General features: G+C 65.7%; 52 protein-coding genes and 1 tRNA gene (2 of these 53 only partly in view). 37 read left to right on the top strand and 16 right to left on the bottom strand.

The genetic code is table 11. From position 1 onward, the window contains the following. Positions 1–1,710, bottom strand: partial view of an ABC transporter ATP-binding protein gene (locus AC1DE3_RS16575; RefSeq protein WP_476780004.1) — the 5' portion only. 174 nt of this gene lie to the left of the window's left edge; 1,710 of the gene's 1,884 nt are visible here — the first part of the coding sequence; it begins with the start codon at positions 1,708–1,710; the stop codon falls past the left edge of the window. Positions 1,711–1,806: 96 nt separating this feature from the next. Then, entirely contained in the window at positions 1,807–2,784 is a 978-nt protein-coding gene (locus tag AC1DE3_RS16570; RefSeq protein ID WP_476780003.1) for a polysaccharide lyase family 20 protein, read from the bottom strand. A 161-nt stretch (positions 2,785–2,945) separates the two neighbouring features. Here AC1DE3_RS16570 and AC1DE3_RS16565 point away from each other — a divergent pair, with 161 nt between their 5' ends. The 11 genes from AC1DE3_RS16565 (at position 2,946) to AC1DE3_RS16515 (ending at position 15,935) form a co-directional block, all read left to right on the top strand. Further along, positions 2,946–5,681, top strand: a complete 2,736-nt coding sequence (locus tag AC1DE3_RS16565) for an ABC transporter transmembrane domain-containing protein (RefSeq protein WP_476780002.1) — start codon at positions 2,946–2,948, stop codon at positions 5,679–5,681. Further along, positions 5,678–6,127: a Crp/Fnr family transcriptional regulator gene (locus AC1DE3_RS16560; RefSeq protein WP_441510690.1), complete on the top strand. Its 450-nt coding sequence runs from the start codon at positions 5,678–5,680 to the stop codon at positions 6,125–6,127. Before AC1DE3_RS16565 ends, AC1DE3_RS16560 begins: the two co-directional genes overlap by 4 nt. 16 nt (positions 6,128–6,143) lie before the next feature. After that, positions 6,144–7,976, top strand: coding sequence for an adenylate/guanylate cyclase domain-containing protein (locus AC1DE3_RS16555; RefSeq protein WP_476852576.1), 1,833 nt, complete (start codon positions 6,144–6,146; stop codon positions 7,974–7,976). 75 nt (positions 7,977–8,051) lie between these two features. Then, positions 8,052–8,714 carry a class I SAM-dependent methyltransferase gene (locus tag AC1DE3_RS16550; protein WP_476780000.1) on the top strand — a complete coding sequence of 221 codons (663 nt, stop codon included), beginning with the start codon at positions 8,052–8,054 and terminating at the stop codon, positions 8,712–8,714. After that, positions 8,711–9,961 (top strand): glycosyltransferase, encoded by a 1,251-nt coding sequence (locus AC1DE3_RS16545; protein WP_476779999.1) that lies wholly within the window; start codon positions 8,711–8,713, stop codon positions 9,959–9,961. Before AC1DE3_RS16550 ends, AC1DE3_RS16545 begins: the two co-directional genes overlap by 4 nt. After that, entirely contained in the window at positions 9,958–11,103 is a 1,146-nt protein-coding gene (locus AC1DE3_RS16540; RefSeq protein WP_476779998.1) for a glycosyltransferase family protein, read from the top strand. The genes AC1DE3_RS16545 and AC1DE3_RS16540 overlap by 4 nt, the downstream gene beginning before the upstream one ends. A 169-nt stretch (positions 11,104–11,272) precedes the next feature. Further along, positions 11,273–12,256 carry a cobaltochelatase subunit CobS gene (cobS, locus tag AC1DE3_RS16535; RefSeq protein WP_441510685.1) on the top strand — a complete coding sequence of 328 codons (984 nt, stop codon included), beginning with the start codon at positions 11,273–11,275 and terminating at the stop codon, positions 12,254–12,256. Positions 12,257–12,272: 16 nt separating this feature from the next. Further along, positions 12,273–12,623 carry a GFA family protein gene (locus AC1DE3_RS16530; RefSeq protein ID WP_476779997.1) on the top strand — a complete coding sequence of 117 codons (351 nt, stop codon included), beginning with the start codon at positions 12,273–12,275 and terminating at the stop codon, positions 12,621–12,623. 8 nt (positions 12,624–12,631) lie between these two features. After that, entirely contained in the window at positions 12,632–13,048 is a 417-nt protein-coding gene (locus tag AC1DE3_RS16525; protein ID WP_476852575.1) for a GNAT family N-acetyltransferase, read from the top strand. Next, positions 13,045–14,937, top strand: coding sequence for a cobaltochelatase subunit CobT (gene cobT, locus AC1DE3_RS16520; RefSeq protein ID WP_441510682.1), 1,893 nt, complete (start codon positions 13,045–13,047; stop codon positions 14,935–14,937). The genes AC1DE3_RS16525 and cobT overlap by 4 nt, the downstream gene beginning before the upstream one ends. After that, positions 14,937–15,935 (top strand): esterase-like activity of phytase family protein, encoded by a 999-nt coding sequence (locus AC1DE3_RS16515; protein WP_476852574.1) that lies wholly within the window; start codon positions 14,937–14,939, stop codon positions 15,933–15,935. The genes cobT and AC1DE3_RS16515 overlap by 1 nt, the downstream gene beginning before the upstream one ends. 177 nt (positions 15,936–16,112) lie before the next feature. Here AC1DE3_RS16515 and rpmB read toward each other — a convergent pair whose 3' ends face one another. Further along, the gene (gene rpmB, locus AC1DE3_RS16510) at positions 16,113–16,400 is read right to left on the bottom strand and encodes a 50S ribosomal protein L28 (protein ID WP_441510680.1); all 288 of its coding nucleotides are present in this window, start codon (positions 16,398–16,400) and stop codon (positions 16,113–16,115) included. Positions 16,401–16,688: 288 nt separating this feature from the next. Between rpmB and AC1DE3_RS16505 the strand changes: the two genes are divergently transcribed. Beyond that, the gene (locus AC1DE3_RS16505) at positions 16,689–17,501 is read left to right on the top strand and encodes a DUF3108 domain-containing protein (protein ID WP_476852573.1); all 813 of its coding nucleotides are present in this window, start codon (positions 16,689–16,691) and stop codon (positions 17,499–17,501) included. A gap of 8 nt (positions 17,502–17,509) precedes the next feature. Here AC1DE3_RS16505 and AC1DE3_RS16500 read toward each other — a convergent pair whose 3' ends face one another. After that, a complete protein-coding gene (locus AC1DE3_RS16500; protein ID WP_476779993.1) occupies positions 17,510–17,842 on the bottom strand; it encodes an NIPSNAP family protein in 333 nt (110 codons plus the stop codon). Positions 17,843–17,844: 2 nt separating this feature from the next. Then, positions 17,845–19,029 carry a pyridoxal phosphate-dependent aminotransferase gene (locus AC1DE3_RS16495; protein ID WP_476779992.1) on the bottom strand — a complete coding sequence of 395 codons (1,185 nt, stop codon included), beginning with the start codon at positions 19,027–19,029 and terminating at the stop codon, positions 17,845–17,847. Between the two features lie 285 nt (positions 19,030–19,314). Here AC1DE3_RS16495 and AC1DE3_RS16490 point away from each other — a divergent pair, with 285 nt between their 5' ends. The 7 genes from AC1DE3_RS16490 (at position 19,315) to denD (AC1DE3_RS16460) (ending at position 26,545) form a co-directional block, all read left to right on the top strand. Then, positions 19,315–21,147, top strand: coding sequence for an IlvD/Edd family dehydratase (locus AC1DE3_RS16490; RefSeq protein WP_476779991.1), 1,833 nt, complete (start codon positions 19,315–19,317; stop codon positions 21,145–21,147). Positions 21,148–21,389: 242 nt separating this feature from the next. Then, on the top strand, positions 21,390–22,229 hold the full coding sequence (locus AC1DE3_RS16485; protein ID WP_476779990.1) for an isocitrate lyase/PEP mutase family protein: 840 nt from the start codon (positions 21,390–21,392) through the stop codon (positions 22,227–22,229). Then, positions 22,226–22,552, top strand: a complete 327-nt coding sequence (locus tag AC1DE3_RS16480) for a hypothetical protein (RefSeq protein ID WP_476779989.1) — start codon at positions 22,226–22,228, stop codon at positions 22,550–22,552. Before AC1DE3_RS16485 ends, AC1DE3_RS16480 begins: the two co-directional genes overlap by 4 nt. Further along, complete coding sequence (locus AC1DE3_RS16475; RefSeq protein ID WP_476852572.1) at positions 22,549–23,679, top strand: GNAT family N-acetyltransferase; 1,131 nt, start codon at positions 22,549–22,551, stop codon at positions 23,677–23,679. The genes AC1DE3_RS16480 and AC1DE3_RS16475 overlap by 4 nt, the downstream gene beginning before the upstream one ends. A 15-nt stretch (positions 23,680–23,694) precedes the next feature. Then, a complete protein-coding gene (locus tag AC1DE3_RS16470; RefSeq protein WP_441510673.1) occupies positions 23,695–24,441 on the top strand; it encodes an SDR family oxidoreductase in 747 nt (248 codons plus the stop codon). 92 nt (positions 24,442–24,533) lie between these two features. Next, complete coding sequence (gene denD, locus AC1DE3_RS16465) at positions 24,534–25,520, top strand: D-erythronate dehydrogenase (RefSeq protein WP_476779988.1); 987 nt, start codon at positions 24,534–24,536, stop codon at positions 25,518–25,520. A gap of 41 nt (positions 25,521–25,561) precedes the next feature. Continuing rightward, positions 25,562–26,545, top strand: coding sequence for a D-erythronate dehydrogenase (denD, locus tag AC1DE3_RS16460; RefSeq protein WP_476779987.1), 984 nt, complete (start codon positions 25,562–25,564; stop codon positions 26,543–26,545). Positions 26,546–26,666: 121 nt separating this feature from the next. On the opposite strand, the gene AC1DE3_RS16455 is transcribed toward denD (AC1DE3_RS16460), so the two are convergent. The 3 genes from AC1DE3_RS16455 to rplU all read right to left on the bottom strand — a co-directional run bounded on the left by AC1DE3_RS16455 (position 26,667) and on the right by rplU (position 28,439). Then, positions 26,667–27,359 (bottom strand): GNAT family N-acetyltransferase, encoded by a 693-nt coding sequence (locus AC1DE3_RS16455; RefSeq protein ID WP_476852571.1) that lies wholly within the window; start codon positions 27,357–27,359, stop codon positions 26,667–26,669. Between the two features lie 155 nt (positions 27,360–27,514). Then, the gene (rpmA, locus tag AC1DE3_RS16450) at positions 27,515–27,781 is read right to left on the bottom strand and encodes a 50S ribosomal protein L27 (RefSeq protein ID WP_038363769.1); all 267 of its coding nucleotides are present in this window, start codon (positions 27,779–27,781) and stop codon (positions 27,515–27,517) included. A gap of 169 nt (positions 27,782–27,950) precedes the next feature. Next, complete coding sequence (rplU, locus tag AC1DE3_RS16445; protein WP_476779985.1) at positions 27,951–28,439, bottom strand: 50S ribosomal protein L21; 489 nt, start codon at positions 28,437–28,439, stop codon at positions 27,951–27,953. Positions 28,440–28,735: 296 nt separating this feature from the next. Between rplU and AC1DE3_RS16440 the strand changes: the two genes are divergently transcribed. From AC1DE3_RS16440 to AC1DE3_RS16395, 10 genes are all read left to right on the top strand, one after another. Next, positions 28,736–28,825: transfer RNA gene (locus tag AC1DE3_RS16440), tRNA-Ser, on the top strand. Positions 28,826–29,376: 551 nt separating this feature from the next. Then, positions 29,377–29,787: a hypothetical protein gene (locus tag AC1DE3_RS16435; RefSeq protein ID WP_476779984.1), complete on the top strand. Its 411-nt coding sequence runs from the start codon at positions 29,377–29,379 to the stop codon at positions 29,785–29,787. Positions 29,788–29,806: 19 nt separating this feature from the next. After that, complete coding sequence (locus tag AC1DE3_RS16430) at positions 29,807–31,225, top strand: arylsulfatase B (RefSeq protein WP_476797435.1); 1,419 nt, start codon at positions 29,807–29,809, stop codon at positions 31,223–31,225. Positions 31,226–31,369: 144 nt separating this feature from the next. Beyond that, a complete protein-coding gene (locus tag AC1DE3_RS16425; protein ID WP_476852570.1) occupies positions 31,370–32,428 on the top strand; it encodes an AraC family transcriptional regulator ligand-binding domain-containing protein in 1,059 nt (352 codons plus the stop codon). Positions 32,429–32,817: 389 nt separating this feature from the next. Further along, entirely contained in the window at positions 32,818–33,234 is a 417-nt protein-coding gene (locus AC1DE3_RS16420; protein ID WP_476779981.1) for a RidA family protein, read from the top strand. Next, complete coding sequence (locus AC1DE3_RS16415; RefSeq protein ID WP_476779980.1) at positions 33,231–34,400, top strand: pyridoxal phosphate-dependent aminotransferase; 1,170 nt, start codon at positions 33,231–33,233, stop codon at positions 34,398–34,400. Before AC1DE3_RS16420 ends, AC1DE3_RS16415 begins: the two co-directional genes overlap by 4 nt. A gap of 55 nt (positions 34,401–34,455) precedes the next feature. Continuing rightward, on the top strand, positions 34,456–35,235 hold the full coding sequence (locus AC1DE3_RS16410; RefSeq protein ID WP_476779979.1) for an ABC transporter ATP-binding protein: 780 nt from the start codon (positions 34,456–34,458) through the stop codon (positions 35,233–35,235). Continuing rightward, the gene (locus tag AC1DE3_RS16405; protein WP_476779978.1) at positions 35,232–35,960 is read left to right on the top strand and encodes an ABC transporter ATP-binding protein; all 729 of its coding nucleotides are present in this window, start codon (positions 35,232–35,234) and stop codon (positions 35,958–35,960) included. The genes AC1DE3_RS16410 and AC1DE3_RS16405 overlap by 4 nt, the downstream gene beginning before the upstream one ends. Continuing rightward, on the top strand, positions 35,957–36,859 hold the full coding sequence (locus tag AC1DE3_RS16400; RefSeq protein WP_476779977.1) for a branched-chain amino acid ABC transporter permease: 903 nt from the start codon (positions 35,957–35,959) through the stop codon (positions 36,857–36,859). The genes AC1DE3_RS16405 and AC1DE3_RS16400 overlap by 4 nt, the downstream gene beginning before the upstream one ends. A gap of 7 nt (positions 36,860–36,866) precedes the next feature. Beyond that, a complete protein-coding gene (locus tag AC1DE3_RS16395) occupies positions 36,867–37,811 on the top strand; it encodes a branched-chain amino acid ABC transporter permease (protein WP_476779976.1) in 945 nt (314 codons plus the stop codon). A gap of 28 nt (positions 37,812–37,839) precedes the next feature. Here AC1DE3_RS16395 and AC1DE3_RS16390 read toward each other — a convergent pair whose 3' ends face one another. Continuing rightward, positions 37,840–38,562: a GntR family transcriptional regulator gene (locus tag AC1DE3_RS16390; protein ID WP_441469638.1), complete on the bottom strand. Its 723-nt coding sequence runs from the start codon at positions 38,560–38,562 to the stop codon at positions 37,840–37,842. A gap of 336 nt (positions 38,563–38,898) precedes the next feature. Here AC1DE3_RS16390 and AC1DE3_RS16385 point away from each other — a divergent pair, with 336 nt between their 5' ends. The 4 genes from AC1DE3_RS16385 (at position 38,899) to AC1DE3_RS16370 (ending at position 44,834) form a co-directional block, all read left to right on the top strand. Continuing rightward, positions 38,899–40,182 carry an ABC transporter substrate-binding protein gene (locus AC1DE3_RS16385; RefSeq protein ID WP_476852569.1) on the top strand — a complete coding sequence of 428 codons (1,284 nt, stop codon included), beginning with the start codon at positions 38,899–38,901 and terminating at the stop codon, positions 40,180–40,182. 70 nt (positions 40,183–40,252) lie between these two features. Further along, positions 40,253–42,550: a molybdopterin guanine dinucleotide-containing S/N-oxide reductase gene (locus AC1DE3_RS16380; RefSeq protein WP_476779974.1), complete on the top strand. Its 2,298-nt coding sequence runs from the start codon at positions 40,253–40,255 to the stop codon at positions 42,548–42,550. Positions 42,551–42,630: 80 nt separating this feature from the next. Then, positions 42,631–43,860: an NAD(P)/FAD-dependent oxidoreductase gene (locus AC1DE3_RS16375; RefSeq protein ID WP_476779973.1), complete on the top strand. Its 1,230-nt coding sequence runs from the start codon at positions 42,631–42,633 to the stop codon at positions 43,858–43,860. A gap of 20 nt (positions 43,861–43,880) precedes the next feature. Further along, positions 43,881–44,834: an ornithine cyclodeaminase family protein gene (locus tag AC1DE3_RS16370; RefSeq protein ID WP_476779972.1), complete on the top strand. Its 954-nt coding sequence runs from the start codon at positions 43,881–43,883 to the stop codon at positions 44,832–44,834. Between the two features lie 3 nt (positions 44,835–44,837). Here AC1DE3_RS16370 and AC1DE3_RS16365 read toward each other — a convergent pair whose 3' ends face one another. Both AC1DE3_RS16365 and AC1DE3_RS16360 read right to left on the bottom strand, forming a co-directional pair. Beyond that, positions 44,838–45,359 carry a MarR family winged helix-turn-helix transcriptional regulator gene (locus AC1DE3_RS16365; RefSeq protein ID WP_441510657.1) on the bottom strand — a complete coding sequence of 174 codons (522 nt, stop codon included), beginning with the start codon at positions 45,357–45,359 and terminating at the stop codon, positions 44,838–44,840. A gap of 70 nt (positions 45,360–45,429) precedes the next feature. Continuing rightward, complete coding sequence (locus AC1DE3_RS16360) at positions 45,430–46,221, bottom strand: cyclase family protein (RefSeq protein ID WP_441510656.1); 792 nt, start codon at positions 46,219–46,221, stop codon at positions 45,430–45,432. A gap of 280 nt (positions 46,222–46,501) precedes the next feature. Here AC1DE3_RS16360 and AC1DE3_RS16355 point away from each other — a divergent pair, with 280 nt between their 5' ends. The 4 genes from AC1DE3_RS16355 (at position 46,502) to AC1DE3_RS16340 (ending at position 53,392) form a co-directional block, all read left to right on the top strand. After that, positions 46,502–48,652 carry a thiamine pyrophosphate-dependent enzyme gene (locus tag AC1DE3_RS16355; protein ID WP_476779971.1) on the top strand — a complete coding sequence of 717 codons (2,151 nt, stop codon included), beginning with the start codon at positions 46,502–46,504 and terminating at the stop codon, positions 48,650–48,652. Between the two features lie 5 nt (positions 48,653–48,657). Further along, on the top strand, positions 48,658–50,232 hold the full coding sequence (locus AC1DE3_RS16350) for an indolepyruvate oxidoreductase subunit beta family protein (protein WP_476779970.1): 1,575 nt from the start codon (positions 48,658–48,660) through the stop codon (positions 50,230–50,232). Positions 50,233–50,371: 139 nt separating this feature from the next. Then, on the top strand, positions 50,372–51,946 hold the full coding sequence (locus AC1DE3_RS16345; protein ID WP_476852568.1) for a Re/Si-specific NAD(P)(+) transhydrogenase subunit alpha: 1,575 nt from the start codon (positions 50,372–50,374) through the stop codon (positions 51,944–51,946). Between the two features lie 12 nt (positions 51,947–51,958). Continuing rightward, positions 51,959–53,392: an NAD(P)(+) transhydrogenase (Re/Si-specific) subunit beta gene (locus AC1DE3_RS16340; protein WP_476779968.1), complete on the top strand. Its 1,434-nt coding sequence runs from the start codon at positions 51,959–51,961 to the stop codon at positions 53,390–53,392. 44 nt (positions 53,393–53,436) lie between these two features. Here the strand turns inward: AC1DE3_RS16340 and AC1DE3_RS16335 are convergent, their stop codons facing one another. The 5 genes from AC1DE3_RS16335 to AC1DE3_RS16315 form a co-directional block, all read right to left on the bottom strand. Further along, positions 53,437–53,781, bottom strand: a complete 345-nt coding sequence (locus AC1DE3_RS16335) for a helix-turn-helix domain-containing protein (RefSeq protein ID WP_476779967.1) — start codon at positions 53,779–53,781, stop codon at positions 53,437–53,439. Between the two features lie 180 nt (positions 53,782–53,961). After that, the gene (locus AC1DE3_RS16330) at positions 53,962–54,693 is read right to left on the bottom strand and encodes an amino acid ABC transporter ATP-binding protein (RefSeq protein ID WP_476779966.1); all 732 of its coding nucleotides are present in this window, start codon (positions 54,691–54,693) and stop codon (positions 53,962–53,964) included. Further along, on the bottom strand, positions 54,674–55,327 hold the full coding sequence (locus tag AC1DE3_RS16325) for an amino acid ABC transporter permease (protein ID WP_476779965.1): 654 nt from the start codon (positions 55,325–55,327) through the stop codon (positions 54,674–54,676). The genes AC1DE3_RS16330 and AC1DE3_RS16325 overlap by 20 nt, the downstream gene beginning before the upstream one ends. Next, positions 55,327–55,986: an amino acid ABC transporter permease gene (locus tag AC1DE3_RS16320; protein WP_476780014.1), complete on the bottom strand. Its 660-nt coding sequence runs from the start codon at positions 55,984–55,986 to the stop codon at positions 55,327–55,329. Before AC1DE3_RS16320 ends, AC1DE3_RS16325 begins: the two co-directional genes overlap by 1 nt. A 124-nt stretch (positions 55,987–56,110) precedes the next feature. After that, on the bottom strand, positions 56,111–56,876 hold the 3' portion of the coding sequence (locus AC1DE3_RS16315) for a transporter substrate-binding domain-containing protein (protein ID WP_476779964.1). It continues 38 nt past the right edge of the window; the window shows 766 of its 804 coding nt (coding positions 39–804); its start codon lies beyond the right edge, outside the window; it ends in the stop codon at positions 56,111–56,113.

Here is a 56,876-nt window from a genome sequence, read left to right as displayed (position 1 = left end):
GAGATCGGGGAAAGGCACGGAGCGCAGCAGCGCCTTGGTGTAGGGATGGACCGGCTTGGTGAAGAGGATATGGCGCGGCGCCAGCTCGACGATGCGGCCATTGGCCATCACCGCGATGCGATCCGCCATGTAGTTCACCACGGCGAGGTTGTGCGAGATGAACAGGAAGGTGAGGTCCCGTTCGGCCTGGAGATCCTTCAGCAGGTTGAGGATCTGCGCCTGCACGGAGACATCGAGCGCCGAGACCGGTTCGTCGCAGATGATCAGCTCGGGATCGAGCGCCAGGGCGCGGGCGATGCCGATGCGCTGGCGCTGGCCGCCCGAGAAGGAATGCGGATAGCGGTTCAGGAAGCGGACATCGAGCCCGACATCCTGCATCAGGGAGCGAACCCGTTCGTCCTGAGCAGCAGAGTGGCCCCTGTCGTGGACCGCGAGCGGCTCGCGCAGGATGTTCATCACCGTCATGCGTGGCGACAGCGACGAGACGGGATCCTGGAAGATCATCTGGATGCGCGGGCGGAAGGCCCGCAATGCCTCGCCCTTCAGCCCGAGCACGTCGACCCGTTCATGGCCGTCATCGAAGACGACTTCTCCCGAATCGGCTGTGACGGCCCGCATCACGATCTTGCTGACCGTCGTCTTGCCGCAGCCGCTCTCGCCGACGAGACCGAGGCATTCGCCGCGGCGGATGTCGAAGCTGACATCGTCGACGGCTTTCACGACACTTTGCGTACCCTTGCCGAAGAAGCCGCGGGAGCCGGTGACATAGGTCTTGCGGAGGTTGCGGACCCGCAGGAGCGGCGTGTTCTCGCGATCTCCCGGCGGCGGGGCGGGGCGGGGCGCCGCCGGGGGGCGGGGCCTGGCTTCGCGCAGCGCGACGAGGCGCTCGCCCTCTTGCATGTCGAAATGCGGCGAGGCGTTCAGCAGCGCCTTGAGATAGGGATGGCGCGGCTGCCGGAAAATGTCCTCGACCGGGCCTCGCTCCAGGATCTCGCCGTGGAATATCACCACCACCTCGTCGGCCATGTTGGCGACGACGCCGAGATCGTGGGTGATCAGCAGGATCGCCATGCCCATCTCGGCCTGGAGATCGCGCATCAGGTCGAGCACCTGCGCCTGGATGGTGACGTCGAGCGCGGTGGTCGGCTCGTCGGCGATCAGCAGGGCCGGCTTGCAGATCAGCGCCATGGCAAGCATGGCGCGCTGGCGCAGGCCGCCGGAGAGCTCGAAGGGATACAGCCCATAGGCGCGATGGGCGTTCTTGAAGCCGACGCGCTTCAGCATGGCCTCGATCAGGCCGCGCGCCTCGGCTTTCGGCATCGGCCGATGCAGGAGCAAGGCTTCCTCGATCTGGTTGCCGATGGTGTGGACCGGCGAGAGCGAGGACATCGGCTCCTGGAAGATCATGCCGATGCGGCCGCCGCGCAGGGCCCGGATCTCGGGGCCTTCGGCAGGCAGCGCCGCGATGTCGGTCACGCTCTGCGGCGCCAGCGGGTCGCGGAACAGAATCTCACCCCCCGTCACGGCGCCCGCGCGGGGCAACAGGCCCATGATGGCCTGCGAGATGACTGATTTGCCGGAGCCGGATTCGCCCACGAGCGCGACGGTCTTGCCGGCGGGAACGCGCAGGCTCGCGCCCTTCACCACCTCGCGGGACAGGCCGTGAACCGTGAAGCCGATACGCAGGTCGCTGATGCGCAGGATATCCATAGCCCGATCTGACGCCACCCCGGAACCGTCCGCAATTCTCCTGACTTCACTAGACGTCTAAAGTTCGGTCTTGCCAATGACTTTCGACATAGCGACTCATTCGGCCGGACATTGGCCGAGCCGGATGACATCGCTGCAACGCGGCCCCCGGCGGAAACCGCCGTAGCTGACGCTCCAGGGCTGGAGGCCGGGGGCGCGGTAGGGGCCGAATTTGAAGTACTGGTTGGTGGCGAGACCCGGGCCGCTATGGCCGATATGCCCGCGGATGGTCACGATCGGGTCGCCGTTGGCCATGATCTCGATGTATCCGTCGCCATGGGGGCCTGGTTGCGATCGGATCACGAAATCGATCCAACCGTTCCGGGCCGCCGGCAGATCGGCATGGCGTGTGACCTGGATGCCCGGGGCACAGGCATCGAAATAGCCGGGGTAGCTTTCGCGCGCAGCGCCGGCCTCGATCGCGACCAGAGCCCGCGTCTGGCGAACCTTCGGGCGGTCGAGCACCAGGGCCTCGCCGGGGCGGCAGCCATCCGGGCGCTCGGGGCTCCCGATTGGATAGGACGCGATGCGATCCGTCTCGACGGTGACGCCGAGATGCCCGCGATAGAGCCGCAGTGCCAGGAAGGGCGAGTAGTCTCCCACGGCGCCGGGGAGGATCTCTCGCTTCCATTGGGCGATCACATATCTGCGATCGTCCTGCGGCAGCGGGGCGTCGAGACGCAGGGCCAGCCCGTACCAGACCGTGCTGCCATAGGGAGCAAGCACCTGCGGGCGCTCCCAGACCTCGGCGCGCTCGCTGCAGCCGAGCTGGTGGGGTGGGCAGGCCGCCATGACCGTGAGGGTCAGCGCGCCGGTGCCGGCCGAAGGCGAGGCAGGGCTGAAAACCATCCGGCCGGCGCGCTGCTCGACGTTCTCCTTGTAGAATAGCCCGCCCTCGGCGGCGAAACCGCCCTTGTCGAAGCCATCATGCAGGAGGTCGGAAGCGTTGCCGGCTGCGACTTCGGCGCAGGCGGATGCAAGGGGGGAAGCAACCGCGACCACAAGAGCAGCACAGGCAATGGCCGTACGGAGCAACAGGCGCCTCACATCGACCCCCGACGCGGCGCGATCCGGCTGTGCCGCAGGTTCAAAGTGGCTCGCATTGCACTCCGCCGCAACCTCACCACATATGGTCGCTCGCAGGGGCCTTGCCCCGAGATGACAGCGCCGTCGGCGTTTCGCGACAGGATTGCCCTTTGGAGCCCAACCTCTTCCGTTACATCTGGCAGAAGAGTCGCGGCGAGCAGATCATCGTCCTGCTGATCATCGTTGTCTCGATACCCTTCAACTGGGCCTCGTTCGACGTCCCCAAGCGGATCGTCAACGACGCCATCCAGGGAGGGGCCTTCAGAGGCGGCAAGACCACCGCCACCTTCATGGAAATGACGCTGCATCTGCCGTCCTGGCTCGGTGGGGCGACGCTGAGGCTGTTCGAAGGGTTTCAGGTCAATCAGGTCGGGCTCCTCATGGGGCTCTCCAGCTATTTCCTGGTGCTCGTTCTGATCAACGGCGCCTTCAAATACATCGTCAACGTGCGCAAGGGCATTCTCGGCGAGCGCATGCTGCGGCGCATGCGCTACGACCTTTTCAGCCAGCTGCTGCGGTTTCGCCCGGAGGAGATCCGGGCAGTCAAGCCGGCAGAGATCGCCAGCATGATCAAGGACGAGGTCGAGCCCATCGGCGGCTTCGTCGGCGACGCGTTCATCCAGCCGGTCTTCCTGCTGAGCCAAGCCCTGACCGCGCTCGTTTTCATCATGGTGCAGAGCTTCTGGCTCGGCTCGATCGCCCTGCTGATCGTGCTGGCGCAGGCCATCATCATCCCGATCCTGCGCCGCGAGCAGCTGAGATTGGGCCGCGAGCGCCAGATCGCATCCCGCCAGCTTGCAGGAAGGATCGGCGAAATCGTCGATGCCGGGCCGATGATCCAGGGGCACGGCGCTGCGGGATACGTTCAGGCGGATATCGCCGCGCGCCTCGGGCGCCTCTTCGACATCCGCTACGAGCTCTACAAGCGCAAGTTCGCGGTCAAGTTCCTCAATAACCTGCTGGCGCAGGTCACGCCGTTCTTCTTCTATGCGATAGGCGGCTATTTCGCGCTGCAGGGACGCCTCGACATCGGCCAGCTGGTGGCGGTGATCGCGGCCTATCGTGACCTGCCTTCGCCGATCAAGGAGCTGATCGACTGGGACCAGCAGCGCAACGACGTCACGATCAAATACGAGCAGGTGATTTCCCAGTTCAACAGCGACGACACGCTCGTCCTCGACGAGGCGAATGGCTGCTCGCCGCTGCCGGTCAAGGGAAGCATCCGGCTCGAGGCCGTGCAGATGCTGGACAATCGCGGGCAGCCGCTGCTGACGCCGCTTTCATTCAGCCTTCAGCGCCCGGGCTGCGTCGCGTTGATCGGCCCCCATGGCAGTGGCGGGGATGTGCTCGGCCGCATCCTCGGGCGACAGGCGACAAATTATTCGGGGCGGGTGCTCATCGATGGCGAACTGCTCGCGGACATGTCGGTCGAGCGGGCGAGCCATCTGATCGGCTATTCCGGAGACCAAGCGGAGATCATCGCCGGGACGATGCGGGACAACATCCTGTTGCCGCTGCGGCGGCGTCGGCCGGAGATCAAGTCCGAGGGGCCGGTTTCACCGGAGGAGCATCGCCGCTTTGTCGAGGCGGTCCGCTCGGGCAACTCGCCATTTCCGTTCGAAGCGGACTGGACGGATTACGACGGCGTCGGGGTCGCCGACGCGGCCGAGCTCGCGGCGCGGGTGCGCGAGCTGCTCGACGTGTTCGGCTGCACGCAGGACGTGTTCGAGCTCGGCCTGGGCGGCAAGGTGATGCCGCCGGTGAGCGCGGAAGCCACCGAGCGCATCATTACCGCCCGTCAGGTCGTGGCGGCGGAGCTCGAGCGCATCAACCTTGGCGAGCTGATCGAGCCCTTCGTCCTCGACCGCTACAACCGAAATGCTTCGATTGCCGAAAACCTGATCTTCGGGACACGGACCAGCGCCCGCTTCGCCAATGCGACGCTGCTCTTCGAGCCTTACGCCCAATCGATCCTCAAGGCGGAGGCCCTGGTCGAGCCGATGACCGAGATGGGCGGGCGGATCGTCGCGACCGTCGTCGAGATCTTCGCCGGCCTGCCGCCAGGGCATGCGCTGTTCGAGCGCTATACCTTCGGCGAGAATTTCGATTTCGAGCGCCTCAACGAGCTGGCGGCCATCCTGGCCAAGCACGATATGCGAAGCCCGCTCGACCAGGAGACGGAGCGCGACCTGGTGGCGCTGGCACTGGGCTATATCGAGCCCAAGCACCGGCTGAACCTGATCGACGACCGGCTCGAGCGCCGTGTCCTCAGAGCGCGGGCAAGCTTCCGCAAGCACCTGCCGGCCGATGCTGCAGCCGATGTGGACTTCTATGCTCCCGATAAGGTCATGCTCGGCGCCAGCGTGCGGGACAACCTGATGTTCGGCCGCATCGGCTACGGCATCCCCGACGCAGGCCGGAAGGTGGCGGAGATCGTGTTGCAGGCGCTCGAACGCTCAGGCCTCGGGGAAGCGCTGTATCGCCTCGGGCTCGATACCGAGAGCGGCATCCGCGGGCGCTATCTGCCAGCGCGTCTGCTGCATGCGATTCCCCTGGCGCAGGCTCTCGTCAAGGCGCCGCAGATCGCTGTGCTCGACGTCTCGGCCCTGCTCGCAATCTCCGACGAGCCGGAGAAGATCGTCGCCCGGCTACGCAGCTATTGCGCTGGTATGACGCTGTTTCTTCTGCTGGGAGATGCTAGACTCGTTGAGGATGTCCCGATGCGGGTCGTTTTCCATGGGGCGACCGGCTCGGTCGAGGCGGGCGGGGCGCTCGAGGCGGCGAACGATGTCGGCGGCCAGGCGTTACGCTTTGCGGATGCCCAGCGAATGGAGGCACGGTCATGAGTCTGGAAGCCGATATCGGCTGCTTGCGCAGCCTGCCGCTGTTTCGCGACATGCCTCCCTCGCGGCTCAAGCTCGTCGCCCTCATGGGCGAAAGATTGCGCTTCGAACCGGGTGCAGTCCTGATCGACCAGAAGGACCGGCTGGACGGCGTCTATGTCATTCTCGAGGGGGATGTCGAATTCTCGCAGTCGCGCCCGGACGGCGAAGGGCGTCGGTTCCAGAAGGACGCCGGCAGCATTACCGGAGACGTATCGCTGCTCAGCGGCCGGCCGTTCATCGGCACGGTCAGCGCGAAGACGCCGGTCCTGGCGCTGAGAATTCCGAAGGACCTGTTCTTCGAACTGCTCCAGACCGTGCCGGAATTCAGCCTTGCGGTCTGCCGCGACCTGGCGGATCGCGTTCATCGTCTTGCGAGCGTCTTGCTCCGCGAGCACGAAACCGTCTGATGAGGTCAAGCGTCGTATGAATCGGCCACAAGCCGCCGGCACGCAGCGCCCGCAGATGGCGCGCAGCAGCATGGGCGCGAGCATCGATCAGGTCTCGTCCTGGAGCCGCGACATCCGCCTCGTCTCGGGCCTGATCCTGCTGACCTTCGCGACGACGCATTTCCTCAACCATGCCATGGGCATCCTCGGCCTCGATGTCATGGAGCGCGTCCAGGACTGGCGCTACAATGTCTGGCATTCCCGCATCGGGACGATCGTGCTCTACGGCGCACTGATCATCCATCCGGTGTTCGCGCTGCTGCGCGTGGTCCAGCGGCGCACCTTCAAGATGCCGCTGCGCGAGATGCTGCAGATCGCGCTGGGTCTCGCGATACCGCTCCTGCTGGTCGATCACATCGTCAGCACGCGCGTGCTGGGGTATTATTTCGGCGTCGACGAGACCTATCATGCCGTGCTTCGGCGGCTGTGGCCGAGCCGTGCGCTGCTGCAGTCGCTGCTGCTGCTGCTGGTCTGGACGMATGGCATCCTCGGTCTCCATTTCATGCTGCGTTCGCGCGACGCCTATCGCCATTGGCGCGATCCGTTCCTGCTCGTCTCGATCCTGATCCCGCTGCTGGCATTGATCGGCTTCATGGTGGCGGCACGCGAGGCCGAGCGGATGGCGCTCCCGCCCGAGTTCGTCACCGACGCGCAGCGGGTGATGTTCGACCGCGACGTGATGTGGGCGAAGAGCGCCTTCTACGGGCTGGTGGGCGCCTTCGTGCTGTTCGTCGGCATCCGCGAGATCCGGGTCAGGACGCGACGGGAGATCACGGTACGTTTCGTCGGTCACGGTACGCGGCGGCTGGTGCCGGGGCCGACGGTGCTTGAGATGTTCCGGCGCTTCGGCATTCCGCACGCGGCGCTCTGCGGCGGGCGGGCGCGCTGCGCCACCTGCCGCGTGCTGGTGATGGACGGCATCGACAAGCTGCCGTCGCCGGGGCCGAACGAAGCCAGGTTGCTGCGGCGCATCTCCGCGCCGGAAGGTGTCCGGCTTGCCTGCCAGATCAGGCCGCAAGACGACCTGCAGGTGCAGATCCTGCTCGCCTCGCGCCTGAACGCCGCCGGTGCGCGCACGTTGCAGCCCGACGATGCCGTCAACAAACGCGGCCTGACGGTGGTGGTCGCCGATCTGCGTGCCTTCTCGGCGCTCTCGGAGCGGCAGCTGCCCCGCGAACTGATCGGTCTGCTCAACCGCTTCTTCGACGAGATGGGCCAGGCGATCACGGCCCATGACGGGCGCATCGATGCCTTCTACGGCGATGGCTTCATGGCCGTGTTCGGCCTCGAGGGCTCGCAGGCGCGCGGCGCGCAGGCGGCGATCAGCGCTGCGGCCGACATCGTACGGGCGGTTGACGCGCTCAACCGCGAGTTTGGTGTGGCGCTGCCTCTGCCGCTGAGGATCGGGATCGGGATCCATACCGGCGATGCCATCACCGGTGCGGTCGAGAACGACAATCTCGGCCGGCGCGAGATCACGGTTGGTGAAACGGTCATGATCGCGAGCCAGCTCGAAGCCGCGACGCGCCGGGTTCTCGCCGATGTCGTGGTGTCGGAAGACACGATTCGCACTACCGGCCGCAGCTACGCTGGAACCGTGCCGCTCAAGATCGCGATCAAGGGGCGCGAGAAGCCGTTGACGGCCTATGGCTTTGCGAGCGCGCCGGAAATTGCCCGCCGCAAGCGCGAGGATGCGGCGATGGCGGCGAGGCCGATTCCGGCCGCTGCGTCGGAGGAAACAGCGGGCGACGCGGCCGAGCCGGCGGTGGGATCGGCATCCGGGACGGAAGAGGCGAATCCGCGCGATTGAACAGGCACGGGAGGCTGGCCTTTGCCGCAACCGCTGCCTATGGTCCCGCCAGTTTTTGCCGACAACGACGGAACCATGACGCCTGAACCTCCTTGCGAGGCCTTCCACGACCTGCTGCGCGGCATGGCGGCCTTATCCGGGAACCGCATCGTCGCCGATGTCGCACGCCTCTATGGCAAAGGCGCGCCGCCGGACCTGTCGATCGCCTGCAACCACAAGCAGATCGCCTCCAAGCAGTGGCTCGTCGAGGCGCTGGCCGAGGCCTGCCCGAAGCCGGAAGGCCCGGTCTGGGTGCTCGGCGCATGGTATGGTGTGCTCGGAGCGTTGCTGCTCGACGATCCGAGACTCGCTATCGATGAGGTGGTCAGCCTCGATATCGACCCGACCTGCGCGCCGATCGCGGAGATCCTGAATCACCGCCATGTCGCTTCCGGCCGCTTCCGGGCAGCGACAGCGGACATGATGGCGCTTGATTTCGCGGCTCAGTCACCCAGGCCCGGGCTCGTCGTCAACACAAGCTGCGAGCATCTCGCCGACGTGCCGGGCTGGATCGCGAGTTTGCCGGCCGGCCTGCCGCTCGTGCTGCAATCCAACGACTATTACCGCGAGCCGGATCATCGCAGCTGCGTGGCCTCCCTCGATGCCTTCCGCGAGCAGGCGGGGCTTGCCGAGGTCTGGTTCGCCGGGGCACGGCCGACGAAAAACTATACACGCTTCATGCTGATCGGCCGGCGATGACGACAGGCACGGTGCCGCGTATCGCGGTGGCGATGAAGGGCTATCCGCGGCTGTCGGAGACCTTCATCGCGCAGGAATTGCTCGGGCTGCAACAGCGCGGCCTCGCCTTCGAGATCTGGTCGCTCCGGCATCCGACCGACGGCGCCAAGCACCTGATGCACAACCAGATCATCGCACCGGTGCGCTACCTGCCGGAATATCTGCATGACGAACCGGGGCGGGTGGCGCGCGCAGTGTTCGGCGCGTTGACCCAGCCCGGCTTCCGCAAGCTCCTGGCGCTCTTCCTGCGCGATCTTGCCCGTGACCGGACGCGCAACCGCCTGCGCCGCTTCGGTCAGGCCTGCGTGATGGCGCGAGAACTGCCCGAGGATATCCGGCACCTGCATGTGCATTACCTGCACACGCCGGCTTCGGTCATCCGCTACGCGGCCCTGCTGCGCGGCCTGAGCTGGTCCTTCTCCGCCCATGCCAAGGACATCTGGACGACGCCCGACTGGGAAAAACGGGAGAAGATCGCCGATGCCGCCTGGGGCGTGACCTGCACGCAGGACGGCTTTCGCGAGCTCGGGCGGCTCTCCGACCAGCCCGACAAAGTGGAGCTCGTCTATCACGGGCTCGACCTCACCCGCTTTCCGCCGCCCGCCCCGAGGTCCGGTCGCGACGGCTCGGATGCGGCCGATCCGGTGCGCTTCGTCACCATCGGGCGAGCCGTGGCGAAGAAGGGCTTCGACGATCTGCTGGAATCCCTGGCCCGATTGCCCTGCATATTGCATTGGCGGCTGACCCATATCGGCGGCGGCGAGATGCTGACGACGCTGAAGGAGAAGGCGCGTTCCCTCGGCCTCGATGACAAGGTCGTCTGGGCGGGACCGAAGGCGCAGGACGAGGTCATCGCCGCGCTCAGGGCTGCCGATCTCTTCGTCCTGCCCTCGAAGCAGGCCGGCGACGGCGACCGCGACGGGCTGCCGAACGTCGTGATGGAGGCCGCGAGCCAGGCCCTGCCGATCGTGGCAACCGATTTCGCCGGGATTCCGGAATTCGTTCGGCATGGTGTCGAGGGGCTTCTGGTGCAGCCCGGTGACATCGACGGGCTTGCCGGGGTGCTCGGTGAGCTCGCCTGTTCGCCGCAGCAGCGGGGGCAGCTCGGCTATCGCGCGCTGGCGCGGCTGACCGGCGCCTTCTCGGCGGCTGCCGGACTGGACGGCATCGCTGCGCGGCTACACGCCTCTGCCGAAGAAAAGGCATGAGCGCGACCGTCCTCATCGCGGTGACGCATCTGCTCGGGTCGGGCCATCTGGTGCGTGCGGCCAATCTGGCACGGGCGCTGGCGCGAGAAGGGTTCGCGGTGACTCTGGCGAGCGGCGGCATGCCGTTGTGGCCGATGGAGCAGGAGCCCTTCACCTTCGTGCAGTTGCCGCCGGTCAGAACGGAGGGCATCGATTTCCGCACGCTGCTCGACGAGGCCGGTCGGCCCATCGACCTCGAACGCAAGGCCCAGCGCGTTGCGGCTTTGGAAGGGCTGGCGACAGGTTTGCGGCCCGATGCGGTGATCGTCGAACATTTCCCGTTCGGGCGCCGACAGCTCGCCGCCGAATTTCTCGCCCTGATCGCGGCGGCGCGGGCCGCCAATCCGAGGACCCTCGTGCTCTCCTCGGTCCGGGACGTGCTGGTAAGGCCGCGCCCTGAGCGCATAGCGGAGGCCGAGGGGCGGCTCGCGACGCTGTTCGATGCGGTGCTGGTCCATGGCGATGCGGATTTCCTGCCGCTCGACCGCTCCTGGCCAGTCGATGCGAGGCTGGCGGCCAAGCTGCGCTACACCGGCTACATGGCCGAAGCGCCGGCTGCCGACGCGCCGATCGAGACCGGCGAAGTGCTCGTATCCGGCGGCGGTTCCGCCGCGGCCATTCCGTTGTTCGCACTCGCCATCGCGGCGGCGAAGCTCGGTCCGCAGGAGCGGCGCTGGCGCATCCTAGTCGGGCGTGCGGTCGGCGGGGACGTCTTCGGCCGGCTGCGGGCAGACGCGCCGGCGCATGTCACGGTCGAGCGCGTGCGGCCCGATTTCCCGGCGCTGCTCGCCGGCTGTGCGATCTCGATCAGCCAGGCGGGCTATAACACGGTGCTCGACCTCGTCGCCGCACGGCGCCCCGCCATCGTCGTCCCGTTCGATGCCGGTGGCGAGACGGAGCAGGCCGTCAGAGCCGAAGCGATGGAGCGTGCCGGGCTGGCGCGTTGCCTGCGGATTTCGGGGGAGGGGGCTTTGACACCAGATCGGTTGGCGGCCGCCGTCGCCGCCGGAATCGGCCGAAACCCGCCCGGCATCGCTCTCGCACTCGACGGTGCCCGCAATGCGGTCGCAATGGTGAAACAGCTCCTGGACGAGCGCGTCTGAGCGATCACGAGCCGTGGCCGGCATGCCCTTTGCGAGGGCCAGGGTGCAGCTTTGCGAATTGCCGCTTCCGGTCTTTCGCTCTAATGAGGGATGATCCGCCTCCCTCCTCGGTCGGCTCTGGGCAAACCGGCATGTAGCCGGCCACGGCCCTGCGCCTGGAGACAAGATGATGACGACGACGACCGCGCCCGGATTGCCCGACATGAAGTTGTCGGTTCGGCAGACTTTCGGGATCGATACGGACCTCGAAGTGCCGGCCTATTCGGCAGCCGATCCGCATGTGCCCGATTTCGACCCCGACTACCGTTTCGACCGCGACACCACCATCGCGATCCTCGCCGGCTTCGCGCATAACCGACGCGTCATGATCTCGGGCTATCACGGCACCGGCAAGTCGACCCATATCGAGCAGGTCGCGGCCCGCCTCAACTGGCCCTGCGTCCGCGTCAACCTCGACAGCCACGTCTCGCGCCTCGATCTCGTCGGCAAGGACGCGATCGTGCTCAAGGAAGGCAAGCAGATCACCGAGTTCCAGGACGGCATCCTGCCCTGGGCGCTGCAGAACAACATCGCGCTCGTCTTCGACGAATATGACGCCGGCCGCCCAGACGTGATGTTCGTGATCCAGCGCGTGCTCGAACAGTCCGGCAAGCTGACGCTTCTCGACCAGAAGCGCGTCATCCGCCCTCATCCGGCCTTCCGGCTGTTCGCGACCGCCAACACGGTTGGTCTTGGCGACACTTCGGGCCTCTATCACGGCACGCAGCAGATCAACCAGGGCCAGATGGACCGCTGGTCGATCGTCACCACGCTGAACTACCTGCCGCATGACAACGAGGTCGCGATCGTTCTCGCGAAGTCGAAGCACTATCAGAAGAGCCCGGAGGGCAAGGACATCGTCAACAAGATGGTCCGCGTCGCCGATCTCACCCGCAACGCGTTCATGAACGGCGATCTCTCGACCGTGATGAGCCCGCGCACGGTCATCACCTGGGCGGAGAACGCGGCGATCTTCGGCGATATCGGCTTCGCCTTCCGCGTCACCTTCCTGAACAAGTGCGACGAGATGGAGCGCACGCTGGTGGCCGAGTTCTTCCAGCGCTCCTTCGGCAAGGAACTGCCGGAAAGCGCGGCGAATGTGGTGCTGAGCTAACGAGAGGACACGAGCCATGGCGCAGTACCAGGGAAGCTGTCACTGCGGGCGTGTCGCCTATGAGGTCGAGGCCGATCTCGGGACGACGCTCACCTGCAACTGCTCCTATTGCCAGCGCCGTGGCTCGATCCTCGCGTTCTCGCCCGCCAGCACCTTCACCCTCACCAAGGGTGAGGATGCGCTGACCGAGTACCGTTTCCACACGCAGAAGATCCAGCATCTGTTCTGCGAGACCTGCGGCGTCGAATCCTTTGCCAAGGCGAATGGGCCCGACGGCACGCCGATGGTCGCGGTCAATGTGCGCTGCCTCGCCGGCATCGAGCCGACCGAATTGTCGCCGACGGCCTATGACGGGCGTTCGCGCTAGGAGGGGTTGTGGTCGCGATCACGGTCGAGCCCGAGCAGGACGAGACGCGTGCCGCGGTGCTGCGTGGCCTGAGCGCGCATAACCAGGCGAAGGTCGGCCCCCGGAACGCCAAGCCGCTGGCCATCAGCCTGCGCGACGAGAGCGGCGAGATCGTCGGCGGCCTCGTCGGCGAGCTGAAATGGGAATGGCTCTATGTCGATCTGCTCTGGATCGACGAGGCCCATCGCGGCGCGGGATTGGGCGAGACGCTGGTCGCGCGAGCCGAAGACGAGGCTCGCCAGCACGGCGCCAAGGGTGTCTTTCTCGGGACAATGAGCATCCATGCGCCGGGCTTCTATCCCAAGCTCGGCTATCGCGAATGCGGCCGGATGGAGAACTATCCGGTGGCGGGTCAATCGCTGCATCACTTCACGAAGGCGCTATGAGCATCTCGAACCGCAAGCCTGGAACGCCGAAGGAAGCCCCGGCCGAGCCGCTGAAGCGGGCGATCTCGGGCGCGATGAAGGCGATCGCGCGCAAGCCGGAGATGGAAATCGTCTTTGCCTCGGACAAGCCGTCGCTGGTCGGCGAGCGGGCGCGACTGCCCGAGCCGCCGCGCAAGCTCAGCGTCGGCGATGTCGCGATCCTTCGCGGCCATGCCGATTCGATGGCGCTACGCCTTGCCTGCCATGACGCCGCGATCCATCGCCGCGCCGCGCCGGAGGGCGATGCTGCCCGCGCCGTCTTCGATGCCGTCGAGCAGGCGCGCGTCGAATCGATCGGCGCGCGGCGGATGTCCGGCATGGCCGGCAACATCACCGCGATGCTGGAGGACCGCTATCATCGCGGCGGGCGTTACGAGGAAATCACCGATCGCGCCGACGCGCCACTCGAGGATGCTCTGGCGCTGATGGTGCGCGAGCGCCTGACGGGCCTGAAGCCGCCGAAGGCGGCCGAAAAGATCGTCGAGCTCTGGCGCGAGCAGATCGAAGCCAAGGCCGGGAGCGATCTCGACAGGCTCTCCAAGACGATCGAGGACCAGCGCGGCTTCGCCCGTACGGTGCGCGACATGCTGGCCTCGCTCGACATGGCCGATCAGACCGCGCAGGGCGACGAGTCCGAGGAGGACGAGGACAACCAGGACCAGTCCTCCGAGGACCAGCAGCAGCAGGAAGGCGAATCCGAGCAGGAGAGCGGCGCGGACCGCTCCGAGGTCGAGGTCAGCGAGGACGCGACCGAGGAGCTGCAGGAGGGCGCCTCCGAGGCGACCGACGCGCCGGCCGGCGACTGGGACGAGGAGGATGACAGCTCCGAATCCGAGGAGGCCGGCGAGGCGCCGCGTCCGCGCGAGAGCCGCGGCAATGAACGCCCCCAGACGGACTACAAGGCCTATACGACCAAGTTCGACGAGATCGTCACGGCCGAGGAGCTTTGCGACGCCGAGGAACTGACGCGCCTGCGCGCCTATCTCGACAAGCAGCTCGCGAATCTGCAGGGCGTCGTCGCACGCCTCGCCAACCGCCTGCAGCGGCGGTTGATGGCACAGCAGAACCGTTCCTGGCAGTTCGATCTGGAGGAAGGCGCGCTCGATCCTGCCCGCCTGCCGCGCATCATCATCGACCCGTTCCAGCCGCTCTCCTTCCGGCGGGAATCGGACGTCAATTTCCGCGACACGGTGGTGACCCTGCTGATCGACAATTCCGGCTCGATGCGCGGACGGCCGATCACGGTCGCCGCTACCTGCGCCGATATCCTCGCTCGCACGCTGGAGCGTTGCGGCGTCAAGGTCGAGCTCCTCGGCTTCACGACGCGCGCCTGGAAGGGCGGGCTGTCGCGCGAGGCCTGGCTGCAGTCGGGCAAGCCAGCCAATCCCGGCCGCCTCAACGACCTCAGGCACATCATCTACAAGGCCGCCGACGCGCCCTGGCGGCGCGCGCGCAAGAATCTCGGCCTGATGATGCGCGAGGGTCTGCTCAAGGAGAACATCGACGGCGAAGCGCTGGATTGGGCGCATAAGCGCCTGCTCGGCCGGCCGGAGCAGCGCAAGATCCTGATGGTGATCTCGGACGGCGCGCCGGTCGACGATTCCACCCTCTCGGTCAATGCCGGCAATTATCTCGAGCGGCATCTGCGCCATATCATCGCCGAGATCGAGAGCCGTTCGCCGGTCGAACTCATCGCCATCGGCATCGGCCACGACGTCACGCGCTACTACCGCCGCGCCGTCACCATCGTCGATGCCGAGGAACTGGGGGGCGTGATGACCGAGAAGCTCGCCGAGCTTTTCGAAGAGGACGGGCCAGCCGCCGGTCCCACGTCGCGCCGCCTGCATTGATGCGCCTGACACGGCGTGCCGCGCTTGCGGGCCTCGGCGGCCTGGTGCTGCCGGGGGTGGCGCAGGCCGCCGAGCAGACTCGCTTTCCAGTCTCGGTTTCAGCCCGGCCGCTCGCGGCCTTCGAACCGCGCAACCCCGAGCGGCGCCGATTCGGCGCGCTCCAGTTCCGCAGCGGCCTCGTGCTGTCGTCCGGGCATCCGCGCTTTGGCGGTTTCTCCGGCATGGCTCGACTCAAAGAAGGACGCGATCTCGTCGCAGTGACCGACCGCGGCTACTGGCTGACGGCGAGAATCGCTTCGCAAGGGGGCAAGCTTACCGGCCTCGCCGATGCCGAGATGGCTGCCATCCTCGGCGCCTCCGGACGGCCGCTTGCGCGTTCGGGGCTCTTCGACACCGAGAGCCTCTGCATCGCCGATGGCGTCGCCCATGTCGGGATCGAACGCCGGCACGAGATCGTGCGTTTCGACTGGGCGGGCGAGGGCGTCGAAGCGCGGGCGCGATCGGTGCCCGTGCCGCCCGAAATCAAACGCCTGCCGCGTAATCGCGGGCTGGAGGCGCTGGGTGTGGTGCCGGTAGGGCCGCTGAAGGGCGCGCTTGTCGCGGTCGCCGAGCGATCGGGCAAGGAGGACGAGCCGACCCTCGGCGCGATTCTCGGCGGTCCCCAGCCGGGGCTGTTCAAGGTCGCCAGGCATGACGGCTATGACATCACCGATCTCGCCTTTCTGCCGTCTGGCGACATGCTGCTGCTCGAGCGCTGGTACCAGCCGCTGCGGGGCGTCGGCATGAGGATGAGGCGAATCGCCGGGCGCGACATCCGGCCGGGCGCGCTGGTGGATGGACCGGGCCTGATCGAGGCCGATCTCGGCTATGAGATCGATAATATGGAAGGGCTGTCCGTCCATCAGGAGAACGGGCGCACAGTGCTGACCCTGATCTCGGACGACAATTTCTCCTTCCTGCAGCGGACGGTGCTGCTGGAATTCGAGCTGCTTTCGTAGAGAGAACGTCATGCTCGGGCTTGACCCGAGCATCTCATGACCAGTGGAACAGGAGCCTCTTCCCGCCCGAGATTCTCGGGTCTCCGCTTCGCCGCGCCCGAGAATGACGGCAGGTGTGGCCCAAACGAAAAAAGCGGCCTTTCGGCCGCTTCGTTCAACCCCGAAAGGGAAGCCCGCTCAGTTGGCGATAAGCTTCTTCTCGAGATCGCGCTTCAGGGTGAGCGCGCCGACCGAGAGGTCGCCGGCCGCAGCCTTGAGCAGGAAGGCGTCGAGGCCGCCGCGATGCTCGACCGAACGCAGGGCGTTGGCCGAAATGCGCAGGCGCACCGAACGGCCGAGCGCGTCCGACTGCAGCGTGACGTTCACGAGGTTCGGGCGGAAGACGGTCTTCGTCTTGCGGTTCGAGTGGCTGACGAGGTGGCCGGTCTGGGTGGCTTTCCCGGTCAGTTCGCAACGGCGGGCCATGGCAATCGTTCCTTACATCCCCAGGTCGCTCAAACAAAAAAACCGACACGCGACGTGCCGGCGAGCACCGGAAGTCAAATTGAAGTCGTGGTTCCATAGCCAAGCTCGCAGGCCTCGTCAAGGAAAACTCCCGCGGCCTGTTCACATCGCCTTCAGCGTTAACGAGGTGTAAAGATCGGCATCGGATGCTTCGTCCGGCCGTCGCTTCGCTGCGATGGGAAACCGGTCACGATTCGGACCGATTCAGAGTGCATGTCGCGCAGGATCGCGCCGTTCCGGAGGCAATGGATGAAATCCGCCGTCGCATCGTCCCTCGCAGCGCTGGTTCTCGCAGCCTGTCTGGCCGAGATGGCCGAGGCGGCCTCGCTCGATGCGCGCTACGACGTCTCCCTTCTCGGCATCACGTTGGGCACCGCGAGCCTCTCCGGCGGTATCGACGGATCGAGCTACAAGCTCGACATGGCCGCGAAGCTGACGGGAATCGTCGGCGGCGTGACCGGCGGCCGCGGCTCCGGCGCGGCGACCGGGGCACTGGTGGGCGGCAAGCTCGCGCCCAGGACCTTCGCCGTCAGCTCCGCCAATTCCAGCGAGAGCCGCACCGTGCGCATGGCGCTCGCCGATAACAGCGTCGCGGGCATCGATATCGAGCCGCCGATCGACGACAAGCCCGACCGCGTGCCGGTCACCGAGGGGCACAAGCGCAACATCGTCGATCCGCTCAGCGCTTTCCTTATGCCGGTCAACGGCAAGGGCAGGGACGGCGCCTGCAACCGCACACTGCCGATCTTCGACGGCGCGGCGCGCTACGACATCAAGCTCAGCAGCGCCGGGACCCGCAACGTCAAGCTCGACGGCTATAGCGGTCCGGTTTCCATTTGCCAGGCGCGCTATGTGCCGATTTCGGGCCACCGGGCGCTCCGGCCCAGCACCAAGTTCATGACCGAGAACAGAGACATCACAGCCTGGCTGGCGCCGGTCGCCGGCACCGATGTGATGGTGCCGGTGCGCATCTCCGTGAAGACGATGATCGGAACGGCGGTGATCGAGGCCTCGAGCTTCAAGGTCGATCCCGGCGTCACCGCGAGCGCGGCGCGGAACTGAGGGGGCTCTCAGGGCGCGCGCTTTACGCCCTGATCATCCTCGAAGACCGGCCGGAAGAATGACCGCTCGTAGCTGATGATGAAGCGGTCCTTTTCGTTCATCGCGAATGCGGCCTGACATTCGGGATCGTCGAAGGAGCGCTTGCGGTAATCCTCATAGGCCGCCAGTGTGGGAAAGCTGAACAAGGCGAGCGCCACGTTGGACACGCCTTCCGACGGCATGAAATAGCCGTGGTGCTTGCCGCCGAACTTCTCGACCAGCCGGATCCAGAGCTTGCCGTAAGCCTCGAAGGCCGGGAGCTGATGGGGATCGATGATATAGCGCAGATAACAGGTTACCATGTTCAGGCTCCGTGCCGGCTCTCGAGGAAAGCGCCCATCCGCTTGAGCGCCTTCTCGATGTTCTCTAGCGAGTTCGCGTAGGAGAGACGGATGTAGCCTTCGCCATGGACGCCGAAATCGGGTCCCCCGATTGTGGCGACGCCGGCTTCCTCCAGCAGGGCCGAGGCGAGCTTCTTCGCCTTCCAGCCGGTCTTGGTGATGTTTGGGAAGGCATAGAAGGCGCCCTTCGGCACGGCGCAGGAGACGCCCGGCAGGCCATTCAGCCCCTTCACCACCGCTTTACGGCGCCGGTCGAACTCGGCGACCATCGTGTGGACGGCGTCCTGCGGGCCGGTGAGCGCCGCCAGACCTGCCCATTGCGCGGGGGCGTTGACGCAGGAATGCGAGTTCACCGCAAGCTTGCGGGCGTTGTCGAGCAGCGGCTTCGGCCAGACCGAGTAGCCCAGGCGCCAGCCCGTCATCGCATAGGTCTTGGACCAGCCATTGAGCAGGATGAGGCGGTCGCGGATCTCGGGATAGCTGAGAAGACAGACATGCTTCTCGCCGTCATAGACCATCTGGTCGTAGATCTCGTCCGACATCACCGCGACGTCCGGGAAATCAGCCAGCCCCGCGACGAGCTTGTCGATCTCGCTCTTCGGCGTCACGCCGCCGGTCGGATTGGCCGGCGAGTTGATGATGAGGAGCCGGGTCTTCGGCGTGATCAGCGCGAGCGTCTCCTCGGCGGAGAAAGCAAAGCCGTTCTCCTCGCGAACCGGCACCGGGATCGGCGTCGCGCCGGTATATTCGATCATCGAGCGATAGATCGGGAAGCCGGGGTCCGGATAAAGAATTTCGGCGCCGGGCTCGCCGAACATCAGGATCGCCATGAACATGGTGACCTTGCCCCCCGGCACGATCATTACGCTCTCGGGAGAGACCTCGACCGCGAAGCGCTTGTGCAGGTCGGCGGCGACGGCCTCGCGCAGCGGCAGGATGCCGTTCGCCGGGGTGTAGCCATGATGGCCGTCGCGGAGTGCCTTCACCGCGGCCTCGACGATGTGCTCGGGCGTGGCGAAGTCCGGCTGGCCGATGCCGAGATTGATGATGTCCTTGCCCTGTCGCTGCAGCTCGGTCGCGCGCGCCAGCACGGCGAAGGCGTTCTCCTCGCCGATGCGGGCGAAGGATGGGACGACGTGAAGGGACATGGCGCGTTTCCTCGGCGGCGCTTTTCGGACGGTCAGATTGGCCGGTTCTGTCAGGGCGTGCCTTCTGACCCGCCTTTTCTTGGCGCCAAACCGGCAGGGCTGGCAAGCGTGTGCCGCGCACCACACGTTGTTGCATACTGCATACAGCATGAATAATTAGTATGACTATCAAGCAGAATGGCCCTTGCCGAGCTACCGGCGATCGGCATGATGGCTTGTCTCAAATCGTTTGAATGAGAGATCGGCAAACGGCCGTCAGCGCCGTGCCGCGCGAGAGGAAACGAGATGGCCAAGGCACCTGGCAAGACCCCCGGCAAGAAGCCGGTTCGGCGCATCAAGCCCGAGCAGCTGCGCTCCAAGGCGTGGTTCGACAATCCCGCGAATGCGGATATGACCGCGCTCTATATCGAGCGCACCATGAATTTCGGCCTGTCGCGCGACGAGTTGCAGTCCGGCCGGCCGATCATCGGCATCGCCCAGACCGGTTCCGACATCGCCCCGTGCAATCGCCACCATATCGAATTGGCGCACCGCGTCCGCGACGGCATCCGCGAGATGGGTGGCGTGCCCTTCGAGTTCCCGATCCACCCGATCCAGGAAACCTGCAAGCGGCCGACCGCCTCGCTCGACCGCAACCTGCAATATCTCAGCCTCGTCGAGATCCTCTACGGCTACCCGCTCGACGGCGTGGTGCTGACGACGGGCTGCGACAAGACGACCCCGGCGCAGATCATGGCGGCCGCGACGGTCGACATCCCAGCGATCGCACTGCCGGGCGGGCCGATGCTGAACGGCTCCTTCCGCGGCGAGCGGACCGGTTCCGGTACGATCGTCTGGAAGGCGCGCCAGATGATGGCGGCGGGCGAGATCGACTATAAGGGCTTCGTCGAACTCGTCGCCTCCTCGGCGCCGTCGGCCGGCCACTGCAACACCATGGGCACGGCTTCGACGATGAACTCGCTGGCGGAAGCGATGGGCATGACGCTGCCCGGCGCCGCCGCGATCCCCGCGCCCTATCGCGACCGCTACGAGATGGCCTATCTGACGGGCAAGCGCATCGTCGAAATGGTCTGGGAAAACCTGATCCCCTCGAAGATCCTGACGCGCGAGGCCTTCGAAAACACCATCGTCATCAATTCGGCGATCGGCGGCTCGACCAATGCGCCTGTTCACGTCAACGCCATCGCCAAGCATATCGGCGTCGAACTCGACAACGAGGATTGGACCAAGATCGGCTACGAGATCCCGCTGCTGGTCAACCTGCAGCCGGCCGGCGAGTATCTCGGCGAGGATTACTATCGCGCCGGCGGCCTGCCGGCCGTGATCGCGGAGCTGGTGGAGAAGGGCAAGCTGAAGCCCGCCATCACCGCCAACGGCAACACCCTGGAAGAGAACTGCAAGGGTGCCTTCTCCATCGCCCGCGAGGTCATCAAGAGCTATGACGAGCCGATGAAGGCCCAGTCCGGCTTCCTCAACCTCTCCGGCAATCTCTTCGATTCCGCGATCATGAAGACCAGCGTGATCACCCCGGAATTCCGCAAGCGCTATCTGGAGAACCCAAAGGACCCGATGGCCTTCGAGGGCCGCGCCATCGTCTTCGACGGGCCGGAGGACTACCACCACCGCATCGACGATCCCGCGCTCGCCATCGACGAGCATTGCATCCTGTTCATCCGCGGCGTCGGCCCGATCGGATATCCCGGCGCGGCCGAGGTGGTGAACATGCGGCCGCCGGATTACCTGATCAAGAAGGGCGTCACCGCGCTCGCTTGCGTCGGCGACGGGCGCCAGTCCGGCACCTCCGGCTCGCCCTCGATCCTCAACGCCTCGCCGGAGGCGGCGACCGGCGGCGGCCTGGCGCTGCTGAAGACCGGCGACAAGGTCCGTATCGACCTCAAGAAACGCAGCGCCAACATCCTGATCTCGGATGAGGAACTGGCTGAGCGCAAGGCGGCGTTCAAGGCGTCGGGCGGCTATAAATATCCGAAGAGCCAGACCCCCTGGCAGGAGATCCAACGCAAGATCGTTGGCGAGCTCTCCGAGGGCATGGTCCTCAAGCCGGCCGTCAAGTACCAGAAGATCCACAAGAAGTTCGGCATTCCGCGCGACAACCACTGAGCGCGGCGCTCCCTGGCGCGTCATGCTCGGGCCTGTCCCGCGCATCTCGTGCCGAAGAATGCGCCTCTTCCGGCGAGAGATTCTCGGGTCGGCCCTTCGTGCCGCCCGAGAATGACGGCTGCGGCGGCATTCGCCATGCGCAACGGCGCCCGTCCGCCGATGCGCGGCTTCGGGGCTGACAAATGCGTGCGCGCTGGACACTATGCGACCCTCGCATCGGTCTCCATTTGAAACGATTTAAAATGGCACATAGCCCGCAAGTCGAAGCCTTCCGCAAGCTGCACGAGGCTGAGTGCTTCGTGATGCCCAATCCCTGGGATCTCGGTTCGGCGCGCTGGCTGCGCGGACAGGGCTTCAAGGCGCTGGCGACGACGAGCGCCGGCTTCGCCTTCACGCAGGCGCGTGCCGACCAAGACGTACCGCGGGACATGATGCTCGCCCACATCGCCGAGATGGTGAAGGCTGTGCCGGATCTGCCAGTCAATGCCGATTTCGAGAACGGCTATGCCGATACGCCGGACGGCGTCGCCGCCAACGTCAAGCTCTGCGTCGCGACCGGCGTCGCCGGCCTCTCGATCGAGGATGCAACCGGGCGCACGGACGATCCTCTCTATGCCTTCGAGCTTGCGGTCGAGCGGGTCAAGGCCGCGCGCAAGGCAATCGACGACACCGGCTCCGGCGTCGTGCTGACGGCCCGCGCCGAATGCTTCCTGACCGGTCATTCGGAGCCGCTGAAGGAAGCGGTGCGCCGGATCGAAGCCTATGCGGCGGCAGGCGCCGACGTGCTCTATGCCCCCGGGCCGAAGACCGCGGCCGATATCGCCACCATCGTCTCCGCGGCCGGGGGAAAGCCGGTGAACGCGCTGGTCTATGGCGATTTCGGGCTCTCTGTCGCGGATATCGCGGCGGTTGGCGTGCGGCGCATCTCGATCGGCGCCGCCTTGGCAAGGGCAGCATGGGCCGCCTTCATCGAGACGACGCGGCTGATCGCGGAGGAGGGGAGTTTCAAGGGCTTTGCCGGCAACGGCGCTTCGGTGCCGCTCAATCCGTTTTTCACCAAGGATCTCGGGGAGCGCTCATGAGCGGCACGCTCCTGATCGCACCGGAATGGCTCGGGCGTAGCGGGCTCTGGCAGGTCGACGCCAAGGGCAAGCGCAAGGCCGTTGATGCCGAGGATCTCGGCCTGTCCGAGGCGATCGGAGATCGGCTCGAAGCCTGGATGGATGCGTTCGACGCGATCTATGACGAGGATGATCCGGTAGCGTCCGACTTCGCCGATCAGGTCGAGCGCATGGCCTGGGAGGCCGAGGGGCATGCGCTCGCCCATGCCATTGCGGAAGAGCTCGGCTCGGGCTGGAGCGTTCAGCAGGATTTCACGAGCTGGCGGGGGAAGGGACTGTCATGACACTCGACTGGAAGGCGCCGCCATTCCCGCCGGCCAAGGTTCTGGACGGGCAATATTGCCGGCTCGAGCCGCTCGATGTCAGCCGCCATCTCGATGACATCTGGGCTGCCAATGCCGGGCATGACAGCGTCTGGGACTGGTTGCCCGCCACCCCGCCGAAGAGCAAGGACGAATACCGCGCCTTGCTGGATTCGATGGTGGCGAAGGCGGGCATCGTCCCGCTCGCCGTGATCGACAAGGCCGACGGCAAGGCCAAGGGCCATCTCTGGATCATGGAGATCCGGCCCGAGCATGGCGTGTTCGAGGTCGGCTGGATCACCTATTCCCCGGCGCTGCAGCGCACGCGAACGGCGACGGAAGCCATCTATCTCGTCGGCGACTACGGCTTCTCGCTCGGCTATCGCCGCTACGAGTGGAAGTGCAACAACCTCAACGAGCCCTCCAAGCGCGCCGCCCTGCGCTTCGGCTTCCAGTATGAGGGGCTGTTCCGCCAGCACATGGTGGTGAAGGGCGAGAACCGCGACACCGCCTGGTTCTCGATCCTCGATAGCGAGTGGCCGGTGCGCGCTCAGGCCTTCCGTCGCTGGCTGGCGCCGGAGAATTTTGACGGACAGGGCAACCAGAAGCGTTCGCTCGGCGCCTTCAACCAGATCGCCGCACAGGCGGGGGCTGCCGCACTGCGCCGCGCGGGCTATGCCGACATTCCGGCCATCCTCGCCCTCAAGAACGCGGCGTATACTCCAAACGAGAGCATCATCGGCGTTCCCTCGCTGCCGCGCATCGCCGATTACCGGCAGGTCGTCTCCGAGCATGAGGTCTGGCTGGTGGATGGCGAGAATGGCCTCGAGGCCGCCATCGTTCTCGAGGTCGAGCCGCAGGACTTCACGGTCTGGAGCATCGCGGTCGCGCCGGAGGCCGGGGGCCGCAAGCTGGGCGCAGCGCTGATGGCCTTCGCTGACGAGCGGGCGCGGGCGCTCGGCTACGGCTCCGTCCACCTCTACACCCACGCCAAACTGGCCCAGCGCATCGGCTGGTACGAGCGCCTCGGCTTCGCCATCACGCATCATGAGGACATGGCCGACCGGCGGCTGACCCATATGCGCAAGACTATTGCAAAAGCCGGCTAATAAAAGGAAGCGAGCATGGCAGGACGTTTGAAGGGCAAGGTCGCGGTCGTCACCGCCGCGGGGCAGGGGATCGGCCGGGCCATCGCGGAGGCTTTCGTGGCTGAGGGAGCCACCGTCTGGGCGACCGACAAGGATGTCGGCCTGCTCGAAGGCATTCCCAAGGCGAAGAAGCGCAAGCTCGACGTGCTCTCGACCAAGGCGGTCAACGCCTTCGCCGAGAAGGTCGGCCCGATCGACGTTCTCGTGAACGCCGCCGGCTTCGTCCATCACGGCACGGTGCTGAACACCGACGACAAGGCCTGGGACTTCTCCTTCGACCTCAACGTCAAGGCGATGCACCGGACGATCCAGGCGTTCCTGCCGGGCATGCTGGAGAAGCACAACGGCTCGATCATCAACATTGCCTCGGGCGCCGGCTCGGTGCGCGGCATCCCCAATCGCTACGCCTATGGCGCGACCAAGGCGGCGGTGATCGGCCTGACCAAGGCCGTCGCAGCCGACTACATCAAGAAGGGCGTCCGCGCCAACGCGATCTGCCCGGGCACGATCCAGTCGCCCTCGCTCGACCAGCGCATCAAGGACCTCGCTGCTTCCACCGGGACGACCGAGGCCGCCGCCCGGCAGGCTTTCATCGATCGCCAGCCGATGGCCCGCCTCGGCACGGCCGAGGAGATCGCCTGGCTCGCGGTTTATCTCGCCGCCGACGAGTCGAGCTACACCACCGGCCAGATCCATCTGGCGGATGGCGGCTTCGCGCTCTGAGCGCGACTGCGGATGGCGGGCGGTCTTCCGTCCGCCATCGTTCAAGGGCGCGACAAGAAGCGCCCCGGCACGAGAACGGGTAGGGAGCGCCCATGCATGTTCTGATCACGGGGGCGGCCGGCATGGTCGGCCGGAAACTGGCGGAACGTCTGGCGCGCGAGGGAAGTTGCGCCGGCAAGGCGATCAGCAAGCTCACTCTGACAGATGTCGTGCCCGCTTCCTTGCCGCCCGAGCTCGCAGACCGGGCTGCGATCCGCGTTGAGGATTCCGGCGACGCTGCCGTGGCGAAGGAACTCGCCGCCCTGCGGCCGGACCTGATCTTCCATCTTGCCGCGATCATCTCCGGCGAGGCCGAGCGCGATTTCGACAAGGGCTACCGCGTCAATCTCGACGGCATGCGCAATCTGCTGGAAGCGATCCGGCACGAGGGCGGCGCGGCTTACGTGCCGAAGCTCGTCTTCACCAGCTCGAGCGGCATCTTCGGCGCGCCGTTCCCCTCCGTAATCTCCGATGAGTTCCATGTCACGCCGCTGACCAGCTACGGCACGCAGAAGGCCATCGGGGAATTGCTGCTGGCCGACTACACGCGGCGCGGCTTCGTCGAGGGGGTCGGCATCCGCTTCCCCTCGATCGTGGTCCGGCCGGGCAAGCCGAACGCCTCGGCTGGCGGCTTCTTCTCAGCTATCATCCGCGAGCCATTGCAGGGGCAGGAGGCGCTGCTGCCGGTCGGCGACGAAGTGCTCTTCACCCATGCCAGCCCGCGCGCGGCCGTCGGCTTCCTGATCCATGCTTCCGGGCTCTCGCGCGAGCAACTCGGCCCGCGCGTCAACCTGACCATGCCGGGCGTTTGCGTTACGGTCGGCGAGCAGATCGAGGCGCTCAGGCGCGTTGCCGGCGACCGGGCGGTCAAGCTGATCAGGCGCGCGCCCGATCCTGCCTCTTCCGCCATCATCGCCGGCTGGCCGACGCGGTTCGACGCCAAGCGCGCGCTGGCGCTGGGCTTCAAGGCTGAACGCGATTTCGACGAGATCATCCGCGTCCATATCGAGGACGATCTCGACGGCCATCTTCCGAACTGACCGACGCCAACCAATCAGACCCAACCTTCAGGACAGATTCGATGCATATTCTCGTTCTCGGCGGCGCCGGCATGGTCGGACGCAAGTTCATCGAGCGGCTGGCGCGCGACGGCGCGCTCGGCGGCAAGCCGGTGACCCGCGTGACCGCGCAGGATGTCGTCGTCGCCTCACCCCCGCCGGCCGCTCCCTTCGATTTCGAGGCGGTGATCTCCGATCTTTCGATCGAGGGCGAGGCGGAGAGCCTGATCGCGACGCGGCCCGAATTGATCGTCCATCTCGCGGCCATCGTCTCCGGCGAGGCCGAAGCCGATTTCGACAAGGGCTACCGGATCAATCTCGACGGTACGCGCCATCTCTTCGAGGCGATCCGCAAGGCCGGCGGCGGCTACAAGCCGCGCTTGGTCTTCACCTCCTCGATCGCGGTGTTCGGTGCGCCGTTCCACGACAAGATCGAGGACGAGTTCTTCACCACGCCGCTGACCAGCTACGGCACGCAGAAGGCGATCGGCGAGCTCCTGCTCAGCGACTATTCGCGGCGCGGCTTCTTCGATGGCGTCGGTATCCGCTTGCCGACGATCTGCGTGCGCCCCGGCAAGCCCAACAAGGCAGCCTCGGGCTTCTTCTCCAACATCATCCGCGAGCCGCTGAACGGCGAGGAGGCGGTGCTGCCGGTCTCGGATCAGGTGCGCCACTGGCATGCCTCGCCGCGTTCGGCGGTCGGCTTCCTCATCCATGCCGCGACGATGGACACGGCTGCGATCGGCCCGCGCCGGGTGCTGACGATGCCGGGCTATTCCTGCACGGTCGCCGAGCAGATCGAAGCGCTGCGCAAGGTCGCCGGCGATAATGTCGCAGCCCGGATCAAGCGCGTGCCCGATCCGGTGATCGATGGGATCGTCGCGGGCTGGCCGCGCGATTTCAATCCGCAGCGTTCGCTGGCGCTCGGCTTCAAAAGCGAGTCGAGCTTCGAGGAGATCATCCGCGTGCATATCGAAGACGAATTGCACGGCACTTTCGTCAAGTAGCGCGACGTCGCGGCACCGTCATGGTCGGGCTTGTCCCGACCATCCACGTCTTCTTTGCTCCAGGGCTGCGTTCAAGACGTGGATGCTCGCCACAAGGGCGAGCATGACGGCTGCGTGGTCTTCAAGCCGGGCAAGGCTCGGCCTGTTCCTGCTGGCGGCGCGGGGGCATGCCGAGCGTCGGCGCGTGCGCCCGCTCCTCGCCAGTTTCCCGCTCCGGCGCATGCGCCCAGCCGCTGGCACCCCAGCTCTTGAGCGCCGCCCAGGTCGAGCGGTCGAGCCGGAACTGCTCGCAGGGGAACAGCCCGCCGCGCGCCGGCAGCGACTTCAGGAACGAGCCTTCAGGCCGGAAGCCGGACTTCTCCAGCACTCGCCGCGAGGCCGGGTTGATGACGCGGGTATCGGCCTCGATCGCCGGCAGGTCGACCAGCGAGAACAAGGTGTCGATCAGCGCCTGCACCGCTTCGGTGGCGTAGCCCTTGCTCCAGTGCGGCGTGCCGAGCCAGTAGCCGATGAAAGGCACGCCCGAAGCCTGCTTGTGCGCACCGATCATGCCGATGACCTCGTTCGGCTTCGAACGTGGCGTGATCGCCAGCACCAGATGCTCGCCCAGCGCATTGCCCTTGCGCATGGCGAAGATGAAGGGCTCGACCGCCTCGGGCGGGTAGGGGTGTGGGATCGACGCCGTCATCTCCGCCACCGCTTTCTCGCCGGCCTGGCGAAGGATGGCATTGGCATCGGCCATGCGGGGCCAACGCAGCCAGAGACGCCGGGTCTCGAGCCGGAAGACATCGTCGCGGGTCAGTTCGGGGAACATTGTGTCTCTCCGTCGGCGCAAACGAAAAAAGGGAGCTGGGACTTTGGTCCCATCTCCCCTTCGCTGACCTTCGGGAGACCCTCTTCGGGCCATTTACCCCTTGATCCGTTCGGTTCGATGGAACCGGCGGATCGAGAGATTTCCCTATCCGCCTTTTACTCTGCGGCCTCTTGGGCCGGGACTACGTTCACGAAAGCTCGGCCGAGTTTCGTCGTGAATCGGACGCGGCCATTCGTCGTCGCAAAGAGGGTATGGTCTTTGCCCATGCCGACATTGGCGCCGGCATGCCACTTCGTGCCGCGCTGACGAATAATGATGTTGCCGGCAACGACGGCCTGATCGCCGAAGCGCTTCACGCCGAGTCGCTTGCTCTCTGAATCGCGGCCGTTACGCGACGAGCCGCCTGCCTTTTTGTGAGCCATAACGCCCTACCTCAAAACTTGTCGTGTCTCTCTAACCCGAAATGGCGGCGAAAGCCACCCGTCTCGGATACGAAATGCCGGAGCACCATTCTGTCAGGAGCGACAGGCCGAGGCCGAAGCCTGGGCAAATGATGATCCGGCGCGAATGTTGACGCCGGGAAACCCGACCTCAGGCCTCGGACGCCTCGTCCTTGGCCTTCTTGGCAGGGGCCTTCTTGGCCGCAGCCTTCTTCGGCGCGTCGCCTTCCTCGCCGGTCTCGGCCTTGGCGGCCTTCGGAGCAGCCTTCGCCTTGGCGGCAGCCGGCTCGGCGGAGACATCGCCCTTCTTCATCTCCGGCTGCTTGCCGCCGGTGAGGATGTCGGTGATGCGGATGACGGTCAGCTCGGCGCGGAAGCCGCGCTTGCGCTTCGAGTTCTGGCGGCGGCGCTTCTTGAAGGCGATGACCTTCTCGCCACGGGCCTGCTCGACGATCTCACCGGCGACGGTGATCTCGGAAAGGGCCTTGGTGTCGAGCGTGGTCTTCTCACCTTCGGTGAGCATCAGCACGGAGCCGAAGGCGACGGTGTCGCCCGGGTTGCCCTCGATCTTGGCAACGGTGATCTTGTCGTTGGCGGCGACGCGGAACTGCTTCCCGCCGGTCTTGATGACTGCGAACATTTTGTCCTCCATGTTCGGCCCCGTCCTGTCATGGCCTCCGGAAAGGACGCGCATGCGGGACGGCTTTTTGGCAGTCGGTTGCGTGGTCTGGTTTGCTCTTGCCGGCTTGCGACGCATCACGCAGGCCAAAAGAGATCAGGCGCGGGTTTCCCCACGCCGGACGGTGCTCGATAGTCGGGCTCGTGCGTGAGGTCAAGCAAAAGCGGCGGGGAAGAGTGGATTTCTCCTGGCGGAGAGGCTTGCCCCCTGGCGATGGCTTGTGTAGTAACCGCCTCGCTTCGACCGAAGGCGACCGCGGACAGGTGGCAGAGTGGTTGAATGCACCGCACTCGAAATGCGGCATACCTGCAAGGGTATCGGGGGTTCAAATCCCTCCCTGTCCGCCATCATCCCGCCAAGGGATTGATTTTCCAGAGAGACTAGGCAAAGCAAGAGCTTGGCCGTCGGAGGGGTGCGCGCAGGTGGCGCGCAGTGTCGTGCCTCTGAAAGCATACCAAGACCGGCATCTATCGATTCCGCGAGCGTGTCCCGGACTATCTGGAAATTCGTCGGCAATTGGGCCGAGAAGTCGCCGCCCACGGTGGGGGTGATGGGATGTGGCCCAGGCCGCCGCCTGTGGCGCATGGCAGCCCGCACAGGCCTGCGATCGGAACTTGCTCGGGCGCGCGGGCGGCCGTGATGGTGGGTGGCCCTGACTTCACCGGGCCGTCGCGGAGAAGGCGAACACCACCAACGCGAACCAGGGCGCCAGGAAGCGCAACTCTTTGAACTCCGGGAGCCGTGAGGCGCGTCATCTGCCCTGATCGGCAGCTGTCCGTGCCGCATCGTCACGGCGTCGCGCGAAGATGCGTGCCTGGATTTGGCGCGAAATGGCAAGTCGAGCGCGCGGCCGGCGGCTAGGAGTGAGCGCTGATATTCGCATCGTCCGCGTTCTCCGATGACATCACGCAATTCATTCCCTGCGCTCGGGGCTTCTCTTCTGGCTGCAACTCCCTCCCTTCCTCCGCTTCTCGGTCGACTGGCGCAGGCGCAGGCGCAGCCCGCCGCCACGCGCAGGGCTCACCATTGCGCGGTTCGTCATACGCGGCGGCGGACGGTCCATCATCCCCGCACGATGGTGTTAGCCTGCGATTCGGCCCGCTCCGGCAGTACGCCTCCGGTCCTGGGGCTGCGTGGTGGCCGCCGTCACCAACGGTACCGTTATCATCCTGGCGGCGGTCAACCGCATATCCAAGGCCCCTTCGTCCGAACTCTGCAGGTTCTGGTGACGGTCGACTATCGCAACGACAATTTCATCTTCGACGCGCTGCAGCAGGGTTCCGTGCTCGGCGGCAAAGCGCGATTTTGACTTGATGGGAGACCACAATATGTTCCCCTCCGTTCGTTCCGCCTGCTTCACCCTGGCGTTGCTGGCCCCTGCCGCGGCGATGGCGCAATCGGCGCCGAAGCCCAACATCCTCTATATCGTCGCCGACGATCTCGGCTGGAACGACGTCGGCTTCCGCAGCAAGGACCTCGCCACGCCGACGATCGATAAGCTTGCCAGCGACGGCGCGGTGCTCGACCAGTTCTACGTCCAGCCCATGTGCACGCCGACACGCGCGGCGCTGATGACCGGCCGCTATCCGATGCGCTACGGCCTGCAGAGCTTCGTCATCCTGCCCGAGCAGAATTTCGGCATCCCGCTCGACGAAAAGCTGCTGCCGCAGATCCTCAAGGAAGCCGGCTATGACACCGCCATCATCGGAAAATGGCATCTTGGCCATGGCGACACCAAGCTGTGGCCGAAGCAGCGCGGCTTCGACTACCAATACGGCGCCATGATCGGCGAGATCGACTACTTCACGCACAAGGTCCACGGCGTCACCGACTGGTACCGCAACAACAAGAAGCTCGAGGAGCCCGGCTACGTCACCACGCTGCTCGGCAAGGACGCGGTGCGCTATATCGAGAAGCGCGACGCCAAGAAGCCGATGTTCATGTATCTGGCCTTCACCGCGCCGCACACTCCGTTCCAGGCGCCGCAGCAGTATGTCGACCGCTTCAAGTCGATCTCGGACCCGAACCGGCGCACCTATGCGGCGATGATCGCCGCGATGGACGACCAGATCGCCGCCGTGCTCGACGCGCTCAAGAAGAAGGGCATGCGCGAGAACACGCTGGTGATCTTCCACAGCGACAATGGCGGAGTGAAATCGGCTGCCTTTGCCGGGCAGATCGAGACCAAGGGCGATCTGCCCGCCAATAACGGCCCGTTCCGCGAGGGCAAGGGCTCACTCTACGAGGGAGGAACCCGCGCGGCGGCGTTGGTGAACTGGCCGGGGCACGTCAAACCTGGCAAGGTCGACCAGCCTCTCCACGTCGTCGACATGCTGCCGACGCTCGCGAAGCAGGCCGGCGCGGCCGTCACCGGCACCCAGCCGCTCGACGGCAGCGACGTGTGGCAGACCATCAGTCAGGGCGCCCCGTCGCCCCGGAAGGAGATTGTCTACAATATCGAGATGTTTCGGGGCGCAGTCCGCCAGGGAGACTGGAAGCTGTCCTGGCGCGCAACCCTCCCGGCCAAGCTGGAACTCTACGACGTCGCGAAGGATCCCGGCGAGTCAAAGAACCTCGCCGCCGAGAACCCGGCAATGGTTGCAGCGTTGCAGAAGCGCATCGACGACCTCGCCAAGGAGATGAAACCGTCACTGTTCTTTCAGGCGACTTTCAAATCCTATCTCGGCCGCCATGCACCGGCGCCCGTATTCCCCAACGATGATGCCTTCTTTTCTCAAGGAGATTAGCTGAGACGCTCAACTGCGATTCACATGACTAGCGCGTGAATTTCATTTGCATCAGCGGAGTGATTCGTCATGATGGCGGCGACTGCCTTAGCGTAAGGTTTTGGGGCAGGCCCAAATGCGACGACATGGGCAGGGGGGAGCAATATGTCACGCGCTGCGGCCCGTGCCGCCCTGCTCCACATGCTGCCGACCTATCTCACGTCAGCCGGCGTGAACCCTGACGGCATCTTCCGTCAGGTTGGGATGAGCCTGGATGACGTAACCTCGGCGAAAGTGGTTGCGCGATCACAGGTCAATCATGCCCTGGCGCTCTCTGCGCGTTGCCTGGGGGTCGCAGAGATCGGGCTATCTCTCGGCCAGGCTGCCGACCCAGCCAAGCTTGGAGCGATCGGCCAGGCGATGGAACGTGGCGCGACGCCCGAGGCCTGCCTTCAGAACCAGATCAATTTGATGCCCACGATGCAATCGCACGTCTCCATCGCGCTGCTGAAGCGGGACGACGAGATCATCTGGAGCCATCGTCTCGACGGCGACGACGAGTCGGCCTGGCTGCTTCACGAAGGAGCGGCGGCGTTCAATGTCGGTATGCTTCGCTATCTGATAGGCGAGGGCTGGGCGCCCCGGCACGTCAGCTTCCCGCATGCCTGCAAGGGGCGCCGAGCGCCCTACGAAGATCATTTCCAGGCGCCGGTCAGCTTCGGGAACCAGGGCGAAACGCTCATTCACATGAAGCGGGCCGCTCTCTCTACGCCGCTGCACACGAAAGGCTCGATGCTTGGTCGGGCGTCCGCTCCGACAAGTCAGGAACCGATCGGCACCTTCCGGCCGGGCGTGGATGACATCGAGCTCGCGATCGGGCGGATGATCGATGCGTCTCTCGCGCATCGGCCAATGACGTTGCAGATAGCTGCCCGCATCCTGGGGCTGTCGCCGCGCACATTGCAACGCAGACTGGACGATCGCGGAGCACCTTTCGAGAAAATCCTCGACGATCGGCGCCATAAACTCGCGACAACATGGCTCAAGGACAGCCGCACAGGCGTGACGGAACTCGCGATGATGCTCGGCTATTCGGACGCGTCGCATTTCACCCGGGCGTTCCAGCGCTGGGAAGGACAGTCTCCGATGGATTATCGTCGAAGCGGTGCAGCGGACGCTGGCCCAAGCGGGGCACAATATCGTCGTCTGGTGGGTTCGAATTGAACGCGCACGATCGGTCGCCGACTTCGGACGGCCCATTGCTCATATGAGCAACGGTGCGACGGTTTCCATCGCGACGTCCCTTGTCCCGGTCTGTTCCGAGAGAATCAGCGCATCACGTTGACGAGCCGCCGAAGGGTGGACGTCGAGCCTTGCCCTTATCGTTCTCGGAGCGCGCAGTCCGTCCAAGACGACGCCATTCGCCAAGGTGCGCCGCGTCCCGTCCCCGCTCGATCGGCTCTGCAGCTTGACGCCTTTGGTCGCGGTGCGTGCCGGGCCGGCCGCCTGACATTCCGCTTCCGTAAACGCTGCGCTCCCCCCGTTGCATGTCGTTCCGGATATGCTAAAAGCGGAATCGATTATTTGATCAAACGAGCACTCACAGGAAGCCCATGAGCCGGCGAGCGATCTACTCGGGTTCGAAATTTGAGGAGCTGGCCGGCTATTCGCGCGCGCTCGTCGACGGGGATTGGATCTTCGTGTCGGGGACGGCTGGCTATGACCCGGTGAGCGGAGCCTTTCCGGCTTCGGCAGAGGATCAGGCGCGCCGTGCCCTGCAGACCATCGCGGACGCGTTGGCGCAGGCCGATGCGACCCTCGCCGATATCGTGTCAGTGCGCGTCTACCTCGCCGAGCGCGGCGATGTTCTCGCCGTTTCCAAGGTCCTCGGTGAGCAGTTTGTCGATCCGCGGCCGACCAATACGACGATCCTCTGCGGTTTTCCGGTCGAGGAGATCAAGGTCGAGATCGAAGCGGTTGCGCGGCGGACACACGCGAGCGCCATCGCGTCCAAGGAGACCGGACGATGAAACGAGTGGCTCAGCGGATTTCGGGAACGCCGAAGAAATCCTTCGGCATGTACCAGAAGGCGGCGGCGCTGCGCGGTGCAGGCCATGATCTGATTCATCTGGAGCTGGGGCGGCCGGCAGCGGACACGCCGGAGCACATCAAACGGGCCACGATCGACGCCTTGCTCGCCGGTGACGTCCACTACAGCGACTTGCCGGGAACGGCACGGTTGCGGAATGTCCTCGCGGAGAAGCTGCAGGCGCGCAACGGCATCGCAGCCGAGCCCGAGACCGTCCTCGTTACGAACGGGCTGACGCATGCGGCTTTCGCCGTCTTCATGGCGCTGCTCGACCAGGGCGACGAGGTCATCCTGATCGATCCCCATTACCCGCAGCATATCGGCAAGATCGAGCTCGCCGGAGCCAAGCCCGTCTTCGCGGCGCTCGACCCGGCCGATGATTTCAGGCTCGTGCCGGAGCGTATCGAATGCCGGATCACGAGCCGGACGCGCATGATCGTGCTCGTCAATCCGGTAAATCCGACGGGGCGGGTGTTCACGCGGGCGGAGCTCGAGGGGCTCGCGGAACTCGCACGCCGGCACGACCTGCTGGTCTTCGCCGATGAGGTGTATGAGGACATCGTCTATGACGAGGGCGAACATGTCAGCATCGCTTCGCTTCCCGGCATGGCCGAGCGGACCTTCTCGGCCTTCGCCTTCACCAAGTCCTTCGCGATGGATGGCTGGCGCATCGGCTATCTCGCCGCACCGGCCTGGGCCATGGCGGGACTACTCAAGATCACGGCGAACGATGTCACGCATGTGAACACGTTCATCCAGGCCGGCGCCCATGCGGCCATCACCGGACCGGGCGATGTTCTCGCCGCGCTGGTCGAGGAGGATCGCCGCAAACGCGATTTCGTGGTGCAGCGGCTGAACCAAATGCCGGGTGTGCGGTGCGCCCTGCCGCAAGGCGCCATCTATGCGTTTCCCGATATCTCGGGCACCGGCCTGCCATCCCAGCTTCTCGCCGATATGATCCTCGAGCAGGCACATGTCGTCGTCGAGGCCGGCAGTTTCTATGGTGCGGCGGGCGAAGGGCATCTGCGCATCTGCTTCGGCTCGGAAGGCTTTGCGAGGCTGGAAGAGGGCATGGATCGCCTGAGCAGCTTCTTCAATCGGCTGTGATCCCGGCGATGACTGCCAGAAAGCGACCATTCAGCATTCGGGGCGGCACGACGAGATGAGCGACATCATCCTTGCAATCCGCGGCCTCTCCCGCAGCTTCGGCGCCTTGCGCGCCGTCGACGACGTCACCTTCTCCATCGCGAATGGCGGCATCACCGGGCTCATCGGCCCGAATGGGGCCGGAAAAAGCACGCTCTTCGGCTTGATCGCTGGCGAGGTCAGACCGAGCTCGGGAGAAATCACCTTTGCCGGCCGGCCGATCACGGGTTTTCGACCGGACCGGATATTCCGCGAGGGGTTGGCCCGCACCTTCCAGATTCCGCGCCCGTTCCCGCAGATGACGGTGCTCGAAAACGTCATGCTGGCCCCCGTCGCGCAGGCCGGGGAGCGCTTCTGGAACAACTGGTTTCGGCCGTCGCTCGTCCGCGAGGAGGAGCGACGCTGCCGCGAGCGCGCCATGGAGGTGCTCGGCTTCACAGGGCTGGCCGCCAAGGCGCAGGATCCCGCGGGCGTGCTTTCGGGCGGTCAGCAGAAGCTGCTCGAACTTGCGCGGGTGATGATGGTGGAGCCGCGGCTCATCCTGCTCGACGAGCCGGCGGCCGGCGTCAATCCGGCGCTGCTGGAGACGCTGATCGAGAAGATCGTGGCGCTGAACGAGAGGGGCATCGGCTTCCTCATCGTCGAGCACAACATGGACATGGTGATGCGGATCTGCGGATCGATCATCGTCATGGCGCAAGGGCAGCTGATCTTTTCCGGCAGGCCGCAGGACGTCGTCCGCGAACAGCGTGTGGTCGATGCCTATCTGGGCGATGTGACGGAGCTGGCGCTATGAGCGGGCCGCTTCTCGTCACCCGCAACCTGCGCGCCAGCTATCGCCGCGGCCTGCCGATCGTCCACGACATTTCGGTCGATGTCGCCGCCGGCGAGCTCGTCACCCTCGTCGGTCCCAACGGCGCCGGAAAGTCGACCTTCATGAAGGCGCTCGCCGGGCTCGTGATGATCGAAGGGGGGGCCGTCCATCTGGACGATCATGACATCACCGGACGATCGACCCACGCGATCATCGCGGCCGGTGTCGGCTTCGTACCTCAGACCGGCAATGTCTTCGCCACGCTTTCGATCGAAGACAATCTGATCGCGGGCGGGCACATCCTTCCCAAGGCACTGCTGCGTGAGCGGCTCGCGCGCGCCTTCGAGCGGTTCCCCGCGCTCGCCAGCCACCGGCGTTCGGCCGCCAACGTCCTGTCGGGCGGTCAACGTCAGATGCTGGCGGTGGCCCGCGCCCTGATGACCGAGCCCCGGCTGATCATGCTGGACGAGCCGACGGCGGGTCTTGCGCCGAAGATCGTCCAGGAGGTTCTGGCCGATCTGCGCGCGCTGGCGGATAGCGGCGTCGCCGTGCTGATGGTCGAACAGAATGCGAAGGCGGCGCTGCGCGTCTCCGACAGGGGCTACGTCCTTGTCGAGGGGCGCAACCACATGGCCGGCACTGCGCGCGAGCTGCTCGATGACGCCGCCATCGCCGAAGCCTTTCTCGGATCCCGGAGAACGCCATGATCGGCCAGGCGATTGCGGACGGCCTTCTGACAGGCGGCATTCTGGCGCTCGGCGCGATCGGCTATTCGCTCAGCGCGCAAATCCTCAAATTCGCGAACTTCGCCCATGCCGAGATGCTGACGGTCGGCGCCTATCTCGCGCTGGCGCTGGTGAGCCTGATGGGAGCGGCGGAGCCGATCGGCCCCCTGTCCTTCGGCCTGCCGCTGATCGCTGCAACAGTGCTCGCGGGCATCGGGACCGGGCTGGTTGCGATCGCGATCGACAGGCTCGTCTTCAGCCGGCTGCGTTCACGGCGGGCCGCGGCTCTCACGCTGGTCTTCGCCAGCTTCGGCGTCGCGCTGATGCTGCGCAATCTGATCCTGCTGCTATGGGGGCCGGACGCGCACTACTACGGCCAGGAGCTTCAGATCGCGGTCGAGATCCTGCCGGACGTCCGTCTGATGCCGGATCATGTCTTCGTGCTGGTCCTAACCTTCATCCTCGTGCTCTCGCTGCATCTCTTCCTGCAGTCGAGCCGCGTCGGCATCGCGATGCGCGCGATGGCGGACAGCCCGGCGTTGTCGCAGGCTTGCGGCATCGATACGGCGAGCGTCATTCGCTGGACCTGGCTATTGGCCGGCATGCTGGCGGCTTGCGCCGGCGTCTTCGCCGGACTCACCGTCCAGATCCGGCCGGAGCTCGGCTTCAACATGCTGCTCGCCGTTCTGACGGCGGCTGTGCTCGGCGGGTCCGGCAGCCTTTTCGGCGCCGTCGTCGGCGGGCTCATCGTCGGGCTGGCCGAGAGCCTCTCCGTCCTGGTCATTCCCGCAAGCTTCAAGCCGGCGGTGCCCTTCCTGCTGCTCCTGCTCGTGCTCTATATCCGGCCGCAGGGGCTCTTCGCCAAGTCGACGCGCGCGTGAGGGCGGAATGATCGGTCTGTTATCCTATCTCGTCTTTTTCACCAGCGTCGCGCTGATCTTCGCGGTGGTCGTGCTGGGTCTTAATTTGCAGTGGGGTTCCACCGGCCTCTTCAACGCCGGTATCGTCGGCTTCTATGCGATCGGCGCCTATGCCTTCGCGATCCTCACCGCGCCGCCTCGCCCTGAGCTCATCGGCAACTTCGGGCTCCCCTGGCTGGTGGGGCTGGCAGGGGCGATGGCCGCCTCGGCCTTCGCCGCGCTGATCATCGGCCTCGCCACGCTGAAGCTGCGCGACGACTATCTCGCGATCGCGACCTTCGGCATTGCCTCGACGATCCAGCTCCTCGCCCTGAACGCCGAGCCGCTGACCGGCGGCGCGATGGGCATCGCATCGATCCCCAACCCCGCCCGCGGCCTGTCCGGCTCGCCCATCGTCAACAATCTCTACTATCTCGGGCTCGTTCTGGCGATCGTCGCGCTGGTCTATGGTGGCCTGCAGAGGATCGTCGCGTCGCCTTGGGGGCGCGTGCTGAAGGCCATCCGCGAGGACGAGATCGCCGCGCAGACGCTCGGCAAGGATGTCAGCCTGTTCCGGCTCCAGGCCTTCGTGCTGGGGTCGATGCTGATGGGGCTCGGCGGCGCGCTCTATGTCGGCTTCGTCGGCTTCGTCAGCCCCTCCGACTTCATGCCGATCCTGACCTTCCAGATCTGGACGATGCTCATCATCGGTGGGAGCGGCAACAACAAGGGCGCGATCCTGGGCGCGATCCTGGTCTGGGGACTGTGGACCCTGATCGGCGCCGCGACAGCCCAGTTGGTTCCCGCGCAATATCAGGCCTATGGCGGAGCGCTCCAGTCCCTGGTCATCGGCCTCATCCTCGTGCTGACGCTGCTGCTGCGCCCGCGCGGCCTGATCGGCGAACGAAGCACGACGTCCCGTCACGCGGCCTGATCGAGGCCAGCCGCGACGCGATCTCGGCTCAGCTTCCTTTCTTGCGCTTCGGCGGTGAATTCTCGACTTCGTCGCGACACAGCCGGCGCAGGAGATCCTGTGTCGTCTCGATATCGCCTTTCACCGCCTTGGCGGCGGCGCGTGCATCGCCGGCCTCGATCGCCGCCACGAGGTCGCGGTGATGGGAACTCGGCCTGTAGCTGTCCGATACGAGCAGAGGCTCGATATAATTCGACAGCATGCGCATATAGGGGCCGAAGCGCAGCCAGAGCGTCTGGATGAACTGCACCACCACGGGCGAGCCGCAGCTGTCGTAGACGGCGAAGTGGAATTCCTGGTTCCGGCCGAGCATCTTGGCGAGGTTGCGCTCGGCCGTGGCCGCCTCATGCTCCAGCATCAGCGCGGCGAAGCGCTTGCGGTCTTCGGCCGTGCTGCGCTCGGTGGCGAGCTTCGCGGCGAGCGTCTCCAGCGCGATGCGCGTCAGGCACAGATCGTTCAGGCCGGCAAGACTGACGGTCGGCACCTTGGCCGACCCGTTGGCGACCACGACGAGCGCATTCTCCGCGGTCAGGCGGCGCAGCGCTTCGCGCACCGGCATGTGGCTCGTCTGGAACGTCTCCGCCAGAAAGGCGATCGTCAGCGTCTGCCCGGGTTCGAAATGTCCGGACATCAGCGCATGCCGCAGCTGCCTGTAGACTCCGTCCTGGATCGTCGAACGCGACGAGACCGGCTCAAGGAAATCGATGGCCATTCCGGATCACTTTTTGATCAAACGATGCTTCGATTTGCAGCATAGGGTGCCAGCCTGGCTGGGACAAGCCGTCGCTTGGTTCCCGAGTGCGTGAAGGCTCGCTTCGAGGCGTTCGAATTCGAGATTGAAGCCAAAGTCGAACGGCAGCTATCGCGCATAAAACCGCATAAGTATCAAATTGATATCACGCTTGCAGAGGGCGCGCGGCGGGCGCTTTACCGCATGGCGTTTGTGTGCTCTTATGATCAAATGATGCAAGATCACCTCAGGTGGCCCGACGCGTCCGGAGGGCTGCCGGGAAGCCGTTTCGACCAAGGCATAAAAGAGGGGAAAGCCATGTCGAGCATAATCAGGAGCCTGCTGCTCGCCTGCGCGGTAGGCGCTGCGGGGTCGGCGCTGGCGCCGTCGCAGGTTTTGGCTCAGACCGTGTCCTGCCCGGTCAAAATCGGCGGCGTCCTGTCGCTGACGGGATCGATGGGAGCGGTGGGCAAGAATATCGCCAACAGCGCTCAACTCGCCGTGCAGCACATCAATGCCGGCGGCGGCGTCAAGGGATGCCCGGTGCAACTCGTGCTGCGGGACGATCAGGGGCAGCCCAATGTCGGCGTCGACGCCGCCAAGTTCCTCGTGGAGGTCGAGCGGGTCGCGGCGCTGACCGCGGCGATCTCCAGCGGCGTCACCATTCCCGTCCTGACTTCGGTTGCGGTGCCATCCAAGATTCCGCAGATCGCCTGCTGCTCGTCCGCACCGATCCTCACGACGATGGCACAGGAAGGCAAGACCGGCGGCTTCTTCTTCCGAACCTTTCCGACAGTGAAGAACCTCGCCTACCCACCGGCGAAAATCGCGGCCGAGCGCGGCTGGAAGCGCATCGCGATGATCTACGTCAACACCGACTATGGCACGAGCCTGGTCAAGGATTTCACGCGCGCGACCGAGGCGTTCGGCGGCAAGGTCGTCAAGACCGTCGGCTTCAACGAGAACCAGGCCTCCTACCGGGCCGAGGTCGCCTCCGCGCTCGCCGAGAAGCCGGATGCGATGTTCCTCGTCGCCTTCCCGCAGGATGGCGCAACGATCGCGCGCGAATGGATATCGCTCGGGGGCACGCAGAACCTGATCCTGAACAACGCCCTGCGCAGCCCGGACTTCGTCAAGGCGGTCGGCGACAAATACCTCGCAAAGGCGTTCGGCACGGACAATGCCTCGGCGGCTGGACCTTCCGTCAACGTCTTCAAGGAAGCCTTCGAGGCCGAGTTCAAGGCGAGCGCGGCTGGCCCGGGCATCTACAATATCTACGACGCCGTGATGGTGCTGGGCCTCGCGATGAACATCGCCCCCGACCTCTCGGGAACCGCCATCCGCGACGCGATCCGCAAGAGCCATGCGGCGGGGGGAGAAATGGTCTCGACCGGTCCTGCCGAGTTCAAGAAGGCGCTCGCGCTGATCGCGAAGGGCGCGCCGATCAAATATCTCGGGGCGACCGGCCCGGTCGAGTTCGACGCTAACGGCGACGTCAGCGGTCCGGCCCTGGCCTGGCGTGTCGACGGCTCCAATCTCGTCATCGACCGCAGCTTCTCGACCGAAGACATGCAGAAGCTGTTCAAGCAGATCGATGGCTGACACATAGGGGGCTAGGTTCCGGACGGGCCCGGGCCGCGCTCGCGGCCCGGGCCGACCGGCTGAGAAGGCCATGACGAACTACACGCTGTCGCATTGGGGGCTCTACGAGGTCGAGCCGCGGACCGGGACCGATCCCGCCATCGCTCCGTTCCGGCGCGATCCCGACCCGAACCCGATCGGCCTGCACCAGCTCGATCCCGCGTTGAAGCGCCTGCGGGTGCGGCGGCCAGCGATCCGCGAAAGCTGGCTGCGCGATGGACCTGGCGCGTCACCGGAGCGACGCGGGCAGGATGCTTTCGTCGAGGTACCCTGGGACGAGGCGCTCGACCTCGTCGCCTGCGAAATCGAGCGTGTCTGCAAGCGTTTCGGCAACAGCGCGATCTTCGGCGGTTCCTATGGCTGGTCGAGCGCGGGGCGTTTCCACCATGCGCAGAGCCAGGTGCACCGCTTCCTCAACGCAGTCGGCGGCTATGTCCGGCACGTCGATTCCTACAGCCTCGGCGCCGCCAATGTGGTGCTGCCACACATCGTCGCCAGCATGGACGAGCTCATGGCGAGCCACACCTCCTGGGAGGTGATGGCTGAGCATACCGAGCTGTTCGTCACCTTCGGCGGAGTGCCGGTGAAGAATGCGCAGATGAACGCCGGCGGCGTCGGGCTGCACGGCGTAGCGCAGGGCCTCGCCATGATGCGGGAGGCCGGCGTGCAATTCGTCAATATCGGCCCTGTCCGCGACAATATCGGCGCAGCGCGGGCGGGAGCCGAATGGCTTCCGTGCAGGCCGAATACCGACACGGCCGTGATGCTCGCGCTCGGCTTCGTCCTGCTCTCGGAGGGCCTCGTCGATCACGACTTCCTCGATCGCTATTGCGTCGGCTTCAGCGCCTTTGCGGCCTATCTCAAGGGGGTATCCGACGGCATCGCCAAGACTCCCGAATGGGCGCAGGAGATCAGTGGCGTGCCGGCCGCGACGATCGGCGCGCTGGCGCGGCGCATGGCCGCGTCGCGTACCATGCTCAATGTCTCCTGGTCGATGCAGCGCGCCAGCCATGGCGAGCAGCCGTTCTGGGCGGTGATCTCGCTGGCAGCCATGCTCGGGCAGATCGGTCGCCCCGGCGGCGGCTTCGGCCTCGGCTACGGCGCCGCCAATCTGGTGGGCAGCGCACATGCCAGGGTGAAGGGGCCGACACTCTCGCAGGGACGCCCGGGCATCCCCGACTTCATTCCCGTCGCACGGATCGCCGACATGCTGCTCGGGCCGGGCGAACCCTTCACCTATGACGGTGGGACCTTCGCCTATCCCGACATCCGCCTGATCTACTGGGCGGGAGGCAATCCCTTCCACCATCATCAGGATCTCAACCGCCTGAGGCGGGCCTGGCAAAAGCCGGAGACGATCGTGGTCAACGAGCAATACTGGACCGCGACGGCCAAGCGCGCCGACATTGTCCTGCCTGCCACGACGACACTCGAGCGCGACGATATCGGCTCCGCGACGCTGGAAGCCTTTTTCGTGGCGATGAAGCGCGCCATGCCTCCCGAGAACGAAGCCCGCGACGATTACGATATCTTCGCGGCGCTCTCCGCCCGGCTGGGTTGCGCCGAAACCTTCACCGAAAACCTCGATACGATGGGTTGGCTGCGTCGCCTCTATGACGCAAGCCGCAAGATCAATCAGGCGCGCAACATCACGCTGCCCGATTTCGAGAGCTTCTGGCGGAAGGGGCTCGTCGATCTGACGGCACATGATCGCCCTGCGACGATGCTCGCGGCTTTCGTTGCCGATCCCGAGCGCAATCCGCTGGGAACGCCGTCCGGCCGCATCGAGATCCACTCGCAGCGTGTTGCCGGTTTCGGGTTGCCCGATTGTGCGGGCCACGCCGTTTGGCGGGAACCCACAGAGTGGCTTGGTGCCGAGAAGGCACAGCGCTTTCCTTTGCATCTGCTGACCGATCAGCCGGCGCGGCGGCTGCACAGCCAGCTCGATGCGAGCCTCCATAGCCGCGCCGGCAAGATCGCCGGGCGCGAGCCCGTCTATCTGAACCCGGCCGACGCCGCCGCCCGTGGCATAGCCGAGGGGCAAATCGTCGAGCTTTTCAACGATCGCGGCCGCTGCCTGGCCGGGGCGATCCTGAGCGACGAGATCATGCCGGGCGTCGCGCGCCTGTCTACCGGTGCCTGGTACGACCCCGATCCCGCGACGGGTCTCGACCGGCACGGCAACCCGAATGTGCTGACGCTTGACGAGCCGGCCTCGACCTTATCCCAGGGCTGCAGTGCGCAAAGCTGCCTCGTCGAGATCGCTCCCTGGAGGGGGGAGGTCCCCCCTGTCACCGCCTTCTATCTGCCGGAGTTCACGACGCGATGACGCCAGCGAGGCGATACGAGCCGGGGACGCCACAATACCGAAGGACGGTCTGGTGGAGCACGGCTGCACCGCGACCGCACTTGAGCCCGCTCCGGGCCGATATCACTGCGGATATCGCTATCATCGGTGCCGGTTTTACCGGCCTCACCGCGGCGCTGCATCTTGGCCGGACAGGTGCCAGGGTGGTCGTGCTGGAGGCGGACGCAATCGGCTCGGGGGCCAGCGGCCTGAACGCCGGGTTCGTTGTCCCGAACTTCGCCAAGGCCGACCCGGCCGCCGTCATCGCGCGGCTCGGACGCGAGCGCGGAGAGCGCCTCCTCGCCATGATCGGCGCCGGAGCCGAACGGGTTTTCGCGACGATCCGAGACCATGACATAGCTTGCGACGCCGAACGGGTCGGCTGGATGCAAGTCGCCCATTCGCCGGCGATGGCGGAAGTGCTCTCGCGCCGAGCCGAAGCCTGGCAGAATCTCGGCAGGCCGGTCGTCATGCTGGACGAGGCGAGAGCGCGCAGCCGTTCCGGCCTGCAGCATTGCGCCGGAGCCCTGTTCGACGCGAGCGGCGGCATGCTCCATCCCCTGAATTATGCCTATGGCCTCGCTGGCGCGGCGATCGCCGCCGGGGGGCAAATCCATGAGGGCTGTCCAGTGGACAGCGTCGAGCGTTCGGGAAGCGGTTGGCGCCTCGTCTGCGGCGAGCGCAAGATTCAAGCCGGACAGGTCCTGCTCTGCACCAATGCCTTCGAGCAGGGCGCGGCGCGCCGTCTCGGCCGATCGACCGTGCCGCTTACGGTCTATCAGGTTGCTACGCAGCCGCTCGACGAGGCGACCGTCCGCAGGATTTCGCCCCGCCGGAATCCCGTGGCCGATACGCGTGCGAACCTCCTGACTTACCGGCTCGACCGGGATAATCGCCTGATCAGCGGCGGCATGGCGATGCTGCCGGTCCGGGCCGAAGAGCGCATGGCGCGCATGATCGTCGCGCGCCTCCAGCGTGAGCTCGCCCTGCCGGAAAGGCCCGAGGCGGCCTTCGTCTGGCGCGGCACCGCAGCGATGACGACCGATTTTCTGCCGCATCTCTACGAGTTTGGTCCGGGTTTCCTCGGCGGCATCGGCTGCAATGGGCGCGGTATCGCACTGACCGCCATGCTCGGCGAGGTCATGGCCGCAGCCGCGGGAGGCGCCCGGCTCCAGGATCTGCCGATCGGTTTGGCGCATCCGGGTGGGATTCCCTTGCGCTCGCTCGCCGTGGCCGCGCCGTCCTTCGCGATCGCGCAGGCGCGCTGGCAGGACAAGCAGGCGGGGCTCTGACGGTGCTGATCCTCGATGGAATGGACGTTCGTGCCGCGCTCACGATGGAGGATTGCATCGGGGCGGTACGCGAGGCGCTGCAAACCTTCGCGCGCGGAGACTGCGAGCAGTTTCCGCGCTTCCAGCTCAAGCCGGGGACGGACGGGCCGCTGATGGGGCTGATGCCGGCGTTTCAGGGCGGTGACGCGCCGATCTGGTGCCTGAAGGACGTATTGGTCGCGTCGGGGAACCGCGCACGCGGCCTCGACAGTCATCAGGGCGCCATCCTGCTTCATGACGGGACGACGGGCGAACCGCTGGCGCTCGTCGACGCGACCGCGATCACAGCCTTGCGGACGGCGGCCACCAGCGCGGTCGCGACGCTGGCCCTGGCGCGCCCGGACGCCCTGAGGATCGCGATCCTCGGAAGCGGAACGCAGGCTCGTTCCCATATCGAAGCCCTGCGCTTGGCCCTGCCGCAGGCCGAGATCGTCATCTGCGCCCGCTCTCCCCAGCAGGCCGAGAAACTGGCCGAGGAAACCGGGTGCCGCCTGGCCTCGAGCATCGAAGGTGCCGTCGTCGAAGCGGACATCATCTGCACGGTCACAGGCGCCCGCGAGCCCCTGCTGCGGCTCGATTGGCTCAAGGCCGGTTGCCACGTCAACGCCGTCGGCGCGAGTTCGCCCCAGGCGCGTGAGCTCGGCTCGGACATCGTCTCGTCAGCCGAGTTCTTCGTGGATTCGCGGGCGCAGGCGATGGTCGAGTGCGGGGAATTGCTGCTGCCGATGCGAGAAGGGGTGATCGGCGAGGATCACGTCCGCGCCGAGATCGGCGAGGTTCTGGTCGGTTCCCGGCCGGGCCGGTCCGGCCCCGAAGCGCTCACGGTCTTCAAATCCCTCGGCATGGCCATCGAGGACATGGCGGCGGCCGTTTGCGCCCTTCGCAAGGCGCAGGCCTTGGATATCGGGCAACAGATTCGCTGGCGGCCCGGCTGATTGTCAGCGGGCGAGGTTGGCGAGGAGCTTGTGCAGTGTCGCGGCGAAGGCCGCGAACTCCGTCTCATCGACGCCGTCCATCAGGTCCGCATGCATGGCCAACATCGTCGGCCAGAACTGCTGGAAGAAGGCAGCTCCGGCGGCGGTAATGGCGATGCTGCGCACGCGCCCGTCCTGCTCATGAATCTGGCGGCTGACGAAGCCCTGCCTCTCCAGCGCGTCGAGTGTGCGACTCATGGTCGATTGCTCGGTCGCGGCATGCTGGGCGAGTTCGTTGACCGTCAGCGAGGGGTAGATGCTCAGGACCGCGAGCGCGCGCATCTTCGTGGTCGTGAGGCCGAACCCGCGGACGGCCTGGAGCATGCGCGCATTCCACAGCATCGCGGTGCGATTGATCAGATAGGGCGCGAAATTCTCCAACCCGAATTCCCCGATGGTCGGAGGACGGTGCCGGGTCGCGTCGCCCGTGACGGCCCGCCGGGTAGCGGGCCGCGAAGCGCTCTTGCGTTTGACGTCACTGGCCAAGAAATCGGGTCCGCATGCTCAAGCTTGACGGCATAGGTACCGGAGTTTCCGGCGCAGGCAACCCCGGCACTCAGCCCGCCGGGGTCAGCGCCAGAACGCGCACCGGGCTACCTGTTCCACCGACGATCTTCAAAGGCGCCACCAGCAGGAGCGCGCCCTTCGGCGGCAGCTTGTCGAGATGACAGAGGCTGGCGAGCCCGTATTTGCCCTGGCCAAGCATCAGCGCATGCGCGGGGAAGGGCGGCTCGAAAGCGGCGGCACCACCAGCATCGGTGCCCACGCATTCGCTGCCGAAGCCGATCGCACCCCGCGACAGGAGATATTCGATGCAGTCGACGCTCGGACCGGGCGAATGCGGGCCGTTTTCGTCCGCATTGAGGAACGCCTGGGCATTCGTGTTGCGGTGGTGCCAATCCGAGCGCATCAGCACCCAGGAACCGGGCTCGATCTCGCCATGCTCGGCTTCCCAGGCCCGCACGCCTGCGGCCGTCAGCAGGAAGTCGGGATCTTCCGCAACGGCGCGGCTGCAATCGATCACCACGGCGGGGGCCACGAAATCGCGCGGCGGCAGCTTGTCGGTCGTGTTGTCTGGCCGGTCCTTGCCGGAGATCCAGTGACTGGGCGCGTCGAAATGTGTGCCGGTATGCTCGCCCAGCTCCATCCAGCCCCAGGCCCACCAGGGACCGTTGCCGTCATAGGCCGAGATCTCGTGCATCTTGAAACGCGGCGTGTTCTTGCCGAACTGGGGCGGCAGATACAGCACCGGCGTGTCCGGCCCGAGCGGCGCGGTGAGATCCACCACAGATATGGCGCCCGACGCGATGGCCGTGGCGACGCCCGAGATCAGCGCCGAAGCGTTCATGTCAGCATCCCCTTTTTTCTGTCTCGCGGCCGACAGCATGCAGGCCACCGGGCGATTGTCGCCGATAAATATGATAATGCAAATAAATTCGACAAATCGCGCGACAATGGCGGATGCGGCGCCTTAGCGAGCAGCCCGCTCGCCGGAGGCTTCCCTAGCGTTTTGGTTGAAAACGCCGGGCGTCAGCCGTTCTTTGCATGCAAGCAGGCCAATTGACAGCCGGCGATGCTTATTAGATGAATGTGCATATAAATTTCAATCGCGCGATCAGGGGTGCGCCATGGCCGAACGGTCCTTCGCGAAGGAAGTGCAGGACCTGCGCCTGACGGAAGGAGAAATCTTCCGCGGCGAAGGTATCCTCGCGCTGACCAAGGCCTTGCTGCAATCCGGCGTGGCCTATGTCGCCGGCTATCAGGGTTCGCCGATCTCGCATCTGATGGATGTGCTCGCGGACGCCAAGGATGTCCTCGACGAGCTCGGCGTTCATTTCGAGTCGTCCGCCTCGGAGGCGGCCGCGGCAGCGACGCTTTCGGCATCGGTGATGTACCCGCTGCGCGGCGCGGTGACGTGGAAATCAACGGCTGGCACCAATGTCGCGAGCGACGCGCTGACCAATCTCGCCTCCAGCGGCGTCAATGGCGGCGCGCTGATCATCCTCGGCGAGGATTATGGCGAGGGCTCCTCCATCCCGCAGGAGCGCAGCCACGCCTTTGCGATGAAATCGCAGATCTGGCTGCTGGATCCGCGCCCCAATCTCGAATCCATCGTCAAATCCGTGGAGGACGGCTTCGCCCTGTCGGAGGCCTCGCATACGCCGGTCATGCTGCAGGTGCGGATCAGGGCCTGCCATGTCCATGGTCATTTCATCGCCAAGGCGAACAAGCCGCCGGCCTTCACGCTCCGGGAAGCCCTCGAGCGACCGCTGCGCGATGTCGACCGCGTCGTGCTGCCGCCGGCCTCGATGCTCCAGGACCGGCAGAAGCTGCAGGAGCGCTGGCCCGCAGCCGTCGAGTACATCCGCACGCATCGGCTGAACGAGCTCTTCGGACCGGCCCAAGGGGATGTCGGCATCATCCTGCAGGGCGGCATGTACAATTCCGTGATCCGCGCCCTGCAATATCTCGGCCTGGCCGACGCCTATGGCGAAACCGCCGTGCCACTCTACGTGCTGAACGTGACCTATCCGCTGGTCGACGGCGAAGTCGCCGCGTTCTGCGCCGGCAAGCGCGCCGTGCTCATGGTCGAGGAAGGCCATCCCGCCTATCTGGAACAAGCCGTCGGGATGGTGCTGCGCCAGCACGGGCTATCCGCGACGCTTGCCGGCAAGGACGTGCTGCCGCTCGGCGGCGACTATACGGCGGCCGTGCTGACCAAGGGGATCGACACTTTTCTGGCCGCCCATGCCCGTCCGCTCCTGGGCAACCGGGCGCCACCGCCCAATGCCGATGCGGTCCTCATGGCCCCCGAGGTCAAGGAACTGGCAGCGGTCGTGCCACCGCGCCCCGCCGGCTTCTGCATCGGCTGCCCGGAGCGACCGATCTTCGCGGCGATGAAACTCGTCGAGAAGGAGCTCGGTCCGCACCACATCTCGTCCGATATCGGGTGCCATCTGTTCTCGATCCTGCCGCCGTTCAATCTCGGCGGCACGACCATGGGATACGGGCTCGCGGGCGCTTCTGCCTCCGCCTTCAACGTGCCGGCCGGGAAGAAGCCGATCTCGGTGCTCGGCGATGGCGGCTTCTGGCACAACGGCCTGACATCGAGCGTCGGCAATGCGGTGTTCAACAAGCAGGATCAGGTCATCCTGATCGTCGACAACTTCTATTCTGCGGCGACCGGCGGCCAGGACATCCTATCGTCGCGTGCGACGAACGACACGCGCTCGACCAAGCATTCGATCGTCCAGGCGGTGAAGGGGATCGGCGCGGGCTGGGTGCGCCAGATCGAGCGCACCTACGATGTCGGCCGGATGCGAGACACCTTGAAGGCGGCGCTCACCTCGACCGAACCAGGCCCGAAGGTCATCGTCGCCTCCTCGGAATGCATGTTGAACCGCCAGCGCCGCGAAAAGCCGCTGTTCAATCGCGCGGTGAAGGACGGCCGGCGCATGGTCAAGGAGCGCTTCGGGGTCGACGAGGATGTCTGCACCGGCGATCACGCCTGCATCCGCCTGTCCGGCTGTCCTTCGCTCTCGGTCAAGGAAACGGACGATCCGCTGAGGGACGATCCCGTGGCGTCGATCGACAATAGCTGCGTCGGCTGCGGCAATTGCGGCGAGGTAGCCGAGGCCGCGGTGCTTTGCCCCTCCTTCTACCGCGCCGAGATCATCCACAACCCGTCCGTGCGCGACCGGCTGCTGTCCCGGGTTCGGAGCGCTGTGATCGGCTTCCTGCAGCGCCGGCGCGATCGCCGCCGCATCGTTTTCGGTTGAACGCCATGACCGACATCGCTCCCCCCGCCGCAGCCGGCGAGCGGCATGAACGGCCGATTTCGATCGCGATCCTCGCCATGGGCGGCCAGGGCGGCGGCGTGCTCTGCGACTGGATCGTCGACCTGGCCGAGCGGCAAGGCTGGGTCGCGCAATCCACCTCGGTTCCCGGCGTCGCCCAGCGGACCGGCGCGACGATCTACTATATCGAGATGCTCCCGGCGCGCGCGGGGCGCCCGCCGGTGCTGTCGCTGACGCCGACGCCGGGCGATGTCGATGTGGTGATGGCGGCCGAGTTCATGGAAGCGGGCCGCTCGCTTTTGCGCGGCTTCGTCACGCCGGAGCGGACCACCTTGATCGCCTCGACCCATCGCTCCTTCGCGGTGGCGGAAAAGGAGAAGCCGGGCGGCGGAATCGCCGACCCCGCTACGGTGACGGCCGCGGTCGCCATCGCGGCGCAGCGCTCCGTCATGTTCGACATGCAGGCGCTGGCGGAGCGCAATGGCAGCGTGATTTCAGCGGCTCTGTTCGGCGCGCTGGCGGGCGCGGCTGCACTCCCCTTTCCGCGCAGCGCCTTCGAGGAGGCGATACGCGCCGGGGGGAAGGGCGTCGAGCCCAGCCTGCGCGCCTTCGCGGCGGCGGCGGAGCGGGCGGCAGTACGATCGATCGAATTGCCGCAACCTGTCGGAAAAACTCTGCTGCCGCCTCCACGCAGCGTCGGAGCCCCGAAGCTTGATGCACTGCTCGGCCGGCTCCATGACGGGTTTCCCGAGCAGTTGCACCCGATCCTCTTCGCCGGCTTGCGGCGCTGCGTCGACTACCAGGATACGGCCTATGGAGCCGAATATCTGGCGGAACTGTCGCGATTGCTGGAACGGGACCGTGCGGCCGGTGGCGCTGAAAAGGCCTATGCGTTCGCGGCGGCGGCGGCCAAGTATCTCGCCGCCGCGATGAGCTATGACGACGTCATCCGGGTTGCCGATCTGAAGACCCGCCCCGCTCGCTTCGCCCGGATCGACCGCGAGACCGGGCGCAAGCCCGACCAGATCCTCTACATGACCGAGTTCATGCATCCGCGCATCGAGGAGGTCGTGGGCTCCTTGCCCGCTGCCCTCGGCCGCAGCCTGGAAAAGCGCCCCGGCCTGCTGCGCCGTCTTGGCCGCCTGACCGATCGTGGACGGCGCGTACGCACCGGCACGGTCTCCTGGTTCCTGCTGCTCTATGGGATATCGGCCTTGCGCCCGGTTCGCCGCAGCCTCCTGCGCCATCAGCGCGAAATGGAGCACATCCGCGAGTGGCTGGAGCGCGCCGAGGAGCTCTTGATCGGGGATTATGACCTCGCCGTCGAAGTGCTCGCCAGCAGGCGCTTGGTGAAGGGTTATTCGGATACTCACGCGAGGGGTCTATCGAAATTCGATCGCGTCCTCGCGGCTGTGCCGATGTTGACCAGCCTGCCGGACGCGGCCGGCTGGCTGAACCGCTTGGTTCGCGCTGCGCTCGCCGACGAGGACGGGACGATGCTGGACGGGGTCTTGAGGACGCTCGCGAATCTGCAGCCAGCTACGAACCCTTCAGCGACTTGACGAATTGGCAGGTGAAAAGGCAGCGGTTCCCGTCACGGTCCGGCGCCTGTATCTGCCGGAGGTGGAATGCGACCAAAAATCGTTTGGCTGTGATGGGGCTTTCATCCATCACAACGCCAATTTACCAGTGGGGGGCACCGTGAGGATCGGATCACCGAAGGAAGTTGTGGCTGGCGAGGCGCGGGTTGCAATGACGCCCGAGAGCGCGCTGCAGCTCCAGAAACTCGGCTATGACTGCCTGATCGAGACCGGGGCGGGTGTCGCTGCCGGATTCGCGGACGAGGCCTATCGCGCCGCCGGCGTGAGCGTGGTCGAGACCGCCGCCGCGTTGTGGGACGCGGCCGACGTGATCGCCAAGGTGCGCCCGCCCGAGGCGGCGGAAGCGGAGCGCCTGAAGGCCGGCAAGACGCTGATCTCGTTCYTCTATCCCGCGCAGAACAAGGAACTGCTGGAGCTCTGCAAGGGCACGGGCGCCGACGTCATCGCCATGGACATGGTGCCGCGCATCTCGCGCGCCCAGAAGATGGATGCGCTGTCCTCGATGGCCAATATCGCGGGCTATCGCGCGGTGATCGAGGCCGGCAATAATTTCGGCCGCTTCTTCACCGGCCAGATCACGGCCGCCGGCAAGGTGCCGCCGGCCAAGGTGCTGGTCGTGGGCGCCGGCGTCGCTGGCCTCGCCGCGATCGGCACGGCGACCTCGCTCGGTGCCATCACCTACGCCTTCGACGTGCGGCCGGAGGTCTCCGAGCAGATCGAGTCGATGGGCGCGCAGTTCGTCTTCCTCGACTTCAAGGGTGCGCAGCAGGACGGCGCCTCGAGCGGCGGCTATGCCGCGCCGTCGAGCCCCGAGTTCAGGGAGGCGCAGCTCAAGAAGTTCCGCGAGCTCGCCCCCGAGATCGACATCGTCATCGCCACCGCGCTGATCCCCGGCCGCGATGCGCCGGTGCTCTGGACCAAGGACATGGTCGAGGCGATGAAGCCGGGCTCGGTCATCATCGACCTCGCTGCCGAGCGCGGCGGCAATTGCGAACTGACCAAGGCCGACCAGAAGATCGTCACGCCGAACGGCGTCACTATCGTCGGCTATACCGACTTCCCGAGCCGGATGGCGGCGCAGTCCTCGACGCTCTACGCCACCAACATCCGCCACATGATGACGGATCTGACGCCGGGCAAGGACGGCAAGCTCGCCCACAACATGGAAGACGACGTCATCCGCGGCGCGACGGTCGCCTTCCAGGGCGCCATCACCTTCCCGCCGCCGCCGCCGAAGATCGCCGCCATCGCCGCGCAGAAGCCGAAGGAGAAGGCCAAGGAACTGACGCCGGCGGAAAAGCGGGCGCAGGAGGCCGCCGCCTTCAAGGCGCAGACCCGCTCGCAGCTGATGCTGCTCGGCATCGGAACGGTCGTGATGCTGATCGTCGGCGCCTATGCGCCGGCGAGCTTCATGAGCCATTTCATCGTGTTCGCGCTCGCCTGCTTCGTCGGCTTCCAGGTGATCTGGAACGTGTCGCACTCGCTGCACACGCCGCTGATGGCGGTCACCAACGCGATCTCCGGCATCATCGTGCTGGGCGCGCTCCTGCAGATCGGCTCCTCGGGCTGGCTCGTCACTGTCCTGGCGATGATCTCGGTCCTGATCGCGTCCATCAATATCGTAGGCGGCTTCCTGGTCACGCGCCGGATGCTCGCCATGTTCCAGAAGTCCTGAGGGGGCTCGGACATGAGCATCGGTATCGTTTCCGCGGCCTATATCTCCGCCGCCATCCTGTTCATTTTGTCGCTCGGCGGCCTGTCGAACCAGGAAAGCGCCAAGCGCGCGGTCTGGTACGGCATCGCCGGCATGGCGCTGGCCATGGTCGCCACGGTCTTCGGGCCGGGCAGCGGCAAGCTCTGGCTCGTCATCGTCATGTTCGCCATCGCAGCCGCCATCGGCTGGCAGGTGGCGATGAAGGTGCAGATGACCGAGATGCCGCAACTAGTGGCGGCGCTGCACTCCTTCGTCGGCCTCGCCGCCGTGCTGATCGGCTTCAACGCGCATATCGAGCTCGGCTATGTGCAGGCGCTGGAACCCGCCGCCCGCGAGGCGCTGACCGGCTTCGCCGCCGTGCTGGCGCACAAGACAGGGGTCGAGATCAGTATTCTGAAGGTCGAGGTCTTCCTCGGCGTCTTCATCGGCGCGGTCACCTTCACCGGGTCGGTCGTCGCCTTCGGCAAGCTCGCTGGCAAGGTCGACGGCAAGGCCAGGAAGCTGCCCGGCGGCCATTTTCTGAACGCCGGCGCAGCGGCTCTCTCGCTGCTGATGCTGATCCTCTACGTGCAGGGTGCCGGCATCTGGACGCTGATCCTGATGACGCTGCTCGCCTTCTTCATCGGCTACCACCTGATCATGGGCATCGGCGGCGCCGACATGCCGGTCGTGGTGTCCATGCTGAACAGCTATTCGGGCTGGGCGGCCGCGGCGATCGGCTTCACGCTCGGCAACGACCTCTTGATCGTCGTCGGTGCGCTGGTCGGCTCGTCCGGTGCGATCCTCAGCTACATCATGTGCAAGGCGATGAACCGCTCCTTCGTCTCGGTCATCCTCGGCGGCTTCGGCAACACCACCGGGCCGGCGCAGGCGATCGAGGGCGAGCAGATCGCGATCGATGTCGAGGGCGTCGCGGCGGCACTGAACGAGGCCGACAGCGTCATCATCGTGCCCGGCTACGGCATGGCGGTGGCGCAGGCCCAGCAATCCGTGTCCGAGCTGACGCGCAAGCTGCGCGCCGCCGGCAAGGAGGTGCGCTTCGCGATCCACCCGGTCGCCGGGCGCCTACCCGGCCATATGAACGTGCTGCTCGCCGAGGCGAAGGTGCCCTACGACATCGTGCTGGAAATGGATGAGATCAACGAGGACTTCCCGAACACGGACGTCGCGATCGTCATCGGCTCCAACGACATCGTCAATCCCGCCGCGCAGGAGGACCCGAACTCGCCGATCGCCGGGATGCCCGTCCTCGAGGTCTGGAAGGCGAAGCAGGTCTTCGTCTCCAAGCGCGGCCAGGGCACCGGCTATTCCGGCATCGAGAACCCGCTCTTCTACAAGGAGAATACAAGGATGTTCTACGGCGACGCCAAGAAAAGCCTCGACGAGCTGCTGCCAAAGGTCGCCTGAGGACCTGAAGCAGGTGCGGCACTCTGCATTGGTGGCAGGGTGCCTCAGTTTTGCTGGGCCTCTTCGATCTTCTTACAGAGATAGGATCGTGAAATTCCGAGGTGCTCAGCCGCCTTCTTCTTGTTGCCCTTGAACATCTTTAGGGTCTCATTGATGAGCTTGTTCTCGATCCGATCGAGGGTGTCTTTCAAATTCTGACCGCTCTCGATCGGGGCAACCTGGTCTTGGACTGTGGGGATGTCTCTTGCCGGAACCGGGCGGGCAGGTGCTCCCCTGCGTCGAAAATCGGTGGTGGTCAGGCGGTTGCTTTCGGAGAGGACGAAGGCCGATTCAATCTCGTGACGAAGCTGCCTGATAAGGACAGCCGATAACGAGTTCGGCAGCGGCATCGCGATTTCGGTAGACGTCCCGGATTGCAATGGCGCAGCCGGCGCGCGGTCATCGACAGCCTCCAGCTGCGACTGGCTTGACCCGCGTGCGGACCGCCATTGATTTCGACAGGCAGGCTGAACCCACTTGAGGTGCGCCCCGACGTGGTCGGCCAGCTTGGCCCGGATCGGGCCAAGCGCTCAGTGAGCGCCAGCCCGCACGAAGTTTCTGAGTTCAGGCGTCTGCGGATCTGAGAACAGCGTCTTCGACGCTCCCTGTTCCCAAATCTTCCCCCGATGCATGAACACCGTCGTGTCGGCGACCGTTCGGGCGAAGTTCATCTCGTGGGTGACGAGCAGCATGGTCATGCCGCCCTTGGCGAGCTTCTCCATCACCAGCAGGACTTCGCCGGTCAGTTCCGGGTCGAGCGCCGAGGTCACCTCGTCGAACAGCATGACCTTGGGCTTCATCGCCAGCGAGCGGGCGATGGCGACGCGCTGTTGCTGGCCGCCGGAGAGATTGTCCGGATAGCTATCGAACTTCTCGGAGAGGCCGACCTGCGCCAGCACCTCCTTGGCGAGGGACAAAGCTTCCGCCTGCGGCACGTTCTTGGTGATGCGCGGCGAGAGCATGATGTTCTGCCCGACGGTCAGATGCGGGAACAGGTTGTAGCTTTGGAAGACGATGCCGACGTCCTTGCGCAATTCGCGCAGCTTCTTCGGGTCCTGGGTCAGGCTGTGGCCGGCGACCTCGATCTTGCCGGCGTGGAAGCTCTCGAGCCCGTTGATGCAGCGCAAGAGCGTCGACTTGCCCGAGCCCGACCGCCCGATGATCGCGACCACCTGGCCGGTCTCGACGCTGAGCGAGACGCCCTTCAGCACCTCCAGGGAGCCGAAGCGCTTGTGGATGTCTTCAATGAGAACGGCTGGCATTCATCACCTTTTCGAGATGGCGGCTGAGCCGGGACAGCGGGAAGCAGATCGCGAAATAGATCAGGGCAACCAGGCTGAAGATCTGGAAGGCCTGATAGGTCGCGTTGTTGACCAGCATGCCGGCCCGCATCAGGTCGACGAAGCCGACGACCTGGACGATCGAGGTATTCTTCACGAGCTGGACGAGGAAGCCGACCGTGGGCGGCAGCGAGATGCGGACCGCCTGCGGCAGGATCACATGAGCGTAGGTCTGTGCCGTCGTATGCGCCAGCGAGGCCGAGGCCTCCCATTGCTGGCGCGGCACGGACTCGATCGAGCCGCGCCAGATCTCGGCGAGATAGGCGGAGACGTAGATCGAGAGCGAGGTGGAGGCTGCAAGGAAGGGCGGCAGCTCGATGCCCAGCGCCGAGAGCCCGTAATAGCTCATGAACAGCACCATGAGCACCGGGATCGACTGGATGATCAGGATGTAGCCGGCCGCGAAGCGGCGCAGCCACCGGATCCGCGACAACCGCAGGATCGCGAAGATGCCGCCGATGATGCTGCCGATGAAGAAGGCGATGGCGGTGAGCGCCAGCGTCCAGCCGGCGGAGCGCAGGATGAAGAGGGCCTCGGGCCAACCGAAGGTCTGCATCAGGCGGCCTCCTCATGCGCTTCGGTGAGGCGGGCGAGGCCCGAGACCTGCGGGAAGAGTTTCCGGCCGAGCCAGTTCAGGAAGAGTTTGAAGGAGAGCGCCAGCGCGAGATAGAGCACGGTCACGACGATATAGGTCTCGAACGAGCGGAACGTGTCCTGCTCGATGATCGCGGCCGTTCCGGACAATTCCTGCACCGAGACGAAGGAGCAGATGCTGGAGGCCAGCATCATCAGCACGAACTGGCTCGACAGCGCCGGCCAGACGCGGGCGAAGGCCGGCTGCAGGATGACGTGTTTCAGCACCTGCCATTTGGTCATCGCCAGAGCGAGGCCGGCTTCTATCTGCGATTTATGGATGGAGTCGACGCCGGCGCGGATGATCTCGGTGGCGTAGGCGGCGAGGTTGAGCGTCATCGCCAGGACGGAAGCTTCGAGCCCGTTCAGCCGGATGCCGAGCTGCGGCAGCCCGAAGAAGATCATGAAGAGCTGCACCAGGAACGGCGTGTTGCGCATCAGCTCGACATAGGCGTCGACGATATAGCCGGCCCAGTTGCCGGCGAGGCTGCGCAGCGCGGTCATCGCCGTCGCTAGGACAAGGCCGAGCGCGATCGCGACGAAGGATAGCGCGATCGTAAGCCAGACCCCGTGCAGGATCATCGGCCATTTGGAAAGGACGTCTTGGAAGAGCAATGGCGCGCTCCTTCGGCCTGTGAGTGAGGTCGAGGGTTGCCGGCGCGCAAGGGCGCGCCGGCTGGTCAGCAGATCCGGTCAGGAAGGGGCATCAGAAGGTCGGCAGCGGCGGCAGCGGGCTACCGACCCACTTCTGCGCGATCGCGTCGAGCTCCCCGTTCTGCTTGACGTAGTAGATGAAGTTATTGAGCCACTGGCGCAGCTCCCAGGCGTCCTTGCGCATGGTCATTGAGTTCGGCTGCATGCCGAAGACGAATTTGAGCTCGGTCTCGGTCTCGCCGCGCGCCTTCATCGCGGCATTGGCCTGCGCATCGGGGCCGGCGATGGCCTCGACCTGGCCGGAGAACAGCGCCTGCATGGTGGTGGCGTCGTCCTCGAAGCGCAGGATGGTGAGGTTCAGCTCCTTTTCCCGGTTGGTGAACTCGCGCTCGACGCTGGAGCCGCGGTTGACGCCGACCTTGCGACCCTTGAGATCGTCCCAGGTTTTGATGGCGACGTTCTTCTTGGCGTAGATGCCGGTCTGGAAGGCGCTGTAGGGGATCGAGAACATCACCGCCTTGGCGCGCTCGGGCGTCGGCGCCAGCGTGGCGACGAGGAAGTCGACCTTGTTGGCTTCCAGCGCCGGGATGCGGGCCGGAGGGGTGAGCTGCACCATCTCGACCTTGACGCCGAGATATTTGCCGATCAGCGCGATGACGTCGGCATCATAGCCGACGGCGTTGCCCTGCGAGTCGACCGAGCCATAAGGCGGCGCGCCGATCAGCACGCCGATCTTGACCGAGCCCCGCTTGATGATGTCGGTAATCGTCTGGGCCGAAGCCTGGCTGGCGGCCAGCATGCCTGCCCCCAGCGCCAGC

The organism is Allobosea sp. 10L417, from assembly GCF_056395485.1.
The sequence above is the reverse complement of the archived record's forward strand: the minus strand, read 5'-3'. Positions and strand labels throughout refer to the sequence as shown.

Coding starts and splice junctions, on each gene's coding strand:
- AC1DE3_RS16560 (WP_441510690.1), top strand. CDS start 5,678: ATGAGTCTGGAAGCCGATATCGGCTGCTTGCGCAGCCTGCCGCTGTTT.
- AC1DE3_RS16550 (WP_476780000.1), top strand. CDS start 8,052: ATGACGCCTGAACCTCCTTGCGAGGCCTTCCACGACCTGCTGCGCGGC.
- AC1DE3_RS16545 (WP_476779999.1), top strand. CDS start 8,711: ATGACGACAGGCACGGTGCCGCGTATCGCGGTGGCGATGAAGGGCTAT.
- AC1DE3_RS16540 (WP_476779998.1), top strand. CDS start 9,958: ATGAGCGCGACCGTCCTCATCGCGGTGACGCATCTGCTCGGGTCGGGC.
- cobS (WP_441510685.1), top strand. CDS start 11,273: ATGACGACGACGACCGCGCCCGGATTGCCCGACATGAAGTTGTCGGTT.
- AC1DE3_RS16530 (WP_476779997.1), top strand. CDS start 12,273: ATGGCGCAGTACCAGGGAAGCTGTCACTGCGGGCGTGTCGCCTATGAG.
- cobT (WP_441510682.1), top strand. CDS start 13,045: ATGAGCATCTCGAACCGCAAGCCTGGAACGCCGAAGGAAGCCCCGGCC.
- AC1DE3_RS16515 (WP_476852574.1), top strand. CDS start 14,937: ATGCGCCTGACACGGCGTGCCGCGCTTGCGGGCCTCGGCGGCCTGGTG.
- rpmB (WP_441510680.1), bottom strand. CDS start 16,400: ATGGCCCGCCGTTGCGAACTGACCGGGAAAGCCACCCAGACCGGCCAC.
- AC1DE3_RS16505 (WP_476852573.1), top strand. CDS start 16,689: ATGAAATCCGCCGTCGCATCGTCCCTCGCAGCGCTGGTTCTCGCAGCC.
- AC1DE3_RS16500 (WP_476779993.1), bottom strand. CDS start 17,842: ATGGTAACCTGTTATCTGCGCTATATCATCGATCCCCATCAGCTCCCG.
- AC1DE3_RS16495 (WP_476779992.1), bottom strand. CDS start 19,029: ATGTCCCTTCACGTCGTCCCATCCTTCGCCCGCATCGGCGAGGAGAAC.
- AC1DE3_RS16490 (WP_476779991.1), top strand. CDS start 19,315: ATGGCCAAGGCACCTGGCAAGACCCCCGGCAAGAAGCCGGTTCGGCGC.
- AC1DE3_RS16485 (WP_476779990.1), top strand. CDS start 21,390: ATGGCACATAGCCCGCAAGTCGAAGCCTTCCGCAAGCTGCACGAGGCT.
- AC1DE3_RS16480 (WP_476779989.1), top strand. CDS start 22,226: ATGAGCGGCACGCTCCTGATCGCACCGGAATGGCTCGGGCGTAGCGGG.
- AC1DE3_RS16475 (WP_476852572.1), top strand. CDS start 22,549: ATGACACTCGACTGGAAGGCGCCGCCATTCCCGCCGGCCAAGGTTCTG.
- AC1DE3_RS16470 (WP_441510673.1), top strand. CDS start 23,695: ATGGCAGGACGTTTGAAGGGCAAGGTCGCGGTCGTCACCGCCGCGGGG.
- denD (WP_476779988.1), top strand. CDS start 24,534: ATGCATGTTCTGATCACGGGGGCGGCCGGCATGGTCGGCCGGAAACTG.
- denD (WP_476779987.1), top strand. CDS start 25,562: ATGCATATTCTCGTTCTCGGCGGCGCCGGCATGGTCGGACGCAAGTTC.
- AC1DE3_RS16455 (WP_476852571.1), bottom strand. CDS start 27,359: ATGTTCCCCGAACTGACCCGCGACGATGTCTTCCGGCTCGAGACCCGG.
- rpmA (WP_038363769.1), bottom strand. CDS start 27,781: ATGGCTCACAAAAAGGCAGGCGGCTCGTCGCGTAACGGCCGCGATTCA.
- rplU (WP_476779985.1), bottom strand. CDS start 28,439: ATGTTCGCAGTCATCAAGACCGGCGGGAAGCAGTTCCGCGTCGCCGCC.
- AC1DE3_RS16435 (WP_476779984.1), top strand. CDS start 29,377: ATGACATCACGCAATTCATTCCCTGCGCTCGGGGCTTCTCTTCTGGCT.
- AC1DE3_RS16430 (WP_476797435.1), top strand. CDS start 29,807: ATGTTCCCCTCCGTTCGTTCCGCCTGCTTCACCCTGGCGTTGCTGGCC.
- AC1DE3_RS16425 (WP_476852570.1), top strand. CDS start 31,370: ATGTCACGCGCTGCGGCCCGTGCCGCCCTGCTCCACATGCTGCCGACC.
- AC1DE3_RS16420 (WP_476779981.1), top strand. CDS start 32,818: ATGAGCCGGCGAGCGATCTACTCGGGTTCGAAATTTGAGGAGCTGGCC.
- AC1DE3_RS16415 (WP_476779980.1), top strand. CDS start 33,231: ATGAAACGAGTGGCTCAGCGGATTTCGGGAACGCCGAAGAAATCCTTC.
- AC1DE3_RS16410 (WP_476779979.1), top strand. CDS start 34,456: ATGAGCGACATCATCCTTGCAATCCGCGGCCTCTCCCGCAGCTTCGGC.
- AC1DE3_RS16405 (WP_476779978.1), top strand. CDS start 35,232: ATGAGCGGGCCGCTTCTCGTCACCCGCAACCTGCGCGCCAGCTATCGC.
- AC1DE3_RS16400 (WP_476779977.1), top strand. CDS start 35,957: ATGATCGGCCAGGCGATTGCGGACGGCCTTCTGACAGGCGGCATTCTG.
- AC1DE3_RS16395 (WP_476779976.1), top strand. CDS start 36,867: ATGATCGGTCTGTTATCCTATCTCGTCTTTTTCACCAGCGTCGCGCTG.
- AC1DE3_RS16390 (WP_441469638.1), bottom strand. CDS start 38,562: ATGGCCATCGATTTCCTTGAGCCGGTCTCGTCGCGTTCGACGATCCAG.
- AC1DE3_RS16385 (WP_476852569.1), top strand. CDS start 38,899: ATGTCGAGCATAATCAGGAGCCTGCTGCTCGCCTGCGCGGTAGGCGCT.
- AC1DE3_RS16380 (WP_476779974.1), top strand. CDS start 40,253: ATGACGAACTACACGCTGTCGCATTGGGGGCTCTACGAGGTCGAGCCG.
- AC1DE3_RS16370 (WP_476779972.1), top strand. CDS start 43,881: ATGGACGTTCGTGCCGCGCTCACGATGGAGGATTGCATCGGGGCGGTA.
- AC1DE3_RS16360 (WP_441510656.1), bottom strand. CDS start 46,221: ATGAACGCTTCGGCGCTGATCTCGGGCGTCGCCACGGCCATCGCGTCG.
- AC1DE3_RS16355 (WP_476779971.1), top strand. CDS start 46,502: ATGGCCGAACGGTCCTTCGCGAAGGAAGTGCAGGACCTGCGCCTGACG.
- AC1DE3_RS16350 (WP_476779970.1), top strand. CDS start 48,658: ATGACCGACATCGCTCCCCCCGCCGCAGCCGGCGAGCGGCATGAACGG.
- AC1DE3_RS16340 (WP_476779968.1), top strand. CDS start 51,959: ATGAGCATCGGTATCGTTTCCGCGGCCTATATCTCCGCCGCCATCCTG.
- AC1DE3_RS16335 (WP_476779967.1), bottom strand. CDS start 53,781: ATGCCGCTGCCGAACTCGTTATCGGCTGTCCTTATCAGGCAGCTTCGT.
- AC1DE3_RS16330 (WP_476779966.1), bottom strand. CDS start 54,693: ATGCCAGCCGTTCTCATTGAAGACATCCACAAGCGCTTCGGCTCCCTG.
- AC1DE3_RS16325 (WP_476779965.1), bottom strand. CDS start 55,327: ATGCAGACCTTCGGTTGGCCCGAGGCCCTCTTCATCCTGCGCTCCGCC.
- AC1DE3_RS16320 (WP_476780014.1), bottom strand. CDS start 55,986: ATGATCCTGCACGGGGTCTGGCTTACGATCGCGCTATCCTTCGTCGCG.